The following is a 46,343-nucleotide window of genomic DNA, read 5'->3' as shown; positions in this document are numbered from 1 at the left end:
GAGTATGAAAGAATTTATCGATCCATTTAGCGGGGAGAAACATAAGAAGTAATAGAAGCCTCCTTTAAGGAGGCAGCAGAGAACGAGTGCAAGCGGCGAGCCTTTACTCATCGCCTCTTTAGAGGCAGCAGGGAAAGGAGCCTTATAGGTACAATAAAACCACCAGTTCAACTGGTGGTTTTATTGTACCTATGAGATAAAAAACTTCATCACATAATTATCATGAAAAATATGTGATAAACAACATAATCTAACATAATTACCACAAACTTATTCGAAATGTCTTTGTTATACTATAGTCAGCAAGTAAGATAAGGTACTTGCTAGTATGATAATTTCCCCTCAATAAATAAATTCATACTTTCTCCCTTTCAAATTAGATAATAATAAATTACAGAAGAAGTGCCACCCCCTCAGGCACTTCTTTTGTATATATAAGTAAAATCAGCCCAAAAGCCATCAAATTGCGAAAAAAATGAAAGTTTTAGTTGACTTATTGTGTATTTGATTATAAACTATTAAATAGGCACTTATGCCTTTGTAGCCCCGGAAACTACATAGGAAAGGAAGTTTAAAAACATGCGCCAAACAACATTTGCAAAACCTGCAGAAGTAGAACGTACTTGGTACGTTGTAGACGGAACAGGAAAGACTTTAGGTCGTTTAGCTACTGAAGTAGCATCAGTGTTAAGAGGAAAAAACAAACCTACTTATACACCAAACGTTGACTGTGGAGATTTCGTTATCGTAATTAACGCTGACAAAATTGAATTAACAGGAAACAAACTGGATACTAAAAAATACTACAACCACTCTGGTTATGCTGGAGGACTTCGTACTCGTACAGCACGTACGATGAAGGAAAACTATACTGTTGAATGGGTTGAAAAAGCTATTTACGGTATGTTACCTCACACAAAACTTGGTGACGTTATGCGTAAACACCTGTTTGTTTACACTGGTAGTGAACATCCACACACAGCTCAGAAACCAGTTGAGCTGACAATCAAAGGTTAGGAGGAATAAGAAATGGCAGCTAAGAAAAATACAGTAACTTACAATGGTACAGGACGCCGTAAAACATCTGTTGCTCGTGTCTTTATGACTCCGGGTAAAGGTAGTATCACTGTTAATGGTAAAACATTAGAAGAATATTTACCTTTAGAAACTTTACGTATGGTTGTTCGTTCACCATTAGAATTAACAGAAACTTTAGAACAGTTTGATATCAAAATCAACGTTCAAGGTGGAGGATACACTGGACAGGCAGGCGCTATGCGTCATGGTATCACACGTGCTTTGATGGAAGCAAGTGCTGATTATCGTCCTGCACTGAAAGCAGCTGGATTCGTTACACGTGACTCTCGTATGAAAGAACGTAAGAAATACGGATTAAAAGCAGCTCGTCGTGCTCCACAGTTCTCAAAGAGATAGAAAGTACATACTTTCTACAATCACGTACACTTATGTACACACACGAAAGCCCCATATTATGGGGTTTTTTTGTTGCTTGCATGAGTGTAAATGAGTGTACATAAGTGATGCGGTGGTCCTAATTAGGTAGCAAAGCTGCGTGGAGGTTGGCGTAACTTCGCCGTTAAATCAGATAAGGATCATGGTTTTAAATGGAAGTGAAATTTACATTATCTATGCTATGATAAATTAAGAAATTATGTTGGAGGTGGTTGTCATTAAGCATATAAATAAATATAAAATACCATTATTATCTTTTTTTCTATTTCTATAATCGCTATCATAATTTTTAATGTTTTGTAACATATTGAATACGAGACATTATCAAAAGAACTTTATCAAGGATATATTGTTATTTCAAAGGATAATCATATTATTACAAATCAGTTTTTTTGATAAAAGAATTTTATGGACCCTATTTAAAGCATTAAATAAAAAGGGATACAAAATACACATCTTTATGGTTTTCCACTAGATAAATCACTATAATAAAGTATTTCTTTATCTAATGATTTTGCAAATTCGATTTCATTTTGAGTGCTATTTCCGATATAGCCATTTACATCTACAACTAGAATAGCATTAGATAACTTTATTTTTTCTTTATGCATTTTATCAAACATCTTTAATTCTTCTTCAGTATAAGCATTTTTATCAGATTTGGTTGGATAAATAACGGGTAATATACAATGCCCTTTTAATTCCATTTCTTCTGCAATTTGTTTCATTTCATTTTGAAATTTTAAACTTCCGCAAATCGTGATTATTTTCATACTAACCTCTTTCTAACGCCATAATAATTAAATATTTATTTTATCATTAATTTTTATCTGTTTCTTGCTTTTTTATTTATCAACTATCTTAATATGCAAATCATACTTATAATATGAGGTCGCTCTTTCTTGCTTTAATAAGCAAAAAATCCGGTTTATGAATGCTTTTTTTATACTTAGGGTACTGCTCCATAATAGTGTCATTTGGAATAGGTTCAAGCATTCTTTCTACGACAAATCCTGCTGCTGAGAGTGCGTTAATTATAGATGAAATTGTTCGATGGTATTTAACAACTCCATCAACAAACCATGTCACTTTTCTTTCACCTTCAAGCGCATATGTGGACAAATTATAATGGATGCATTCATCATCTGAATTTACGGTCCAATAGTTTTGGGATAATAAAGCCGTTATTAATGGATGTTCCTGTGAAAATATTAAATAGCCATCCTTATTCAGAAGATGATTTATATCCACCACTAATTTATCAAAATCTTCAATATAATGAACAGCTAGTGAACTAAATACAACATCGAACTTCTCTGTTATCTCATTTAAATCGGTCATACTTTTATTGATATATTGAATATTGGGCGAGTTGTTTTCGTTTTGTGCAATTTCTAGCATTTTTTTAGATATATCAAGACCTATAACTTTTGCTGCACCTAGCTTAAGAAATTCAACACAATTTTCACCATAACCGCAACCAAGATCAAGCACCGTTTTGTTGTGCATATCCGGTACAAGACGAAACAATGCTGGCTTTTCAATAATATTATTTGCTGATAATGGATTTTCTCTTAATTTCCTATATCCATCGAAAAATTTTTGGTTATCATAAATATTTTGATTGCTCATAACATTACCTCACGTATTATTTTCTTCACGTTTCATTTATTTTTATTGTACTGATTATACCATAGATCTAGTTGGATTTCTATTTTATACAAGTTAACCGCTCAATGGAAAATAAAGAAAATAAAGCCTTGAAATATTGCATGTTGTAAATGTAAAATATTAGCATTATATCTTGTGTTTTGTTATTAAAGGAAACGCTTATATGAAGTATGTGAAAGATGATAAGTAGTGAAAGTGAAGATAGCATATGGTATAATATCGATAAAGAATTGATAAATTGAATCAAGCTATTTTAGATATAAAGCTTTTATATGAAATAACACTTTATACCTCTTCACTTGAGATTTGTGTTGCTCGACTATGCTTAACATTTATTTATAAGTTAGTTGAAAATAAGTGTGTGTCGTTGTTTATAGGCGTTGGAATCGACAAAATTTTATAATTGAGATATTAGGGAATGGAGAGATAAGATGTTTAGAATTGGTGAATTTTCAAAACTGACACAAGTATCTGTTCGTATGTTACGATACTATGATGAAGTTGGTTTATTAAGACCAGCAGAAATTGACTCATGGACTGGCTATCGTATATATTCAGTGGAACAGATACCTACCTTAAATAAAATTATATATCTGCGTGACAGTGGGTTCAATGTAGCTGAAATAGCAGTTGCCCTTAATGGGGAAAATGATACTTCACTTATAGAGCAGCTTAATAAAAAATATGAATATATTAAGCATAACATATGTACAGAGCAAGAACAGCTTAAAAAAATTGAACTTGCAAAAAATGAATTATTAAATGGAAAAAATGAAATACATTACAATATTTCTATAAAATCTATTCCAAGTTACCAAGTTCTATCATTGAGAAAAGTAATACCTGACTATTATTCTGAAGGTAAATTATGGAATGAATTATCAGAATTTGCCAAACAGCATAAAGTTGAAATCCAAAGTGATACATTCTCTATTTATCATGATGAAGATTATAGAGAAGAAAATGTTGATGTAGAACTATGTGCTATTGTAAGCAAAGTAGGGAAAGATATAGAACCCTTTAAATTCCGGAGTACTGAGCCTATTCCTATAATGGCTTGTACTATGGTTTATGGAAGTTTTTCAAATATTGCGACTGCATATCTCACATTTGCAAAATGGTTACAAAATAATAGTCAGTATAAAATGAAAGGTGAAAATAGGCAAATTGTACATCGTGGTCCGTGGAATGAAGAAAATCCACAGAAATATTTAACTGAAATTCAGATACCTTTAGAAAAAAACTATGAAAACGTCTTGTGATTTTGCAGGACGTTTTTTCTTGACTCTCACACGATGTTAGGGTTTACCATTTGATTACAGATAAATGAAAATGGAGGAAAAAATATGACAACTTATAACGTGAATTCGATAGGAATTATCTGTAACAATGAAACGGGAACATTTATTAAACTAAATGCTGAATTTATTCCAGCACTAAAAGCTATGGATGGTTTTAGCCATATCAATGTTCTTTGGTGGTTCAGTGATTTTGATAAGGAAGAATATAGGTCTATATTAGAGACAGAACAACCTTATAAAAATGCTCCAGAAAAGATGGGGATTTTTGCCACAAGATCACCAATACGTCCAAATCCGATTGCATTAACGACAGTGGAAATTATTCATGTAGATTATCAGAATGGTATCATCCAGATTACTTATATTGACGCTAATGACAATACACCTATTCTTGATATCAAACCTTATACACCAAGCCTTGACAGAGTAGAAACACCAGTTGTTCCTGGATGGTGCAGCCATTGGCCGAAAAGTTTAGAGGAATCTGGAACGTTTGCATGGGAACATGAATTTAACTTTTAGGAGTGGTGCAAGATGAGTCTACAAGATTATATATCCGAAAAGCCGGTTATCCATACGGAACACCTTATATTGAGGACTATGAATAAAAATGACATAGCTGATTTAAAAGAATGGATGAGTGATGTATCGCTGTATGAATATTGGGGAAAACGTCCATCAAAAAGTGAGAAAAATCCAGAATTACTTTTTGAAAAGCAGGACAGACCTACAAAGAGCTTTCATTGGGGTATCGTTCATAAGCAAGACAATAAAGTGATTGGTGAATTGTGGGTGTATCTTATTGAAAATAACAGGATGGCGAAAGTAGCGTTTCGCCTTTCCCATACATATCAAGGAAACAGACTTATGACAGAAGCATTAAAAAGTGTAGTCAATTTTTGCTTTGAAAACACAGAATTACAGCGACTATGGAGTGATGTACACGTTTTAAATCACGCTTCATATAAAACAATGGAAAAAGTTGGCTTTAAACGAGAAGGACATATCAGAGAGGGGAAAATGGTAAACACTTATTGTGATCATTATTTATATGGCATATTGAAATCTGATATTTCTAATTTCTCAAATTAAATCAGCCGACAGTTAGTTAACACGATTTCTAACTGTCGGCTGATTTTATATTAGCTGCTTTATACTTCGTATGGTTTGCAAACAAAAATGGAGAAACTAATCTATTTACAATCTGCATTATAAATTAGATTAATCTCAAATATCCACATTGGAATCCTTAGTTCATGGTTATTATTAATTAATTAGTATCACTTTTTAAATTTAAATGGAAAAAGAAAATGCAAACGTAGATAAAGGCTTGATGTAGTTTTCAATAAAAAATTAACATATTATTTCTCATTAATAACTTTGCAACATTAGGTGATTTGTTTACTCTTTATTAATTGTATTACTGTTTTCTTTTGTAAAACGCATAATTACAGAAGTATAAAAAATCCCATCGCTAGTCTCGAAGCGCACAGAACCATCATAACGCTTTGCTATGTCTTGCATAGAAGATGTCCCAATCCCCATGCCTTCACGTTTTGAAGATTTGGGTACACCATCTTGAAAGGTTACAGGAACATTGCAGGTATTGTCAGTGAGAATCAACAACTCAGAGGTTCCGTGCTGCTTTATCCATAATTTTATAAATGTGTCATTACTCTTACTTCTTTGACAGGCTTCTACAGCATTTTCAAGCATATTACCAAGTAACACGGTGATGTCTGTTTCTGAAATACTGCAGTTATCAGGATATGCAATATTTGCATCAAAGCGGATATGATAATCTCTTGCTCTACTTGCATAATAACAAATAATCGCATTTACGACATCATTACGGCTGTAAAGTTCTAAAACGTCGGGAGGTAACTCTCTTCTATATAAATCAATGTAATTCTTCAACCCCTCTTTATCATCTTTTTCTATATAGGAATTAACAAGCATTAGATGATGGTGTAAATCATGTTTGGCTTTGCGCATATCATCCATATGTTTGGCAAGAATATCATATTGTTTTTTCTGTGTCTGAATACTTTGATCAGCATATTTCAAAGACTCTTCCAGCTGTGTTTTCTTCATGGAAATTTCTAATACTTTCAATGCTACATAGGATACATAACAAGTACCTAACAGCATGAGGTAACGGGATACTATGAATTGCCATGTCGCATAAGCATAGACATCATCATTGAAGCAGTACAGCATCCCAAACAATGCGGAAAACAATGGTATCTTCCAGAGGTGTCGCCACAGTGTATCATCCTGTATCTTCATAGCATCCGCAACCGTATGTTTGAAGAAAAGGAGCATAAACGGGCAAGTTACCAGATAAACGATGATGCGAACGATATTGTATATTAGATAGGGATGTTGGTCTGAAAAATCCCAAAAGAATCTACTTTCAATAAAGTTTGCATTACCATAGACGAAGAATGACCACGAAAACAGAAGTAGATAGGTGAACATTAGTTTTGGAAAACTCTCTTTAATCAACGCAAAGGACAGCGTTAAATTTACAAGCATGAAACCATAGCGCATGATGGTGGTCCATTGCATAGCCATCTCATATCCACCTGTATTGATAAGGAAGAAGGTCAAACTGTTGAGTGTTGCTACAGCCGTGATTAGAATCATGACGTAACGAAACGGGATACGCAGTTTATCCTTGAACATCAGATAACGTGGTATCGCAAATGGGATGAAGTCAAGATATGGAAATAGGATCACCATCAATGCATCTATCATAGCATTTCCTCCTCTCTTGCTTTATGAAACAAATATCTATGATATTTTTTCTCTATGTTATTTCTGTCCCGCTTGGAAAAGAGAACTCTTTCTCCTGTTTCCAACAGGAATGCTAGATCTTCCATCTGTTCAACATGATCAAGGTTGACGATGCATCCTTTGTAGCAGGACAGAAACTGTGGATAACACAACAGCATATCTGTCACAGTGGTAAAGGGGGTACGGTAACGCAAGATGCCATATTGTAGAGTATGAATCTGCGTATAATGGCCACTTACATCACACCATAGAATCTCACGCAGAAGTATTTTTTCATCCTGTACACAGATATAGCGGGCATTACGCAATCGTGCCATGTTGAGCAGAAGCAGAGTCTGTTCAAAATCCTCATAGGAAAAAGGTTTCAAAAGGTAGCCATTTGCTCGCACCTGATAACTGTCAATTGCATGATCTCTACTGGTAGTGATGAAGATCAGAGAGACAAAGGTATCACTCATTCTTATCTTTTTTGCAGTATCTATACCAGAGAGACCATCCATGTACTGGTCGATAAAGATGATATCATAGCTGTCTTTACTGAAAATGGACAGAAAATCTTCACCGCTGATGAACTCCTCGATATCAATGGACTCCTCAACATAATGTTTGGAAAAGAAACGATGGAGACATGATTGGATGTCATTTCTGCATTCTACCAGGTCATCAATGATTGCTATTTTCATGTTCCATCCTCACTCCTCTAACGAATAAATTTATTTTGTCAATTTAATTTTACATGAAAAAGAAGGTCAAAACAATGCAAATTTCAGCCAGAAATTGCAGTTTATGGCCAACTTGTTGAATATAAGACTCCTTTTGCTATAGTGAAAGTAGGAAATACCATGCATGAAAGGAGTGTGGAATGTATGGAAATGATCATTTGTGGTGGTGATAGTAAGGAGTACAGTCTGATTGAGAAATCTGTTAATGACTACTACAGAGACAAGAATATCCCCTGCCAAATACGACACTGTGGGGACTGGCAGGGGCTGAGTAGGCTGATCAAGGAGAAAACAGCAGACGCTATCATCGTGGCGCAAGATGGGGTGAGTGGACTGGATATCATTACAGGATTGAGGATAGCATCAGGCAGGCTGATATGGTTTTCTGACTTGGATTTCAGCATACAGGCATATCGTCTGTGCGTGTCCTATTTCGACATGAAACCTATTTCGCATGAAAAAGTCATCCAGGCACTAAAGCGTATTGAAACGATATGATACCAAAATGTATCAGATATTGATAATTTTATATATAAAGATATATCAAAAATAGGTTGAAGTAGCTCTTAGTGATATAAAAAAGCATTCCAATAAAAGAGAATCAAATTTCTATATTGTACAAGTTTTGAAAGGAAAAGGAGGAAATGTTATGAATAACAAGAAGAAACAGACCGTTGTAGTAGCAATGGCAACAGCATTGGGAGTAAGCGTTATGATGTCCCCTGTGGCAGTATATGCTCAGGAAGAAGACTCAGCAATAATCATGCAGGAAAACAATCAGCAAGACATTCAACAGGAGACAAATCCACAGGACGAAACAACCATATCAAAGCAGGAAGTTCCAGTGAATGAGAACCTACAGAATACGAATACCAGAAATTCACAAGCAGTAACAGATATATCTGTCGCTGATTCAAGGTCAAATGAAGCTATTACTGATCCAGCTGAAGCAATAAGAGCGATACAGGCAGTAGTGGACAACTATCCTGTGAGCAATGAAACAACAATAGATGAAATAGACGACTTTCTAGAGAAAACATTTATAAATACAGGAAAATTAGCGGATTGCAGTTTAGGCTCCTTCGATAAAACAAAAGCTACAGTGGATACTGTAGGCAATATAAACTTAGAGATAGTTTTTGTGTTACGGTTCCAGCCTTCATCCATACACTATTATTACATGAATATTACGATACCACGCCTACCAAAGGCAGGAGAAGTTGCTATCAATGACAAAAATTTTCCAGATGCTGAATTTAGATCCTATATAAAAAAGACATTTGATAGTGATTCCGATGATGTGTTATCTATAGTTGAATTGGATAATGCGAAAAGAGTGTATTTATATGGAAATAAAAATATAAAAAGTATAGAAGGGATACAGTATCTTAGAAATTTAGTGTTTTTAAATTGCGGTAATACTGATATAGAAACTTTTGATGTCAGCAAAAACAAGAAATTGGAAACTTTATATTGCACTGATAATTTAAAGCTTACATCGATGAATATTGATGGTGCTGAATCTTTAGAGGAATTACAATGTCATGATACCGGAATCATTGAATTAAATGTAAAAAATAACACAAACCTTGATTGGCTTGCCTGTTATAAGACTAATATCAACAGCTTAGATGTTAGCAACAATTCAAAACTCAGAATACTGGATTGTTTTTCTAATCCGCAGTTGACTACCTTAAAGACGAATAAAAATGGCTTATTAGAAAAATTGAATATTACTGAAACTGGAATCAATGAATTAGATGTCAGTGATCATAGTGAACTAACCGATTTAAAAGCAATGAGATGCCCTAACTTAGTTTCCCTAAACATTAGCAACGCATCTTTGTTAAAAGAATTATGGACGAAGGATTCGCCTGTACTTGCAGTTATACAAACTGGAAATAATACTGCTTTAGAAATTATCGTTGTATCTGGTAATACTAGTTTAAGCGATATGGATGTTAGCAGCATGTCAAACCTAAAGAATTTTACAGGTGATGATACTGCGTTAAGAGGATTGGATTTGACAAATAATAAAAATTTGCATAGTTTAAGTATTAGTGGTTGTCCTTTAGCTTATTTAAATTTGCCACAAGAAGTAGATATAAACTACCTATATTCTGGTAATAACAAGCAGGTTGCTTTTGATATATCAGGTAGTTCTTTCAAAATCACGGATATATTTCTAAATATAAATGTCGCTAATTTGAATCTTTTGAGTGGTGCTACACAAAACGGCGAGGAATTTAGTGGATATAAAAATGGTGAGCCAATACGTTATACATACTACTGTGGGATGTATAACGGAAGGAAGATCCAACTTTCCGTTTCATTGATTCCCAATATTCATAAATTGGATAATAGTATCACAATAAAGAAAGATCTAAATAAGCTGTATGATGGAATACCTGTGGAATTGGATAAAAGTGATATTGTCGTAAAAGGCAGCAATCAAGCGTATAAGATTCGCTGGGAGATGCTTGACGGCTCATACTGGAAGGATGTAAACGGGCTACCTTGTGATGTTGGGAACTATAGAGTAAGTATAACTGTAGAAGAGGATGAATACTTCTATGGTGCTTCAAATACAGTAGAATTTGCTATCACAAAAGCAACAAATAGTTGGAAGAATGGGCTTGTGATTGCGGATTGGACATATAGCGAAAAATCTAATCTGCCAACAGCGACTGCACAATTTGGCAATCCAACATTTACTTACAGTGATTCCAAGACAGGAACATTTACATCCAATGTACCAACAGATGCAGGAACGTGGTATGTCAAGGCAACAGTGGCAGGTACAGATAATTATACAGGCTTGGAAGAAATTGTGATGTTCCAGATTCAAAAAGCAGATAATGAGTGGATAAGCCAACCAGAGATAATAGGCTGGACATATGGAGAGAAAGCAAATATGCCAACTGCTACATCGAAATATGGTAATGTGACTTACACATATAGTGATACAAAGGCGGGGATCTATACCGATAAAGTCCCTCATAATGCAGGCACATGGTATATAAAGGCAAGTGTAGAAGGAACAGGAAATTATACTGGACTAGAATATATTACAACGTTTATGATAGCACCAAAATATATGGATGATCACATCATTCCAGATATCCAATCAGATGAGGATGTTGCGCATCTGATAATCAAAGATGGAGATAAAGAATTGGTAAAAGGAAAAGATTATCGCATAGACAAGCAACAAAAAGATAATGAGGTCACAATAACGATTAGATTCCAAGGTAACTATATTGGCACTGCTACAAGAAGTTACATGATTGATACAGAGAAATCAGAAGAGATAATAAAAGATACAAACAGCGTATCAACTGGTGATCATAGCCAAACAGGATTCTTTGCAGCAATCAGTATATTCTTTGCAAGCTGTTTTGTGTACCTTACAGGAAAGAGAAGAAAAAAGAATGAGGAGATGAAGGGAAGATAGTACTTGTGGAATATATGGAAATGATATCTGCGGTAATTACAGCATAGAACGCAGTCTGGTGTAGTAATCATTTCATGAATACTATAATTTCATACCTAAGGAGAAATCGAAAAGTAAAAAGAGGTTGCTCTTAACGTTATAAAAAAGCATTCCAGCAAAGAGAATTGAATTTCTATATTGTACAAGTCTTGAAACGAAAAGGAGGAAGATGTTATGAATAACAAGAAGAAGCAGGGTGTCACAGCAGCAATGGCAACAGCATTGGGAGTAAGCGTCATGATGTCCCCTGTGGCAGTATATGCACAGGAAGAAGACTCAGCAATAATCATGCAGGAAAACAAGCAGCAGGACAATACACAGGGAACAAAACAGGATGATATATCGATATCAAAGCAGGAAGTTTCAGTGAATGAGAACCTACAGAATACGAATACCAGCAATTCACAAGCAGTAACAGATATACCTGTCGCTGATTTAAGGTCAAATGAAGCTATTACTGATCCAGCTGAAGCACAACAAGCGATACAGGCAGCACTGGACAACTATCCTGTGAGCAATGAAACAACAATAGATGAAATAGACGACTTTCTAGAGAAAACATTTATAAATACAGGAAAATTAGCTGATTGCCGTTTAAGCTCCTTTGATAAAACAAAAGCTACAGTGGATACTGTAGGCAATATAATCATAGAGATAGGTTATGTGTTCCTGTTTCGGCCTCCAGACATATACTTATATGGCATGAATATTACGATACCACGTCTACCAAAGGCAGGAGAAGTTGCTATCAATGACAAAAATTTTCCAGATGGTATTTTCAGAAAATATGTGAAGGAAACATTTGATACATCAAATGATAATGTTTTATCAATAGAGGAACTAGAAAATATCTATACTGTAAATGTATTGAGTAAAAGCGATATTGAAAGTCTAAAAGGAATTGAATATTTTCCTGATTTACGTTTTTTATACTGTAATAACACGAAAATAACGGAACTGGATGTAAGTAAAAATTTGGCTTTACAAAAATTGGATTGTAGTAATACCTTACTCACTTCTTTGGATGTAAGTAAGAATAAAAAATTAACACAATTATCATGTAATTGGAACACAGAAATGGAATCCCTTACGGTACAAGGTGCAGATGCTTTACAATCTTTGATTTGTACGAATTCAGGATTGAAAAGTTTGGATGTCACCCATAATGAATTACTAAAAGATTTAAATTGTTATAATAATAAGCAAATGTCAATCCTCCTTGTGAATGGTGCACAACGATTAGAAAAATTAAGTTGTTTTAACAGTGCTATTCAGACGTTGGATGTAAGCAAACTAAAAAAACTTGAAGAGTTAAATTGTTATGAAAATGCTGATTTGAACACACTAAATGTAGGTGGTGCAGATGCATTAGCAGTATTACGTTGTAATGATACAAATATCAATGAACTAAACATTTCGAATAATAAAAGCTTAACACATTTGTATACAAGTTCAACCAATCTTACAGATTTAGATGTTAGTAAGAACACTGCGTTAAAATTCTTATTTGCTTCAAATACGAAGATATCAAAACTAGATATTCATCTAAATAAAGTTTTAAAGCAACTTGTGTGTGGAGATAATAAAAATCTAACATCACTTATCATTACAGGTGCAGACGCTTTGGAAAAGTTATCATGTGATAATACAAGCATCCGCTCATTAGATGTTAGTCAAAATAAAAATCTGAGTTTATTGGAATGTCAAAATACGCAATTAGTTTGGTTGGATATCGGGGATAACATCAATTTAAAGACAATTTCAAAAAATACCACAATGATGAAAATATCTGTGACAGGGAATACTTTCAATATCAAAGATTTATTCCCTGATCTAAATTTGCAAAAAGTAACAATAACTTCAAATGGTCACCTAAACACAACTACAGGAGTCGTAACGATTATGAAACCTGATCAAGATGTAACTTATATGTATCAAATGGGTACCTCAGGAAATGGAACAGAGTTTTTGACTGTTGCGCTAACATTAGATATTCAAAAAGAGAAGAGTGTTATTTCTATCGAAAATGATATTAGTAAAACTTATGATGGTAAGCAAGTAGATGATCCTATGATAAGCAGGCATGGTAGTCAAAAGGAAGTTACTTTTACGTATGAGCAATGGAATGGTAGTAAATGGATAGACTTGAATGAAGTACCAATTCATGTTGGTGTATATAGAGTACAGGCACATGTTGCAAGTGATGATTTTTGGCTTATGGCAGATTCTGAAAAAGTGGAATTCACTATTACAAGGGCAGTAAATAATTGGATTGCAAAACCAACAATTGAAAAATGGACATATGGTCAATCCGCAAACGATCCAACCGCAAGCTCTCTTTTTGGTGATGTGAGCTATAGCTACAGCAACTCACGCACAGGTATATACACTAGTAATGTACCAACAGATGCAGGAACATGGTATGTCAAGGCAACAGTGGCAGGTACAGATAATTATACAGGCTTAGAAGAAATTGTGATGTTCCAGATTCAAAAAGCAGATAATGAGTGGATAAACCAACTAGAGATAATAGGCTGGACATATGAAGAGAAAGCAAATATGCCAACCGCTACATCGAAATATGGTAATGTAACTTACACATACAGTGATACAAAGGCGGGTCTCTATACCGATAAAGTCCCTCATAATGCAGGAACATGGTATGTCAAGGCAACAGTTGCAGGCACAGATAATTATACAGGCTTGGAAGAAATTGTGATGTTCCAGATTCAAAAAGCAGATAATGAGTGGACAAGTCAGCCAGGACTAATCGGCTGGACATATGGAGAGAAAGCAAGTATGCCAACTGCTACATCGAAATATGGTAATGTGACTTACACATACAGTGATTCAAAGATAGGAACATTTACATCTAATGTACCAGTAAATGCAGGCACATGGTATATAAAAGCAAGCGTAGAAGAAACAGGAAATTATACTGAATTAGAATATATAACGACTTTTATGGTAGCACCAAAACATATAAATGATGATATTATTCCTGATATCCAATCAGATGAGGATGTTGCGCATCTGATAATCAAAGATGGAGATAGAGAATTGATAAAAGGAAAAGATTATCGCATAGACAAGCAGCAAAAAGATAATGATGTTATAATAACGATTACATTCCATGGCAATTATACTGGTACCGCCACAAGAAGTTACATTATCGATATAGAGAAATCAGAAGAGATAATAAAAGATACAAACAGCGTATCAACTGGTGATCATAACCAAACAGGGTTCTTTGCAATGATCAGTATATTCTTTGCAGGATGCTTTGTGTACCTTACAGGAAAGAGAAGAAAAAAGAATGAGTAGATAACGGGAAGATAGTTCATTCATAAATCAAAAAAATACTCAATTTGAGTTTATACCAAGTTGAGTATTTTTTAATTTTGAAGGCTTCTCAGCAGATTCTTTGTAATTGCTAATTGAGTAGTAGCTATCACTTATTCATCACTAGCAACCTTATGGTCTGTTTTAATATTTTTCATGATCGTATTGTTGGACAGGGTTACATCCTAAAAAAGAAAACAACGATAATGGTATTTTTTGAAGATGCTTTGCTGAGGATATTCGCTAACATCACTTTATACACAACATGCCAATATATAACATTTTTAATTCATTATTCAAATTTATCTATCTTTCAAAATATAATTTATTTCAAAATCTTCGATAGGAATTGGACGTGCAAACAAATAACCTTGCGCATTTGGACAATCTAATGATTTTAAAATATCCTCCTGACAGCTTGTTTCTACACCCTCTGCTATCATCTCTATATCAAGATCTTTGCATAATTGAATAATATTACGTAAAATGATCTGACTTCTTTGTTCATTTACTAAAGTTTTAATCAAACTTTTATCTAGCTTTAGCGTATCAAAATGAATATTATTTAATACAGACAGATTGCTGTAGCGAACACCAAAATCATCAAGTGATATACGTAGCCCAAGATTTCTGATTTCCTGTACCGTCTTATAGATTGTAGCTGAGCAGTTTTCCACCGTACCCTCTGTCATTTCAATTTCAAGGCAATATCTAGGAAAATCATAATGATCAATAATTTTTTTCATACTGGTGATAATATCATCCTCCATTAGCGTTACTCTTGAAAAATTCAAAGATATAATCAAGTCATCTCGATTCCATTTCTGCAATAGTTTACATACTTCTTCTAGAACATAAAGATCTATATACCTTATAATCCCATTAGATTCCAATACCGGAATAAATTCAGACGGTGGTAAAATACCTAATTCCGGATGCTTTTGGCGAATCAAAGCTTCTGCACCTATACCTCTATGACTTTTTAATTGATACTTTGGCTGAAGATAAATGATATACTCGCCTCTTTGGATCTGCTTGGTAAGATTTCTTAGAAGAAGGCGATGATGTACATCATCACTGCTATGTAACTCATCATGATGGCGTTTCTTATTCAGCTTCATTATATTATCTGCAGTATGAATCAATAATGTCAAGTCATGCTCCACATTGTCCCAAGAAAAACCTAATGATACACTGAAATTCTCATTTTGTTTGATCTTCTTTCGTAGCATTTGTATCTTTTCTTCCAGCTCTTTTTTATCACGATTCATAGCAATAATTAGAAATTCATCACCATTGAAACGATAAATATCTGTATTATTAAAAATCATTTTCATTAGATTCGCTAAATGACGTATATATTGATCCCCGGTAACAGTACCATAATTTTCATTGATTTTTTTCAAATGATCGATATTGGCAACAATCACACCAAGCGAATGAACAGCCTCGGATTGATAATGCGATAGATTATTTTCGTAACTATTTCTGTTTAACACATTAGTTAATAAGTCATAGTGATTTGCATGAAGTGTTTCTTGAAATAATCGATATCGTTTGATTTCATTGACTATAAAACTAGTCAAGGATTCCATGAAAGAAACATTTTGGAAATTAGCATTGGTATTATTTATTATTAGGCAACCATATTCTTCACCATGCTCTTCTAGATGGATCCAATGCTGGTTTTCTATACGATGACCTTGAATCAGTCGATACATATCAAAGGATTCTCCTATCATTGCCTGTGGATTTTCCAGTTTTATCGGGTTATTCCATTTTTGAGCACTTAGCCATGCACTGAGTACGATTACTTCTTCATCATCCAATGTCCATGTTTCTTTGGTGTATTTACCAATCCATTCTGCTTTTAACTCATAAAGACCACTATCTTGATTCATCATCCATATAGCTGCATGATCTGCCTTGAAGAAATGACAAATAGTTTCTAAAACGCTTTGCATCGCTTCATCGAAGTCCAGACATTCTTGCATATGCTGAATACCACTAATCAAAATATGGCTTTCTGTGGCATGACTTTCTAAGGAGTCCACAATGCTTTTATCATTGGATACATCTACTGCAATAGCAAGTAAAACCTGTTGGTGTTTCCAAGCAATTAATTTGTTTTTGATGATAAACTCCTGTTCTAAAGCTGTATTCATATCCTTCCATAAGTAAAATTTATCCCTAGACCAGTTGGCTTTCGCACAGAAGGGGCAAGGTGTCTTTCTACGATGCATGATTTCATAACACTTTTTACCACGACACTGGCTTTTTGTAAATCCTACTCGATCATAAAATGCTTGATTACCTAAAATCAAATCATAGTTTTCCGGATCTACAAGATAAGCAATATCACCGAACTCTCCTATATAAGTATCAAAATCTTCTTTTTCTTGCTGGTCTATATTTTCATAATATACTTCTTCCTGTTCTGGAATATTTGAAGTCTGTGGCTTTTTGATTTCCTTTGTTGAAGTTATGTTTCGATTATAAAAATGGTAAAGACCTTTCTGTGATTTTTTTACCTGATACAGCGTTTCATCTGCCTGCGCAAATACTGTTTCATAATCATTGCGCTCTGTAATCAACGTAACACCTGCACTAAAACTAATACTGTGTAGTTTATTGTTTTGCAATCTATAATATAAATCCATCAATGCATCTTCTACATCATGATCTGAGGAAATTTGTTCCATGAATATAATGAATTCGTCACCACCAAATCGTCCTACGATACAGTGATTATGAAAAACTGCCTTTAGTTGTGAGGCAAATAAAATCAACACATCGTCTCCTGCCTTATGGCCATAACTGTCATTAATATCTTTAAAATCATCAAGATCAATCATTATGAAAGCTTGTAGACCTGTTGGCTTTCTCAAACATTGTTTTATGTAGGTCTCTGCACTTTTTTTATTATATACATCAGTTAATTGATCAAATTCTGATTCATAACGTAGTTGAAAACCACTCTTCTTTCTTTCATCGATATCTGTCAAATACATTAATGCCATCAACTCTTCCTGCAATGGCTCTTTAAATAATAATATTTCTATTTCCATCCACATCATTTTATTTTGTTCAATGATTCTTCTAAATTCAAGTTTCAATCTGGTGATTCCGTTTTGATAAGACTGAATAAGGTTGTTACAATCCATCAATTCTAAATATTTTTTACGATCATCCATATGAACGACTTTATTGATAAAGCGTGTATACAACTGCGTGTAAGTCATTTGTTCTGTTAATTCATTATAAAGATTCCAGATACCTCCCATACCATAAAATTGATCCTGTGTGATATTGAAATGTCCATATGCTTCTTTCTCGCAGAGGAGCATATGATAAAATTGGGTTTCTTTTAGATAGGTTAAATACTCCTGTCTCTCTTTGGATATATCTTCAATAAACCCCATAATAATAAATTCTTTACCGACCTTTTTCTCATAAGTACTGAATTGAATGCGAACCCATTCTCGACTTGTTAATCTTACTTCGTTGGTTGTGCGTACATGTTGTTGCATCGTTTTTTGAAAAGCATGGAGTAATTTGGCGTTATCTGCTTTATTAAGAGGTAGTGCTTTTTTAGCATATTTAGAAAAGAATTTAGAATAGGTAAACATCTTAGGAAATTCTGTAAAAAATTTTTTCTGATTGACCATATAAACGATTTGTTTGTTTATATCTATTACAAAGGCTTCTTGACGAAGTTGGGAAAATAAGATATGCAATAGTTGAAACATATCTTCCTTTCTTGTTTGTTCAAGTACAAATTCACTCACATCGAAGGAAACACAACAATATAGATCTTCCATTTCTTTCAGCTGTTTTAATTGCGTGTAAAAACAATATATTTTATTATCTATCTCCACATCATGAAGAAATTCTTTGATGTTAACATCTTTTTGATATCCCTCAAAATACTTTTCTGTAGAAAGTAAAGCGGATAGACTATTTTTATATTTATATTTAACATCATCTCGATTTTGCCGCAATAATGAAAAAAATGCATCATTAGCGTATAGTATCGTAAGTTCAGCATCTCTTTTGATAAAATAACATGCTAACGGAAAATATTCTATTATTTTTTTCAAATCCTCCATTGTATCATTTGATGATGTTGCTTCATATATATTCATAAAAACCTCTCCTTCCTTTATGATGAATCATTTATAACTAGTAATTCTCATGTAGTTATTGATAAGCAGTAAATAGAACATTTCATTTTTATACCAAATTCCGCTATTTGATTAAAGCGATTCCCCCATGAAAGAAATTAATTGTGAGTAAGCCAATATAGGATCATTAGGTTAGGTTTTGGTTTTTTATTAAATATGGAAATGGATAGAAAATCAACTTAATGAATCTTTTGTTTTATCAGATACTAAAAAATAGATTATTCTATGAACGTCATAGCGTTAACTTGTTCATGCTTCATTCGTAATGATGGTAAACGCTTCCATACTACTATTATTTTACAACAGAAATCCTTGTTTTGAAAAGCTGAAATATACTTAATACCAAAAAAAGCATCCATCTTTTTCATTTTCATCATATATTTCAATACTTATAAAAAGTGCCAACCATAAGGATAAATGAAAATCGTGTATAAAAACAGGGAGAAATTAAGAACGTTATTTAATTGATACAACCGTTTTATAGTCATTGGTTGTATAGTAATATAATAGAATAATTACATCAAATGATGTCGCAAATGAGTTTGTATTATTAGGAAAGAGATTATAATTTATACATAAAATGGAATTTTATAATAAGAAAATAGGAATGAGAAAAAATCAGTTAGGTTAAACTAACTTTTCTGTTGACATGCGCTTGTTGGGTATGCTATCATGTTTACGCAACTGGAAAAAGTAAGAACAAGGTTGCGATTTTTTTGGGTATTAAGTTAGTTTTAACTAACTTTGTTTCTGGAAGGAGCTTATAGGATGAAACAATATCGTATCACGATCTTGCTCGCTGTGACCTTATTTCTTGTATCAATCATATCTTTATTTATTGGTGTGATTGATTTAGATATCACACAATTATTATTTGGTAACTTTGAGCAATTAGAAATATTTTTGATATCCCGATTGCCACGCTTATTGGCAATCTTATGCACAGGCGCAGGCATGAGTGTAGCGGGTTTGATTATGCAACAGCTATGTATGAATAAATTTGTATCGCCAACGACAGGAGCGACGTTATCTTCCGCACAATTTGGAATCTTACTGGCTTTATTATTTTTACCAAACTCTACCTTTTGGGGTAGAGCCCTCTTTGCTTTTGCGGCGGCCATTGCCGGTACATGTATCTTTGTTTGGTTTATCCAACGTATCCAGTTTCGTGATGTGGTCATGGTTCCTTTGGTTGGGATTATGTTTGGTAATGTTATTGGAGGTATCACCAATTATTTGGCTTATAAATATGAAATGACACAAGCGCTATCTTCCTGGATGGTTGGTCATTTTTCTCTGGTGTTACGTGGTCGTTATGAACTAGTCTATTTCATCATTCCTCTAATCGTGATTGCCTTTCTTTTTGCCAATCATTTCAACATTGTGGGAATGGGTAGAGATTTTTCTAAAAATCTTGGTGTCCCTTATCATTTGGTCCTCTTCACCGGATTAACGATTGCGGCTATGATGAGTGCGAGCATCGTCGTTGTTGTTGGTTCAATATCCTATATAGGATTAATCGTACCAAACCTTGTTTCTATGTTTAAAGGAGATAAAATACGAGGAACATTGATAGATACAGCACTATTTGGCGCCTTGTTCGTATTAGTCTGTGATATCTTAGGACGGATCATCATTTTCCCATATGAACTTCCTATTGAATTGATAGTGGGGATTATCGGTAGTATCTTATTTGTGGCATTGTTATTTTACCGTCTACGCAATGGACGTAAGGCGATTCGATGGAAGGGAGAGGTTCCTACATGCAAATCGTAAAGAAGTGGAATACATCTAAACATCTGATTACTTTGGGAATTCTGGTTATTCTAGCTATCTTACTTTATCTCTTTTGGGAAGTAAGCTTTCATAATATGAGGTTATTTACTTATGCAATGGAGATTCGTTTTCCTAAACTGATCGTTATTCTGATAGCGGCGTTTTCGATTGGCGGTGCATCCATCATCTTCCAAACGATTATTAACAACCGCATCGTTACTCCTTGTCTTTTGGGGATGAATTCATTATATACGTTAACACATACGGCAGTTGTTTTTATCGCCGGTTCTAGTAGTATGTTTGCTCGCAATGCGAATGTGGCATTCTTTATGGATATCGTACTTATGGGAAGTATTGCAACGCTTACTTATAGTTATTTGTTTAAAAAGACGAAGTACAATGTTCTCTATGTTTTATTAATTGGAACGGTATTATCTTCTTTCTTTACAAGTATGCAAACAACGATGACTCGTATCATGGATCCTAATGAGTACGATGCACTTCTTGCAACTTTAGTAGCCAGTTTTGAAAATATCAATACAGAAATCATTGTATTTTCAATCCTATTACTTGGGGGCTTGATCATTGCCCTACGTAAAGAATTGGCTCTTTTGGATGTCATTGCACTAGGAAAAAATCAAGCCATTAATCTAGGGGTCGATTATGATCGCTGTATTCGTAAATTATTACTTGGAGTTACCTTGTGTATTGCAGTTGCGACAGCTATGGTAGGACCTATTTCTTTTCTTGGACTGATCATTGCCAACCTTGCACGACAGTTATTGAAAACCTATCGTCACAAAGATTTGATACTTGGTACGACATTGTTTGGAATGATTGTACTTTTAGGCGGTCAGGCGGTAGTGGAACATGTATTCTCTTATGCGATACCTATTAGTGTATTCATTACCATTGCAGGAGGTATTTACTTCCTTTACTTATTATTAACCAACAGGAGGGTTTAAAATGCAAATTAAAAAATTGACGAAAACATATGATGGAAAATCTATTGTCAAAGGTATCGATTTAGAGATTCCCAAACATGCGGTTACTTCTATGATTGGTCCCAATGGTGCCGGTAAATCAACTATTTTGAACATGATTTCCCGTCTGATTGCTCGTGATGATGGAATCGTAGACTTCAATGGCAAAGATATAACAAAATGGAAAAGCAAAGAATTATCAAAACGACTTGCGATCTTGACACAAAGCAATCAAATGCAAATGAAACTTACCATACGTGAACTCGTAGCCTTTGGACGCTTCCCATATTCCGGAAGTCATCTTAATGAAGAAGACGAACGTATGATTACCAAAGCCCTTCAATATATGGAGTTAGAGGACATACAAGATCAATTCATTGACGAACTTTCAGGTGGACAACGGCAACGTGCGTATATCGCTATGGTCATTGCACAAGATACGGATTATATCTTATTGGATGAACCTACAAACAATCTTGATATCTATCATGCAACCAATCTTATGAAAATTGTTCGTCGCTTGTGTGATGAACTTGGTAAAACGATCATTCTTGTATTGCATGAAATTAATTATGCTGCTTTTTACTCAGATTATATCTGTGCATTGGTAGATGGAAAGGTCGCAAGTTTTGGGCCGGTGAAAGAGGTGATGACAAAAGAAAATTTATCTAGTATTTATTGTGTAGATTTCGAAATTATGGAAATCCAAGGCAAACCATTATCTATTTATTACTAATTCATTGAGAGGAGAACACATATGAAAAAATTAGTATCATTTACACTAGCATTACTTATGGCAGTTACATTATCTGCATGTACGACTTCATCAGAAAGTACAGAAAAAGAGACGATCACGATTACATCTTTGAACGCAGATAAACAGGAAATCGAATTAGAAGTACCTTATGATCCACAAAGAGTTGCTGTTTTGGATATGGCCGTATTAGATAATCTTGATAATCTAGGCTTGAAAGATCGTGTTGTTGGTACTGCTTCTACTTCATTGGAGTATTTACAATCCTATGTTACAGATAAAAATATTGAAAATCTAGGAACGATCAAAACAGCAGATCTAGAAGCTGTAATGAAATGTGAGCCAGATATCATTTTTATTGGCGGACGTTTAAGTTCTTCTTATGAGGCATTATCCAAAATTGCTCCCGTTGTCTATTTAGAGACAGATACAAAAGCCGGCGTTGTAAAAAGTGTTGAAAAAAATGCAACGACGATTGCCTCTATTTTTGGTAAAGAAAATGAAGTTACATCAAAATTAGAAGGGTATTCTGCACGTATTACAAAGCTTCAGGAGCTTGCGAAAGGAAATACTGCGGTAGTTGGTATGGCTACAAGCGGCAGTTTCAATTTATTAGGAAACGATGGACGATGCTCAATAATCGGAAGGGAAATTGGTTTTGATAATATCGGTGCCAGTGCATCTGATAGTACAACTGCAACACATGGAAATGAAACATCCTTTGAATTGCTTGTGAAATTAAATCCTAATTATATCTTTGTAATGGATCGTGATGCGGCAATAGGAACAGATGGTGCACAATTGGCAAAGGAAATTGTTGAAAATGAATTAACGATGAAAACAAATGCATATAAAGAGAACCATATTGTATATTTAGCACACCCTGCTGTATGGTATACAGGAGAAGGTGGTATCACAGCTTTAGATATCATGTTACAAGATTTAGAATCTGTACTTTTAAAATAAGGATTGCATGAATTATTTTAAACTTTAGATTGTATTTGTATAGATAATCACAGACCTTAAATTGTACGAGGATGATTTATGTACGCAAAAGGAACGATGCTCTGTAAAACAATATTAGAATAAAGTATATCTTTAGTTTTGATACCTTGTTTTACAGGGTTTTTTGATACCTTTTTTGATAGCATAAACATATTCTTGTATAGATTTTCCCACATATCTTTTGCATAAGACCATCCCTTATTCTTTTTCAAAAAAAATAGTAAGGTACCTTGACATATTGATAGAAATGGTGTAATCTATATTTGTAAGGTACCTTGATAATAAGGAAGGAGATTTTATGGAAGAAAATCAAAAAATATGTCAGTGTTATGAAAATCACTGTCCTAGTGATGCGTTGCAATGTGGAAAAGGAAGACGCTATTTTAGTGGAAACGAAGAACAAAAGGATGAAAGATTAGATAAACGAAAACAGAAGCATCATGGTAGACATCATCATGAAGATATGGATCAAGATGAGCAATTACGCATGTTGATGCGCCGTTGTGGTCATATATTGTGGCATCAATCTGGAGGAAAGGGAAGTCAGAAACGTATCTTATCTATTTTATCCCATCATGATGTAATGACACAGAAAGAACTACAAGAAGAATTAGATATAAAATCCGGTTCTTTGAGCGAGATTTTAGGTAAGATCGAACAAGATGCGTTAATAGAGCGTAAACCAAATGAACATGATAAGCGTAACATGGATGTTAGGATCAGCGAAGCAGGAAAGAAAGCGGTACAATTTTATCAGGAAGAACGACATAAAGAAACAAAAGAGATGTTTACATGTTTAAGCGAAGCAGAAAAGGAACAACTATTAGATATCTTACATAAATTAATTTATGCTTGGAAATCAGATGAAGCCCACCATTCTCATCATAAGCATAATAAAGGTAACGAATAAGAATTGTCTTTCTTGCCTAAAAGATAGAATCATTAAGGAAACCATATATATAGGAAAATTCCAGCACTTGATGTTGGATTTTTTTAAGGAAAACAGCTGATGTATCATATTTGATCTATCCAATCATCTATCATCTAGTACTAATTATGAATCTAATAAAAATGAATAGTGCATATTCAAAAATAACTTTAAAATCTAAGACTTATATGGTATATTTATGACATACCCAAAGGGTATCCTATAGGATCAGAAAGGCAGGTGGTCTGTATGAAAACAATTCAAATTCAGTTACTGAGGAAAGATACAGACTGCCGTGTTTATTAATTGTGCATTCTGGGCATCCCCTTGGATGCTTTTTTCTTTCCCAATAAGACAGGTTTACAAAATAAGGGAAGGACATAACAACATGAAAACAGAAATTTGTAAAGAGAAGTATGCAGGCTCTATGTGCTCTATGGTTGCCAGTAGTGAGGAACAAAATCGTTCGCTACAAAGAGAACTGCAAAATCAGACACTGTCGTTGAAACAGTGCTATGTAATGATTTGTGATGAAAAGGTGGTAGCAAGAGCTGTAATTGACACAAAAAGAGCTTATATCGCTTATCTCACACTAGAAGAAATATCGCAAAAGGAAGCAGATGATTTTGTAAAGGATATCGTAGATCATCTGGATCGTAGCAAAGAATGGAGAATCGATCTGTATTCTGATAAGCATCATCATGCCCTTGTTTATCACGCATTGAAGCAATGGTTTCCATTAGAATTCAAACGAGAGAGCTATACGGTGAAAACAAGAGAAATAGCGCAAACATCCTATTGTTTTATACCGGCTAAGCAGCTTTCTCATAAGGCTTTATTGGAACTGATGGTGGCTGCAAATGCAACAACACTGGATGTCAGCATACAAAGAGAGCAACAATTGCTGGGGTTGTACCCTACAGTACAACAACTGGCAAATGAATTGTTAGAGGATGAAGAAAGTGAAGCATTATTTCAGGTGTTGTTGATTGAAAAAGAAGCAATAGGTTTCATTAGTGTGACCAGATTGTTAGATGATATTGGTGGGATTGGATTCATCGGTGTCCATCCTAATGTTCAAGGAAGACAATACAGCACAGTTCTGCTAAATAAAGCAATAGATATGGCATGGCGCCATAATATTCATAAGTTGATCGGAGATATCGATATTCATAATTTTGCGATTCGACAAAACCTATTGCGTACCGGGTTTTCTTTGGATTGTGAACAGAGCATCTTCTTATTAGAAAAGCAGTTCAAAAATTGCGTATAACATTAAGATAAGAAATTGTTGTATAATGAACCTACAGGAAAGGGATGCTTTGAATGGAACATAGATATGAAAAAGTAAACATCGATGCGCAAGTACCGGCTTTGATTTATTATTTCTCAAAAGAAACGATGAAATCTACTGATTATCTTTTACGATCTCCATATATTCCTGGGCATTGGCATCGTAGCATTGAATTATCATTAGTGGAAAATGGAAGTATTTCCTTATTGATCAATGAAGAAGAACAAAGGATACAGACGGGTGAATTCATGCTGATCAATAGTGGCTTTGTCCACGAAATGCATGCGGAAAATATAGAAGATAGTAGGGTGATGATGGTCATCCTTTCCTATGATTTTCTTAAGAAGATATATCCCGATATAGAAAATGTTTGTTTTGATATACATAAAAGTGAAAAATCCAAACAACGTCTATTGGAAATTTATGAAGAATTAAAACAGCGTACTTTACATCCTCAACCGAATGATTATTTAAAAATCAATGCTTTATTGTATGAAATTGTATATATCCTAGTGACATATGATGTTGTGGATGATATAGAAATGCGTAATAGATATAAGCATATTCATACTCGTCAGCGCCATGTTTTGGATTATATTGAAGAACACTATCATGAAGATCTATCCTTGGAAACGATGTCAAAACAATTTCATATGAGCATGGAACATTTCAGTAGAACATTCTATAAAGATTTTCATGTTCACTTCAAAACTTATCTAAACAATTATCGTATTTATAAAGCCTATCCTGATGTAGTGAAGAGTGATCATACGATTCAACAAATTGCATTGACCCATGGATTTTCGAATGTAAAATCATTTATTACGCAGTTTAAAGAAGCCTATGAGATGACACCGCTTCAATATCGGAAACATATTTCTTCTGTGAAGGAAGAATGAGAACGATATCAAAAAATGACATTTTATCGATTAAGGAATGACAACATTGTCAAATATGATCATGCTAAAATGATACATGTAAGAAATAGCTTACATGTATTTTTTTTAATAAGTGTTGTAAGCGCTTAATTTAACACGGAGGAAATAATATGACAAGAAAGTATGATGTATCTTTATTACAGGCGTTAAAAGAAAAAGAAACAAAAATAAAGTATATGGGATGTGATGTGCTAGTGAAAAATCTTCCCGATTGTGATGAACCTGGGGCTATGGATCCTCGTCTTTATCAAGATATGAAAAAACAGTTAAAGATGATGGCACTTGTTCCATCTGGGATGATGAAAATGGATGTATCAGAAAAAGGAATCGGAAAATTAAGAGAAATGTTTAATGGTATCAAAAGTATTCCAACAGTAGAAGAAACGATCATCATTGAACATAAAACAGTAAGTGCACAGGATGGTTACGATATTCCAATACGTATTTATCATAAAGAAGACAATCAAGAAAATGCACCAATTCTATATTATATTCATGGCGGTGGTTTCTTTGGAGGCTCCCCGGATGTTGTAGAAGAATCAGTGAAATTATTAGTTGCGAATACAAATATATGTGCGGTATCAGTTGATTATCGGTTGGCACCGGAACATCCTTATCCTATTGGACATCAAGATTGTTATACAGTATTAAAATGGGTATATGAACATGCCCAAGAACTTCATGGAGATGCAACAAATATCTTTGTTGGTGGAGATAGTGCCGGTGGAAATTTAACCCAATATTGCACGACTCGTGATATCGAAGATGGATCGCATATGGTAAAAGGGCAATTGCTGTTATATCCGACTTTGAATATGGCAAGAGTGGAAGATGCCTACTATCATCCAAGTATGGATCAATTCGAAACAACAAGCAAACAACGTAAGGGATTGAAAAAGATGATTGGGATGTTCGCTGATATGAGTAATGGTTTAGAAGATATCTTGAAAACAAAGGATGTACAAAATGTATATCTAAATCCATATTCGTTTGATCCATCAAAGAATCCCTCTACCTTTCTCACTGTAGGAGAACATGATTTCTTAAAAATCGAAACTTTAGGATATGCAGCAAAAATGCATAAAGCAGGCGTAGAAACAAAAGTTGTATTATATAAAGGTTTTGGACATGCCTTCTTTGACAATACCGGAGTGTATCCACAATGTGAAGATTGTATTCAAGAAATGGGAAACTTCATTTTAGAACACAGTAAATAGGAGATGAATATGAAACATAAATTAGTCATTGATGTAGGTGGAACCATGATTAAGTATGCGTTAATGGATGGTATGCCGGGAAATATTGACAGTGAAACAGGGCAGATATTTGATATTCCTTTTTCAATACCACATGCACAAGTAGATGTCTGTGCTCATTTTAATGATTCTAATTTGATTGGTGCTTTCTATCATTATACCTTGCAAAAAGAGCTTAAAAAAAGGTGAGTTATGATAAAGAAAACAGGTTTTACGAAGCGCAATGTATTCATTGTATTGGGGATCTTATGTATTTGTTTATTGTTTGGTTCTTGTTTCGATTTTCAATTATCCAGTACTGTATATCATGGTGAATTTTTATTGGGTCAATTATGTGCAGCCTATGGACAATATCCAGCAACCATTGTGATGTCCATTGGCGGAACATTAATGGCAATGGGAATAACATCAGAAGAATTCAAATCTTTTCCTTGAGATCATACTGGATGTGCTACTTGTATGCTATTGATCAGTGTATTACCGATGTTAAATGAAAAAGGAAGAGGAAAAGAAACTATGCTGTTTTGGATAGGTGTCATATTCGCTTTTGGTATTGGTATCTCTCGTATCTTTATGGGGGCTCATTTTTTAAGCGATATCACCATTGGCTTTACAGTGACATTTCTCATCGAGCTTGTTGCTTGTCGTTTATTCCTTTATAAAGTTTAGTAATAAAGAAGCAAATGAACGGACCTCATCTGCTTTTTTTCTTATGAAATAGATCCTACAAATTGATGTGAATAGAAAAGGATGTTAAAATGATTAAATAGATGGTTAAAGTCATTGGATACCAGTAGTCATTAGAAAATCTCAAGTTTATGGAGGATCATAAAATGCAAAAAACCATGGAAGAACTCATAAGTGAAGAATTGGATGGTAAGGATCAACTGATCGCAATTGAGTTTGTGAAATTTCTACGAGAAAATAACTTAGAATTTATAAGAGATGAAGGATATTGGAAAGATAAAATATACTTTATAATGAAATATAATCAGGAGTGTGTTTGTTTTATTGCTATTCAAGATCCACAAGAACCTCATAATCGTTGGACGGTATGGTCAGAGCATATCCGTTCAATGTATCTAAAGGATCAATCAGTCAACAATTCACTGAAACAAGTGGGGTGGAAAAAGGTAGATGAATGCTGTTATTGTGGTGCTTGTGAAGGTGGTAAGTCTAAACTGATCTTTGGTAGATTATTTCATGCAGTATGCAATTGTACCTTTAGATTTGATAATCCACAGATGGAAGATCTACCTTTTATGGAATACATGGTCAAAGTAAGGATCAAGCAAATTGAGGAAACTAAATGTCTGAAAAATGCTTTATAAGATACGAACAACCAACGTCTTATTCTATAGAAAAGCAGAAAATATCATGAAGATCTTTCTAAGGAATGTTAAGATATCCTTGATAAGGATATAAGATTAGGAGGGTTTATCATGTTAACACAGCAGATTCGGGTATTAAATTTAAGTGGAAGCAACTATGAAATCGGATATCTGTTAGGAAAGATGGTTGCGAATGATGAGCGCTTAAAAGCCAAATATATCGTTAAAACAACTGTTGATAAAGAACAAATTAAAGAAATCAATGTATTACTTGATCGTTGGTGTCCTGGGCTTACACAAGAAATACAAGGATTTGCTGAAGCATTACAAATGAATTTAGAATCTTTATTTTTCTATCAAATGATCAGTTATAAACCATGTTGTAGCCATATCGCTCTTCTTTCTGGTAAGACAGATGAAAATAAGCCGATATTAGCTCGTAATTATGAATTCTCAAATGAACTTGAAGATTTTTCTCTAATGAGAACGGAAGTAAAAGGGAAATATACACATATAGGTACTTCTATGTTACAATTTGGACGTGATGATGGTTTTAATGAACACGGACTTGCTGTGACGATAAGTTCCTGTGGATTACCGGTCGTTAATTTACCTCATATGCAAAAGCCACAATTCTTAGGATTGCAATATTGGGTTGTTGTTCGTGCACTTTTAGAAAATTGTAAAACTGTAAAAGAAGCGTTATCTTATTTAAAAGAAATGCCGATCGTATTTAATATGAATATGATTTTATTAGATAAAACAGATCATGCAGCACTTGTACAAACCATGAATGGTCGTATTGCTTATCGTCAAATTGATTCACATAATAAAGAAAAAATGTTACATGCTACCAATCATACCGTATTACTGGAATTTCTTCATTTGGAAAAACAAGCATTTTCTCACAGTATAGGGCGATATCAGTATATCGAGCATGAATTAAAAGATAAGCAAACAATAACAAGATCCGAAATAAAAACGATGTTATTATCAAAATATCCACAAGGTCTTTGCTTTCATAATTATGCACAAAGCTTTGGTACAACAAAAAGTATGATCCTATCTCCTGCTGATGGAACTATAGAAATCTGTTGGGGAGGAAGAATAGAAAATACATGGAAACTATATGATATTTCTCAACCAATCCTATCCGATGTTTACGATATTCAAATAATGTTTGATGATGTAGAGAAGGGTTTATTAGATTGGCAGATACGATAGAGAGGAAACCAAGAAGAATGAATTATCAAAAAGCATTAGAACAGGCTATTCTTTATATAGAAAGCCATTTACAAGAAGATATAAAGGTAGAGGATGTAGCACATTATGCAGGTTATTCCTACTTTCATTTGAATAGACAATTCAATGCCATTTTAGGTGAAAGTGTTGGAAATTATATTAAAAAGCGTCGATTAGCAAATGCTGCTTTTCAACTTCTTTATTCAGATGATAAAATCATTGATATCGCAATGAAACATAATTTTGAATCTGCTGAAGCATTTAGTCGTGCTTTTAAAATGGCATATAAGATAAGTCCTATAAACTATCGTAAAAATCGTGTTCATACATTTGTTTCTAGTAAAGAATGTTTAAATCATAATGTTATGAATCATTTATTCAATCATGTAACTGTACACCCCAGCATAATAGAAATACCGGAAATCAAAGTGATGGGCTTACGAAAAGAAACAGAATTAAAACCAGAAAGTATCAGAGAATTATGGGAAGAGTTTTCAATGGTTCTGAATCAATATCCTGATTTATCTTCTCATCAACGTAAGATTGGCGTATATGAGCCTTATCAGGAAGATATTCATTTTTTAGCAAATGAAGATATGAAATGTTATGAAGTGATTGGTATTGAAGTCCATTCTTTTCAAGATGTCGTTGCTCCTTTTGTACAAAAAGTGATACAAGGAGGAAAATATGCAGTATTTACTCACCATGGAAGTTTAGAAACGCTCAATCAAACTATTGACTACATATGGGGTACGTGGCTTCTTACAACAAAAGAAGAAATAGATACAAGAGAAACATTTGAACTTCAAGATGAACGATTTTTAGGATATCATCATCCTGAATCTGAAATGGATATTTATATCCCAATACGTTAGTTGAACATTCGAATACAGTAAGATAGACTCAGAAAAAAAAAGAAGAAACGCATTCTTCTTAATTTTCCATTCTTCGTTTTTTCATTATAATCAATATGATTGCTCCACTGACGATCATAAGAAGTGTAAATTCAAAGATCATGGTTCGATCACCGGTTTCTAAAGTTTTGTTTATTGTATCTGTATTAACAGGTTCTTTTTGCGGTTTATTTTCTGAATCTGCTTGATTTGTTTCTTTATCTTCTTCAGTATCAACATGAATGATGTCTTTTGTTTGAACCTCAATATCTAATTCAATTGAATATCCCGCATATTTGATCATGATTTTATTATCTGTCGGTTTTAAAGGCATCTGTTGAGAGAAAGAAAAGTCTGTTTTTGTATCTTGATCATAAGCAATGATCTGATAACTTCCATCATTGTAATGAATCTTTACTATTAACCCATCAGGATTAAAGTGTTCACCTTCTATATAAGATGTTTTTTTCGGCTTTTCGATAAGCTCAATACCGGTTATTTTAATAGTAGGAACATTCACTGTTAAAATGTCACTATGACTATTTAAATTTGCTTGAATTTGAATGAAAGTTGCTTCATCATCGCCTATGTTTATTTGATTTCCGGATATCTGTGTTTTATCTGAATGAGGCCCTATCAATTGATATTCAACATTTTGATATTCTAAAGGGATGCTCATTGTTGATGATAATTGAAGATTTTCATCATACACTTCTAATGTTTTATCAAAGTAAGAATCTAGGTCTAATGTTTGATTACGTTTTGCATCAATTGTAGTTTGTTTTGCTTCAATACTTGTTACACCACGATAGATTTGAGGCTTTTTTGTTTTGTTGTCTAGTGCTGCTATAAGTTGAGGATTCACTACTTCATCTTTTGTATCAGTTATCACCATGATCTTTGAAAGACTTGAAGTATATTTAACTACATTATTTTCAATCTTTGTAATCTTATTTGGCAGTGTTATCGATTCCAAATTATCACAGTACCAGAATGCTGAAGCACCTAAATACTCAACATTTTTTGGAATCACAATAGATTTAAGACCTGTACAGTCAATAAAAACGTTATTTGCGATTTGTTTAACGCTTTCCGGAATATCTAAGGAATCCAAACTAACACAATGTTGAAAAGCGTTTTCCTTGATACTTGTTAATTGATTGGGAAGTTGTACATCATTTAAACGGATACAGTCTTGAAATGTTTTGCTTTCAATTACTTTTACTTTATTTGGAATTCTAATGGAAGTTAACTTTTGGCAGTTTTGAAATGCTCCTGAATCAATCGTTGTAATCGTCTCAGGAAGGGTAATCGAAGTTAAAGCAGCAGGCGTTTTTTCATCTTCATAAAACAAGCGATTTCCTAAACTTACAACGGTATACGATACATCATGATATACAATTGTTTGAGGTATATCGTAGGAAGTTTTTGTTTTATCAGCGTCTACGACACTCACATTCATTTCATCAATGATCTTGTAAGTAAGACCATCCATTTCAAAAGTAACATCAGATGCATATGTTTTCTGTATAGACATCGTAACAAACATCATCATAGCGATAAACATGATTGATATTTTCTTCATCTTTTTCATTCTTTTTCTCCTTCTTTTTTTATCGTGGGATAAATCAACAAATAGTTATGATCCCTTTTTGTATTATAGCATCCGCAAATTAAACTTATTGTAAGATATGATACAGTTTTAAATATGGATGATTTTCTTTATTTCATTGTGAAAGACATGTTATAATGTGTTTAAGAAAGTAACACAAGAAGAAACAGAATATGGTCAGAATTTAAAATGAATAGAGGAGATATTTATGGAAAGCTATCAAAGTATGACAAAACAGCAAAAAAAAAGATTTTAAAAAAGTTATTGTCGTAGTTCTAGTGGGAATCATTATGGTCTTTTTAGTACCAATTGTTTATCATCTTGTTTTCTGATGATGAAATATGTTTTGGTATTTTTCATCTCAAATGCTAAAAGGAAGGTTGATTTATGACAGAGAAAGAGAAAATGATAAAAGGTCTTGAATATAATCCTGTGTCTCCTCAACTGGTTTTAGATCGAGATAAAGCAAGCAGAATCCTTGCTAAATATAATAGTAAGACATTTCATGAGATAAATATGCGAAACGGACTAATAAAAAAGCTTATGAATACATCAGGGAATTTTTGGATCAAACCACCATTTTATTGTGATTATGGATACAATATTCATCTTGGAAAAGATGTAATGATAAATTTTAACTGCGTCTTTCTTGATGTATGTCCTATTATCATAGGAGACCATACCTTAATTGGTCCTAATACACAAATATATACAGCTTGTCATTCATTAAACTATGTAGAAAGAAGAGAGAATAAAGAGTATGGAAAGCCAGTACAAATAGGAAATGATGTCTGGATCGGTGGTAGTGTTGTTATATTGGCGGGAATCACGATAGGAGACCATGCCGTTATTGGTGCAGGAAGTGTAGTAACAAAAGATATTCCAGCTAATACTATATCAGTAGGTAACCCATGCAACGTCATTCATAATATGTTTGAGTAGAAGTATATCTTTCATACAAATAAATTAGAATATAATTTTAATGCTAGATGATTCACATATGATATTTGGATCAGTAATGTGTTAAGAAAGATACGAAAACTTATAATAATGTCGATATGCTGTCTGAAAAGGCAGTTTCTTTTATGTGATTCAAATACAAAAAAAGAATTTGAATATACAATAACATAAAATGGATACTAGAGTATAAGATATTAAAGTCATGTATTACTTTTATTTAGGTTATACATCAATCAATAGTAAAATAAAGAAAATATGAGGTTTCAAGTTTTCTATGATTATAAATAACACTTTTTTTGTTTATTTAATCAATGAAATTCTCAAATAGTCAATCATCTCGTTAATAACCAGAATAAAGATTATGATAATTTCTGTGAAGATTGAAAGGAAAATACGAAATAAATAAGATAGGTTATGAGTAAAACTTAAGATGTTTTTCTCTATTTGATGGAATCATTCTATAAAATCAAGTATTAAAATCAAAAACAATTACAATAAATGCATAATATGATAAAATGATAAATATAAGATCAAACAGTCAGGGGGATCATGATGAAAAAAATAATTTCAATGAATAAAATGGTCTGTTTCATAGCGATACTCTTAAGTTCAGCGATGATTTTTATAGGTGTTTTATTTATGAACTCTAATGCTGACCTCCAGGGTAATGCTCGAGTCATCAATTATACCGGGATCATACGAGGAGGAACTCAGCGATTGATAAAGCAGGAGTTGATGTATGATTCTGATGATACATTAATAACGGATTTAGATGATATTTTATCGGGGTTGATTCATGGAGATAAAGATAAAAATATCATTCCTATCAAGCAAGATGAATATCAATCGATTTTAAAAGAAATGGAGATTGATTGGCAAGGATTAAAAGATGAAATCACAAAGTTTCGCAATGGTGGAAATAGTGATCGTTTATATGAATTAAGTGAACAATATTTCGTACTCGCAAACGAAGCAGTACACATTGCAGAGATATATACAGAGAATGCTGTTAAACATTCAAGAGAACTTATGATCGTTGTTGTTTTGGCATTTATATTTGTAGTGGTGTTATCATCGATATTTATTTATAGTCAGCAAAAACGGAAGAAAAAGATAGTTGAAATTGAAGAAAGTAATAGAAAAAGAAGCGAAGAATTAGCAAAACAAACTCAACAATTACTTGTGCCTATCAATGAAATGACCGAATTGATGTATATCGCTGATGTGAATACTTATGAGCTACTGTTTATCAATGATGCTGGTAAGAAGTTGTTTCATATTGATCATTATAAAGGGCAGAAATGTTATAAAATGATTCATGGTCTTGATAAACCATGTGAGTTTTGTTCTAACGCAAAATTATCATTTGATGAAACTTATACATGGGAACATACAAATACAGTTGTAAATAGGCACTACTTATTAAAAGATCGTTTGGTTGATTGGGAAAAACGTATCGTACGAATGGAAATTGCTTTTGATATCACAGAAAATTTAGTAAAGAAAAATGAATTAGAAAACCGTATCAAAAGAGATAATATTCTAGTGCAATGTATTCGTGAATTATATCAGAATCATCAAACGGTTGACGCAATGAATCATATATTGAAATTAATAGGCGAATTATTTGAAGCCGAACGTGCTTATGTTTTCTATATGGAAAATGATGAGATGTCAAATATAGCTGAATGGTGTAATAAAGGTGTTGTTCCTCAAATTGAGAATCTACAACATCTACCAAGAAAAGATTATAAATGGTGGTTTCAATTATATGATGAACAATTAAATATTGTCATAAAAGATGTAGAAGAGTTAAAAGGTGATAGGCAAGCAGAATATGAATTACTTACAAGTCAAAAAATTAATCGATTGATATTAACACCGTTTGAACAGTATGAAAATTTTGGTGGTATGATAGGATTAGATGATTTAAAACTTGAAGAATTTGCGAATGCCAAGAAATTTTTACGTACGCTCAGTTACTTTATTATGTTAGCAATTCGTAGAAATGAGGATGAAAAAGCGCTTTATGAGTTAAGCTATATAGATACTCTTACAGGTTTTTATAATCGGAATCGTTATATTCAAGATATCGATGAATTTGCTCATAAGGATGATCCAGTTGGAGTCATATTCATAGATTTGAATGGTTTGAAAGAAGTTAATGATCATTATGGGCATGATGCAGGAGATGCCTTATTGATAAAGTGTGCTCAAATCATTCGAAATAGCATAAAAGATGGAAATTTCTATCGTGTAGGCGGAGATGAGTTTGTTGTTATTTGTTTAAGTATAGATAACGTAGGATTACAAAACACGATAAAGAAATTAAAAGAAGATCTAAATGAAAATGACTGTGAAGCTGCAATCGGTGAGCAGTGGAGCGAAACTTGCTGGTCTATAAAGGATACTATCTTATTCGCTGATGAAAAAATGTATGAAGATAAGGAAAGATTTTATCAGACACATAAGGCATCAAGTAGATATCGACATTAAATTCTTATAGTAGGATGAGGAGGGATTACTTGTGCTATTACAACAGATGATCTATTTTGTAGCTGTAGTAGACTGCAATAGCTTTACGGAAGCAGCTGAGCAGTGCTATATATCTCAATCAGCTATTTCTCAACAAATACAAGCATTGGAAAAAGAGCTTGGTGTTATGTTGCTTCATAGAGAACATAGGCATTTTTCGCTTACACCTGCAGGGGAATACTTTTACCGACAAAGTAAAGTTCTTCTTGATGAAGTAGAAGAAATCAAACATGAAACAATACGGATCCAACAGAATGATGAAAGTCGTTTACGTATTGGTTATTTGAAAAATTATAGTGGACAGGTATTACATGTAGCACTTGCTCAATTTTCAAAGTTGTATCCTGAAATTTCAATTGATATCGTTGCAGGAACACATGAGGAGCTTTATCATTTGCTTCGTTTTAAAGATGTTGATATGATTCTCAGTGATCAACGTAGGGCATTTTCTGATGATTATGAAAATAAGATTTTATTAGAATGTGATAGCTTTGTGGAAATCTCAACTCAAAATCATTTAAGTGGAAAAGAGCATTTGACACTGAATGAGCTTAAACGAACCCCTTGTATCTTGATCACAACGCCGAAACAGCAAAAGGAAGAGTCTGCATATTATCAAAACACACTTGGATTTGGTGGCAATTTTCTGTTTGCGGAAAATCTAGAAGAAGGTCGATTGATGGTGCTAGGGAATCGAGGATTCCTCCCTCTTGAAAATGTTGGTATGTTACCTCCTGTCATTCCTAATATCAAACGTATTCCTCTTTATCGTGGAGATCAACCACTTAGACGAACAATATGTGCATTCTGGTTAAAAAAATATACAAACTATTATATCGAAGAATTTGCGAATACCTTGCAAAAATTATTGAGATAACGAAAAAATAACAATGAGTTGAACATGATTAATTATAGATGTTCGACTTTTTTTCATATAAGTATAACTTATCAAAGCCATTCAAAATGGAAATTGCTCCTTAGCTTGATGATTTCTATAATGATAATGAACATATGGAAAGGATGCGAATTACAAATGAAAACGTTAGTTGCGTATTTTTCACGTAAGGGAAATAACTATGTGAATGGAAAAATTATGAATCTTTCAACAGGGAATACCGAGCTTGTTGCAAAAAAAATTGCAGTAATCACCAATGGAGATCTTTTTGAAATTAAGCCGATTCACCCTTATTCTAAGGATTATCAAGAATGCACAAAGGAAGCAAAGCAAGAACTACAAGCGATTGCACGTCCTGCATTGATTGGTGAACTTCCCGATATTTCTAAATACGATATTATTTATCTTGGTTATCCCAATTGGTGGGGGACCATGCCAATGGCTGTATGTACGTTTCTTGAAAGTATTGATATTGCAGGAAAAACAATCAGGCCATTTTGTACACATGAAGGAAGTGGCATGGGACATAGTGAAGAGGATATCAAAAATAGTTGTCCATCTGCAATTTTAAAGAAAGGACTACCAATTCGTGGAGGTAGTGTGAAAGACTGTGATAAAACAATAGAGAACTGGATAATGGATAATTTTGGTTTTTAATGAAGATAGATGTAAGTAATCTAAACAGAAAAGATGAAGTAGTTAAAGGATAAGTGAGGAAAATAAAAAATGAGAAAAGTAATGATATTAACCGGAGCAGGTCAGATAGGTATGGCAATTGCTCGTAGAATGGGATATGGGATGAAAATCGTCATAGGCGATAAAAGCTTGAAGAATGCGGCAATGGTCGCAAAGATAATGAAGGATGCCGGTTTTGATGTAACAGCCGTAGAAATGGATTTATCAAATCGTGATTCTATTCTTGCGATGATCACAGAGGCGAAAACATATGGTGATATTCACATGCTTATCAATGTTGCCGGTGTTTCTCCAAGTCAAGCTTCCATTGAAACTATTCTAAAGGTTGACCTTTATGGGACTGCTGTATTATTGGAAGAAGTAGGGAAAGTAATTGCCTCAGATGGTGTAGGTGTTACGATTTCCAGTCAGTCGGGACATCGTATGGAACAATTGACAGCGCAACAAGATGCATTACTTGCGGAAACACCCACAGAGGAATTATTGAAACTTGATATGCTTCAACCTAAGAATATCAAAGATACTCTTCATGCCTATCAAATGGCAAAGCGTTGTAATGAAAAACGAGTTATGGCTGAAGCTGTGAAATGGGGAAACCATGGTGCTCGTATCAATTCTATTTCGCCAGGTATTGTGGTAACACCTCTTGCGATAGATGAATTTCATGGTCCACGTGGAGATTTCTATCAAAATATGTTTGCCAAATGTCCGGCAGGGCGCCCGGGTACAGCGGATGAGATTGCAAATGTAGCAGAATTGCTTATGAGTGATAAAGGAGCGTTTATCACTGGTACAGATGTTCTGATTGATGGTGGGGCAACAGCAAGCTATTTCTATGGACCATTGAAATCGAGAGAATAGAATAAGCTTTATATATGACGAAAGACACGTATCGAATGGAAGGCACATATTGGAATGAGCAAAATAGTTTATCAGATATAATAAAGAAAACCAGAGTGATCTTTCAAGACCTTTTTTTATATAAAATAAGAAAACAAAGAAAAATTGTACATTAATACCAATAAAACCCAAATGGATAATTAAAACGTATGATGATTTTATGACGATTTTCATTTATGACCTTATTGTCTTATCCTTGATTTTAAGATATACTATAGGTAATGCGATAACGTAAAAAAGGAAAATAGGTAAAAGATATGCTGACAGGAGTAAAGGGTATGAAACGCAAAGTACTGGTGGTAGATGACAATGAGATCAATCGAAGCATACTTGCAAGTATTTTGGAGGATGATTATCAAATTATAGAAGCAGAAAATGGGAAAGAAGCTTTGGATTATCTAAATCAGGAATATGTAGCGATTTCGGCAGTATTATTGGATATCGTGATGCCGGTTATGGATGGTTATGAGTTTTTGGAAATCGTACGAAAAGATTCTCGTTTCTATTTGCTTCCGATTATTGTAACAACAACACAGGATAGTGATGATTCTGAAATTACTGCGTTATTAAAAGGGGCATCTGATTTTCTTACAAAGCCCTATAAACCGGCAATCATACAACACCGTCTTATTAATTTGATCAATTATCGTGAAAATGCAGCTTTCGTCAATTCGATTGAAAAAGATAAATTAACACAAATTTATAATAAAGAGTTTTTTTATCATAAATGTGAACGTGTCTTATCTTTAACTGAAAATAAGTCATATGATATGATTTATGCCAATATCGAAAAGTTTAAAATTATCAATGATTTATATGGACCAAGAATGGGAGATCAGTTGTTAAAGATCATGGCCAGAGCAATTAGTAAAAATTTAAAGGATGGAGCATTTTGTGGCCGTTTGAATGCAGATCACTTTGGGATTTTTATGGAAAGAAATACCGATTTGGATGAGTTTTTTGGTAATATTGCTTATGAATTAAAACAATTTCACCAAGAGGTGATCGTACGTTATGGTATCTATCAAGTAGAAGATACGAATGTATCCATTGATGTTATGTTTGATCGAGCAAAGCTAGCCATCAATTCCATCAAAGGAAAATATGGGAAATACTATGCGTACTATGATGATTCTATTCGAAAAGAAATGTTAAGAGAACAGTTTTTAACAGGTACGATGAAAGAATCATTGAAAAATGGGGAATTTCAAGTGTATCTTCAACCTAAATATGTTCTAAGAGATCAAAACATTATTGGGGCTGAAGCGTTGGTGAGGTGGAAACATCCACAAGAAGGTTTATTATCACCGGCGATGTTTATTCCTTTATTTGAAAAGAATGGATTTATTACAGAATTGGATATGTATGTATGGGAAGTCGCATGTCAATATATTCGCCATTGGATGAATGAGGGCATAGAGCCGGTTGCTATATCTGTGAATGTATCACGTATGGATGTATATCATCCGGATTTATTGTCTATTTTGAAAAACTTGGTGAAACAATATGATATACCTGTAACCTATCTTCATTTGGAAATTACTGAATCTGCCTATACAAAAGATAATCTACAAGTGATTCGAGTAGTTGATGATCTAAGAGATTTTGGATTCATCGTTGAAATGGATGATTTCGGGGCAGGATATTCTTCATTGAATATGTTAACGGAGTTACCTATTGATGTGTTAAAACTGGATATGCGGTTTTTAAATAACAAAGAAAAAAGTCGAGAACAGATCCTTTTGAAATTCGTGATCAATTTAGCAAAACAATTACATTTAAAAATCGTTGCTGAGGGTGTGGAAACAAAACGCCAAGAATTGTTATTACTGGAATTAGGATGTGATTATGGTCAGGGATATATCTTTTCCAAACCGGTTCCTTTTACAGAGTTTAATGAGTTGATGGTAAAGGAACGTGATTGTGCGAAACATAAGATCGATGATATCCCTATGTTAGCCACCAATACAAAAGTTGATCCAGAAGAGATATTAAATGATGTGGATGCACCGATTTTAATTTGTAAGGATAAAAGAATCGTTTATAGAAATCATGCTGCAGCTAGACTTTTGCATCTTACTAGAAATGAGCGAGTTAGAGGGCATGAAACACCTTTGGAATTGGCTAGTATCACTACTTCTCATCATCAATTTGTACAAATAGAGATCGATGGTGTTCCTGCAACAGTTTATCAAATGGAAGCTTTACATAAGAATCAAGATATATATAAAATTTATATTCTTCAGTTTGATTAGTCAGAGCAATCTGACTTTTTCTTTTGAATTCAATGAGCATGCTCATAAGGAATTGGACAAAGTTTTATCAAGAGATTGCATTATATCTAGCACGTAAGCCGAGCATGTGGTAAACTTAAGGTGAGGTGATCCTTATGAACGAACAAAATGTAGTACTGATAACTGGAATGTCTGGTGCTGGAAAAACAACGGCAATGGGAATTTTAGAAGATATGGGATATCATTGTATCGATAACTTTCCGGTTCAGTTGATTGATTCGCTTGGAGAAATTATCAATTCTAAGCCGGATCCAAGATATACCAATATTGCACTTGCGACCACTGCATTAGATTATCCACGCTTTTTACAGTATTTTGAAAATATCGATGTCAATGTGCGTGTTGTATTTCTTGATGCAAGCAATGATAAGTTGTTGTTACGCTATAAGTTTACAAGAAGACACCATCCGATGATGTTGTTTAAGAAAGCCAATACCTTGGAAGAAGCAATTGAAGTAGAGCGTGATATGTTTGATGCTTTGAATGAACGTGCTGTTTTGCATATTGATACCACAAAGCTTTCACAACAGGAGCTGAAAACCGTTTTAATGGAAAAATTGTCTTTGAATAGTCATGAGGTATTTTCTATCTCATTTGTATCATTTGGTTATAAACACGGTGTTCCTTTGGATGCTGACCTTATTTTTGATGTCAGGTTTCTTCCAAACCCATATTATATAGAGGAGCTGAAAAATCAGACCGGTGATGATGCGCCTGTATATGAATATGTCATGAGTTTTGATCAGACAAAGGAATTTATTCGCCAATTAAAGATCTTTTTGGATTATATGTTTGTTCAATATAAGAATGAAAAAAAGAATCATCTAACGATTGGAATAGGATGTACTGGTGGCCATCATCGAAGTGTGTCAGTAACAAACTGGCTTTATGATCATTATAAAGATCAATATCATTGTTATAAATCACACAGAGATAAGAAAGTGGGCTAATAAAATGAAGAATGTTGTAGTAATCGGAGGAGGGACCGGTCTTTCTGTGATGATGCGAGGATTGAAACAGATACAAGATATCAATCTGAGTGCAATCGTTACAGTAGCTGATGATGGAGGGAGTACAGGAAGGATCCGTCGCCAGTTTCATATACCCGCTATGGGAGATGTCAGAAATGTAATGTGTGCTATGGCTGAAGAAGAAACGATTTTTACAAGTTTGATGAATTTTCGTTTTGACGGAGAGGATAGCGATGTAGGTGGTCATAATCTTGGTAATTTGATATTGACTGCATTGACACAGACAACCGGAAGCTTTATGGAGGCGATTCGTACCTTTTCTAAGTTTTTAAATGTAAAGGGGGAAATCATACCTTCTTCTTTGGATATCATCACGCTATATGCGATGATGGAAGAGGGCACCATCGTTCGTGGTGAAAGCAATATACCGGCATTTAATAATCGAATAGACCATGTATTTTACGAAAAGAAAGTAGAACCGACACGAGAGGCTTTACAGGCGATTCATGAAGCGGATCTGATCGTTTATGGAATCGGTAGTTTATATACCTCGATCATGCCGAATTTGATCGTGAATGGTATCGCACAAGAAGTAAAAAACAATAAAGCGAAGAAAGTTTATTTTTGTAATGCCATGACGCAACCCGGAGAAACAGATCATTTTTCTTTGGAAGATCATGTACAGGCGATTTTAAAGCATAGCTATCCGGAAGCAATCGATGTCGTAATTACCCATAATAACAAAGCAAGTGAAAAATTGCTTGAAAAATATGATGCTATGGGAAGTAAACCGGTGAAAGTAATCATGGAAGAACATCCGTATCAAATTGTATATCGGGACGTTTTGTCCTTTGAAGACGATTTGATTCGTCATGATTCAAATAAGATACGAGATGTCATACAGGAATTTATAGATAAGGATTGAGAACATGTCATTTACAACAGAAGTAAAAGCAGAAATAGCGGCCAATGAGCTACGCCCATGCTGTTTGAAAGCAGAATTAACGGCATTGATTCAAATGTGTGCTACCATAAATTTCACAAGTGAAGGCATGCAAATTACCGTGCAAAGTGAAAATGCGAATACAGCAAAGCGTGTTTGGAAGATGCTAAAAGAAGCCTATCAAGTAGAAACACAATTATCTGTATTGAAAAAAATGAAGCTAAAGAAAAACAATGTTTATGTTATTCGTGTCAAAAACAAAGCTATGGAAATACTAAGAGATTTAGAGTTATTGACCGATCAAGGACTACAAGAACATCCAAGTGCTAAAATGGTTCGTAAGGAATGTTGTGCAAGAGCTTATTTAGCAGGTGCATTCTTAGCAGGTGGAAGTGTAAATTCACCAAATAAAAGTAATTATCATTTAGAGATCAGTACCAATGAACTTTCTTTGGCAAAGTTTATTCAAAAGCTTATGTTACGCTTTGATATGCCTGCCAAATATATCAAACGAAGAAATCAAGAAGTTGTTTATTTGAAGGCGAGCGATAAGATCGGTGATTTTTTACGTTGTATCGGGGCAAGCGACGCCTTGTTCACTTTTGAAGATAGCAGAATACAACGAGATTTTATGAATTCTTTAACACGTTTGGATAATTGTGAACTAGCCAATGAGATGAAAAGTATGGCAGCAGGAAAAAAACAATTAGAGGATATCCAATGGATCGAAAATTATCAAGGGATCGAATCATTGCCAGAGAAATTACAACATGTTGTGAATGCCAGAAAAGAGTTACCTGAAGCAAGTCTATTAGAACTATGTGACTTTTGTGAAGAAGAGTATGGTGAAACGATATCTAAATCCGGAATGAAACATCGTTTAGCAAAAATCAAAGAACTTGCTCAGCAATATCGAGGCAAAGTATAAAATGAAAAGAAAAGCGCAGAATAAGAAGGGTGAATCTTATGAAAAAACTCCTTGTATTATTAGCGCTTTTTCCTTTTTTGCATGCTACTACCTATCATGGTGAACTTGTTTCATGCAAACAAAATGAAATTGTATTAAAGCTTCAAAATGAAAATGTTGAGATATCCTTGTTTAATATCAAGCTGAAAGATGATGAAGCTTGGAATAAAACATGTGATTTATTAACAAAAGCAGACAAGATTCGTGTTGAAATTGATCCATCCAGTGCAGTCAGTGAACCGCTACCGGTATATTTGTTTGTAGATGATGAATTACTACAGAGTCTGTTATTAAAAGATCAACAAGCTTATATTCAGATACGAAATCCTGAGTATACTTATGAAAAAGAGCTGGAACAAGCGCAACAAAGTACTGCTGTAATGGCACAACCTCAAAAAAAGGAAGTGAAAAAACAGCATGCGAAAAACGCACCAGTTTTCTTTCTTTTTCTGTTTGTTATATGGGTTAGTTTTTTGCTTGTTTTTTGGTATCGAAAAAAGAAGAAAAAAGTATAAAAAAAGACTGTTTATTTTTCTGTTTTATGTTACAATACACCTATAGAAAGGTAAGGGAGCTCTATGGAAAAAAATCACATAGGGACTTCCTCTGCTATGCAAAAGGAGTTGAGGAAACAAGAGCAGAAAAAAGGAACCATTATAGTAAACGAAATGCGTATTGAAGCCCGCTTTGGAAGAAATTTAAGATTCCTTAGAAAAGAACGTTGTGTTACGCAGATAGAATTGGCTGAACGAACAGGCCTTCATCAAAATTATATTTCGGAAATCGAACATGGAAAACGAAATATCACGTTACGGGTCATGGAAAACATTGCAATGGCATTGGGAGTCCAGGAAAAAGAATTTTTTAATGAAAGAGAGTGAAAATCACTCTCTTTGTTCACATTTTATAAGGTTTCCTGTATAATGAGGAATAGAAAGCAGGTGGATCATGGAAACAATCATTACCTTACTTATTATCATTGGAATTATTGCGATACTGATTGCAATTGCCCCGGTCATTTTAACCTTTGTGGGAATTTTCTTATTGGCTGCAGTCATTTATATTTTATATACACGTCATAAATTCAATAAATATAGAGAACATGAGGAACAAGGCTATTATGAAGATTCTCGTAGCTATACCAATACAAGCAATCGCTCCTCTATGGATGATGATATCATTGACGTAGAATATACAGAAACTACCGAAAGTGATGATGCTCATGATTAGAGAAGCGCAAAAAGAGGATAAGACGCAGGTTTATGAGCTTTGGAAAGCCAGTTATCCTAATCAAAATCAAGGTTATTTAACATTTTATTTTAAATCACTATTTGATCAAGGAACCTGTCTCATTCAAGAACAAGATGAACGAATCATCAGTTCTATGCAAATCAATGAGCATGTGATTGCATTTGCAGGTAAAAAAGTCAAGATTGCATATTTACTTGGTGTCAGTACTTTACCTGATTATCGTAGAAGAGGTCATATGCGTGTTCTAATGGAAAGTGCATTGGATGAAACAGGACACAATTATCTTTTTACCTTTATCAAAGCCTTTAATCCAAAGCTTTATGCTCCATATGGCTTTGAAACCATTTATGCAAGAAGACATTATGCAATCAAAGCAGAAGAATTGAATAAAGTTAGTAGTCTACATACACAAAAGGAAGCAACAGCTGAACAGTTATATCATGCCTATCGTCGCTTTATCGTTAAATTTGATGGCTATTATCTTCGTGATGTAACGTATTATGAACGTCTGTTAGAAGAATTAGAGCTTAGAGAAAAACGTATGGTCGTGTATCGAGATCCGATTCAAGGTGTTTGTGGATATTTGATCTATAAAATCGTAAAAGATGAGATTCAGGTAAAGGAAGCAATTTATCTGGAAAGTGTACCGCTTATGAGGATGCTTCGAGCAATCAGTGAACCAGATAAGGAAATCGTCATAGAGGTAAGTGAAAAAGAGCATTTAGAAAAGATATTCCCTTTGGCGATTCCCAAGAAACAAGGCTTTATGATGGTTCGTATCAATAACTATGAACTATTTCATAAATACTTTCATAGCCAAGCGAAAACAGCGAAAGAAGCATTTGCCATCGTAAAAAAACCATTGTGGTTACATGAATATTATTAAAACAGTGATGAGTTGTACACTAGGTGTAACACCATCACTGTTTTTTTA

40 protein-coding genes and 1 pseudogene are annotated in these 46,343 nt (G+C 33.9%); 35 read left to right on the top strand and 6 right to left on the bottom strand.

The window, feature by feature from the left end:
• Positions 1-579 precede the first annotated feature (579 nt).
• Together rplM and rpsI are read left to right on the top strand one after the other, a co-directional pair.
• Positions 580-1,017 carry a 50S ribosomal protein L13 gene (gene rplM, locus UGRO018_RS12345; RefSeq protein WP_416326797.1) on the top strand — a complete coding sequence of 146 codons (438 nt, stop codon included), beginning with the start codon at positions 580-582 and terminating at the stop codon, positions 1,015-1,017.
• Between the two features lie 12 nt (positions 1,018-1,029).
• A complete protein-coding gene (rpsI, locus tag UGRO018_RS12340; protein WP_416326796.1) occupies positions 1,030-1,434 on the top strand; it encodes a 30S ribosomal protein S9 in 405 nt (134 codons plus the stop codon).
• A 497-nt stretch (positions 1,435-1,931) separates the two neighbouring features.
• Here rpsI and UGRO018_RS12335 read toward each other — a convergent pair whose 3' ends face one another.
• Entirely contained in the window at positions 1,932-2,246 is a 315-nt protein-coding gene (locus UGRO018_RS12335) for a hypothetical protein (RefSeq protein ID WP_416326795.1), read from the bottom strand.
• 106 nt (positions 2,247-2,352) lie between these two features.
• Positions 2,353-3,105: a class I SAM-dependent methyltransferase gene (locus UGRO018_RS12330; RefSeq protein WP_416326794.1), complete on the bottom strand. Its 753-nt coding sequence runs from the start codon at positions 3,103-3,105 to the stop codon at positions 2,353-2,355.
• Between the two features lie 470 nt (positions 3,106-3,575).
• Here UGRO018_RS12330 and UGRO018_RS12325 point away from each other — a divergent pair, with 470 nt between their 5' ends.
• From UGRO018_RS12325 to UGRO018_RS12315, 3 genes are all read left to right on the top strand, one after another.
• Positions 3,576-4,406: a MerR family transcriptional regulator gene (locus tag UGRO018_RS12325; protein ID WP_416326793.1), complete on the top strand. Its 831-nt coding sequence runs from the start codon at positions 3,576-3,578 to the stop codon at positions 4,404-4,406.
• An 84-nt stretch (positions 4,407-4,490) separates the two neighbouring features.
• Positions 4,491-4,967 (top strand): tRNA (N6-threonylcarbamoyladenosine(37)-N6)-methyltransferase TrmO, encoded by a 477-nt coding sequence (gene tsaA, locus UGRO018_RS12320; RefSeq protein ID WP_416326792.1) that lies wholly within the window; start codon positions 4,491-4,493, stop codon positions 4,965-4,967.
• A gap of 12 nt (positions 4,968-4,979) precedes the next feature.
• Positions 4,980-5,537 carry a GNAT family N-acetyltransferase gene (locus UGRO018_RS12315; protein ID WP_416326791.1) on the top strand — a complete coding sequence of 186 codons (558 nt, stop codon included), beginning with the start codon at positions 4,980-4,982 and terminating at the stop codon, positions 5,535-5,537.
• 309 nt (positions 5,538-5,846) lie between these two features.
• On the opposite strand, the gene UGRO018_RS12310 is transcribed toward UGRO018_RS12315, so the two are convergent.
• Both UGRO018_RS12310 and UGRO018_RS12305 read right to left on the bottom strand, forming a co-directional pair.
• Positions 5,847-7,205, bottom strand: coding sequence for a sensor histidine kinase (locus tag UGRO018_RS12310; RefSeq protein WP_416326790.1), 1,359 nt, complete (start codon positions 7,203-7,205; stop codon positions 5,847-5,849).
• Positions 7,202-7,927: a LytR/AlgR family response regulator transcription factor gene (locus tag UGRO018_RS12305; RefSeq protein ID WP_416326789.1), complete on the bottom strand. Its 726-nt coding sequence runs from the start codon at positions 7,925-7,927 to the stop codon at positions 7,202-7,204. Before UGRO018_RS12305 ends, UGRO018_RS12310 begins: the two co-directional genes overlap by 4 nt.
• A 183-nt stretch (positions 7,928-8,110) precedes the next feature.
• Here UGRO018_RS12305 and UGRO018_RS12300 point away from each other — a divergent pair, with 183 nt between their 5' ends.
• The 3 genes from UGRO018_RS12300 (at position 8,111) to UGRO018_RS12290 (ending at position 14,783) form a co-directional block, all read left to right on the top strand.
• Entirely contained in the window at positions 8,111-8,464 is a 354-nt protein-coding gene (locus UGRO018_RS12300) for a hypothetical protein (RefSeq protein ID WP_416326788.1), read from the top strand.
• A 151-nt stretch (positions 8,465-8,615) separates the two neighbouring features.
• The gene (locus UGRO018_RS12295; protein ID WP_416326787.1) at positions 8,616-11,420 is read left to right on the top strand and encodes a leucine-rich repeat domain-containing protein; all 2,805 of its coding nucleotides are present in this window, start codon (positions 8,616-8,618) and stop codon (positions 11,418-11,420) included.
• Positions 11,421-11,633: 213 nt separating this feature from the next.
• A complete protein-coding gene (locus UGRO018_RS12290; RefSeq protein ID WP_416326786.1) occupies positions 11,634-14,783 on the top strand; it encodes a leucine-rich repeat domain-containing protein in 3,150 nt (1,049 codons plus the stop codon).
• A 320-nt stretch (positions 14,784-15,103) separates the two neighbouring features.
• Here UGRO018_RS12290 and UGRO018_RS12285 read toward each other — a convergent pair whose 3' ends face one another.
• Complete coding sequence (locus tag UGRO018_RS12285; protein WP_416326785.1) at positions 15,104-18,946, bottom strand: bifunctional diguanylate cyclase/phosphodiesterase; 3,843 nt, start codon at positions 18,944-18,946, stop codon at positions 15,104-15,106.
• A gap of 807 nt (positions 18,947-19,753) precedes the next feature.
• Between UGRO018_RS12285 and UGRO018_RS12280 the strand changes: the two genes are divergently transcribed.
• The 14 genes and pseudogenes from UGRO018_RS12280 (at position 19,754) to UGRO018_RS12215 (ending at position 31,367) form a co-directional block, all read left to right on the top strand.
• A complete protein-coding gene (locus tag UGRO018_RS12280) occupies positions 19,754-20,761 on the top strand; it encodes an ABC transporter permease (RefSeq protein WP_416326784.1) in 1,008 nt (335 codons plus the stop codon).
• Positions 20,749-21,726, top strand: a complete 978-nt coding sequence (locus UGRO018_RS12275; RefSeq protein WP_416326783.1) for an iron chelate uptake ABC transporter family permease subunit — start codon at positions 20,749-20,751, stop codon at positions 21,724-21,726. Before UGRO018_RS12280 ends, UGRO018_RS12275 begins: the two co-directional genes overlap by 13 nt.
• Before the next feature lies 1 nt (position 21,727).
• Positions 21,728-22,480, top strand: a complete 753-nt coding sequence (locus tag UGRO018_RS12270; protein ID WP_416326782.1) for an iron ABC transporter ATP-binding protein — start codon at positions 21,728-21,730, stop codon at positions 22,478-22,480.
• Between the two features lie 21 nt (positions 22,481-22,501).
• Positions 22,502-23,464, top strand: a complete 963-nt coding sequence (locus tag UGRO018_RS12265) for a siderophore ABC transporter substrate-binding protein (RefSeq protein ID WP_416326781.1) — start codon at positions 22,502-22,504, stop codon at positions 23,462-23,464.
• Positions 23,465-23,801: 337 nt separating this feature from the next.
• Positions 23,802-24,413 carry a MarR family winged helix-turn-helix transcriptional regulator gene (locus tag UGRO018_RS12260; RefSeq protein ID WP_416326780.1) on the top strand — a complete coding sequence of 204 codons (612 nt, stop codon included), beginning with the start codon at positions 23,802-23,804 and terminating at the stop codon, positions 24,411-24,413.
• Positions 24,414-24,819: 406 nt separating this feature from the next.
• Entirely contained in the window at positions 24,820-25,704 is an 885-nt protein-coding gene (locus tag UGRO018_RS12255) for a GNAT family N-acetyltransferase (RefSeq protein WP_416326779.1), read from the top strand.
• 53 nt (positions 25,705-25,757) lie between these two features.
• Positions 25,758-26,624, top strand: a complete 867-nt coding sequence (locus UGRO018_RS12250; RefSeq protein WP_416326778.1) for an AraC family transcriptional regulator — start codon at positions 25,758-25,760, stop codon at positions 26,622-26,624.
• A gap of 149 nt (positions 26,625-26,773) precedes the next feature.
• Entirely contained in the window at positions 26,774-27,880 is a 1,107-nt protein-coding gene (locus tag UGRO018_RS12245) for an alpha/beta hydrolase (protein WP_416326777.1), read from the top strand.
• Positions 27,881-27,889: 9 nt separating this feature from the next.
• Positions 27,890-28,108: a hypothetical protein gene (locus tag UGRO018_RS12240; RefSeq protein ID WP_416326776.1), complete on the top strand. Its 219-nt coding sequence runs from the start codon at positions 27,890-27,892 to the stop codon at positions 28,106-28,108.
• Between the two features lie 3 nt (positions 28,109-28,111).
• Positions 28,112-28,354, top strand: coding sequence for a hypothetical protein (locus tag UGRO018_RS12235; protein ID WP_416326775.1), 243 nt, complete (start codon positions 28,112-28,114; stop codon positions 28,352-28,354).
• A gap of 15 nt (positions 28,355-28,369) precedes the next feature.
• Positions 28,370-28,588: pseudogene (locus UGRO018_RS12230) on the top strand (phosphatase PAP2 family protein); the annotation flags it as partial.
• Between the two features lie 164 nt (positions 28,589-28,752).
• Positions 28,753-29,250 (top strand): hypothetical protein, encoded by a 498-nt coding sequence (locus UGRO018_RS12225; protein WP_416326774.1) that lies wholly within the window; start codon positions 28,753-28,755, stop codon positions 29,248-29,250.
• Between the two features lie 111 nt (positions 29,251-29,361).
• A complete protein-coding gene (locus UGRO018_RS12220) occupies positions 29,362-30,474 on the top strand; it encodes a C45 family autoproteolytic acyltransferase/hydolase (protein ID WP_416326773.1) in 1,113 nt (370 codons plus the stop codon).
• Between the two features lie 17 nt (positions 30,475-30,491).
• Positions 30,492-31,367, top strand: a complete 876-nt coding sequence (locus tag UGRO018_RS12215; protein WP_416326772.1) for an AraC family transcriptional regulator — start codon at positions 30,492-30,494, stop codon at positions 31,365-31,367.
• A gap of 58 nt (positions 31,368-31,425) precedes the next feature.
• On the opposite strand, the gene UGRO018_RS12210 is transcribed toward UGRO018_RS12215, so the two are convergent.
• Positions 31,426-32,979 (bottom strand): leucine-rich repeat domain-containing protein, encoded by a 1,554-nt coding sequence (locus UGRO018_RS12210; protein ID WP_416326771.1) that lies wholly within the window; start codon positions 32,977-32,979, stop codon positions 31,426-31,428.
• Between the two features lie 405 nt (positions 32,980-33,384).
• Here UGRO018_RS12210 and UGRO018_RS12205 point away from each other — a divergent pair, with 405 nt between their 5' ends.
• The 13 genes from UGRO018_RS12205 (at position 33,385) to UGRO018_RS12145 (ending at position 46,295) form a co-directional block, all read left to right on the top strand.
• The gene (locus UGRO018_RS12205; protein ID WP_416326770.1) at positions 33,385-33,939 is read left to right on the top strand and encodes a sugar O-acetyltransferase; all 555 of its coding nucleotides are present in this window, start codon (positions 33,385-33,387) and stop codon (positions 33,937-33,939) included.
• A 570-nt stretch (positions 33,940-34,509) separates the two neighbouring features.
• Positions 34,510-36,453: a sensor domain-containing diguanylate cyclase gene (locus tag UGRO018_RS12200; RefSeq protein WP_416326769.1), complete on the top strand. Its 1,944-nt coding sequence runs from the start codon at positions 34,510-34,512 to the stop codon at positions 36,451-36,453.
• 31 nt (positions 36,454-36,484) lie between these two features.
• Positions 36,485-37,369 carry a LysR family transcriptional regulator gene (locus UGRO018_RS12195; RefSeq protein WP_416326768.1) on the top strand — a complete coding sequence of 295 codons (885 nt, stop codon included), beginning with the start codon at positions 36,485-36,487 and terminating at the stop codon, positions 37,367-37,369.
• Positions 37,370-37,525: 156 nt separating this feature from the next.
• Positions 37,526-38,044 (top strand): flavodoxin, encoded by a 519-nt coding sequence (locus tag UGRO018_RS12190; RefSeq protein ID WP_416326767.1) that lies wholly within the window; start codon positions 37,526-37,528, stop codon positions 38,042-38,044.
• A 69-nt stretch (positions 38,045-38,113) separates the two neighbouring features.
• Positions 38,114-38,944: an SDR family oxidoreductase gene (locus UGRO018_RS12185; protein ID WP_416326766.1), complete on the top strand. Its 831-nt coding sequence runs from the start codon at positions 38,114-38,116 to the stop codon at positions 38,942-38,944.
• A gap of 317 nt (positions 38,945-39,261) precedes the next feature.
• Positions 39,262-41,238, top strand: a complete 1,977-nt coding sequence (locus tag UGRO018_RS12180; protein ID WP_416326765.1) for a two-component system response regulator — start codon at positions 39,262-39,264, stop codon at positions 41,236-41,238.
• Positions 41,239-41,372: 134 nt separating this feature from the next.
• Positions 41,373-42,227 (top strand): RNase adapter RapZ, encoded by an 855-nt coding sequence (gene rapZ / locus UGRO018_RS12175; protein ID WP_416326764.1) that lies wholly within the window; start codon positions 41,373-41,375, stop codon positions 42,225-42,227.
• Between the two features lie 4 nt (positions 42,228-42,231).
• Positions 42,232-43,173, top strand: coding sequence for a gluconeogenesis factor YvcK family protein (locus tag UGRO018_RS12170; RefSeq protein WP_416326763.1), 942 nt, complete (start codon positions 42,232-42,234; stop codon positions 43,171-43,173).
• A 4-nt stretch (positions 43,174-43,177) separates the two neighbouring features.
• Complete coding sequence (gene whiA, locus UGRO018_RS12165) at positions 43,178-44,119, top strand: DNA-binding protein WhiA (RefSeq protein WP_416326762.1); 942 nt, start codon at positions 43,178-43,180, stop codon at positions 44,117-44,119.
• A gap of 38 nt (positions 44,120-44,157) precedes the next feature.
• Positions 44,158-44,673 (top strand): nuclease, encoded by a 516-nt coding sequence (locus UGRO018_RS12160; protein ID WP_416326761.1) that lies wholly within the window; start codon positions 44,158-44,160, stop codon positions 44,671-44,673.
• 63 nt (positions 44,674-44,736) lie between these two features.
• Positions 44,737-45,039, top strand: a complete 303-nt coding sequence (locus UGRO018_RS12155; RefSeq protein WP_416326760.1) for a helix-turn-helix domain-containing protein — start codon at positions 44,737-44,739, stop codon at positions 45,037-45,039.
• 67 nt (positions 45,040-45,106) lie between these two features.
• A complete protein-coding gene (locus UGRO018_RS12150) occupies positions 45,107-45,388 on the top strand; it encodes a hypothetical protein (protein WP_416326759.1) in 282 nt (93 codons plus the stop codon).
• Positions 45,381-46,295 (top strand): GNAT family N-acetyltransferase, encoded by a 915-nt coding sequence (locus UGRO018_RS12145; protein WP_416326758.1) that lies wholly within the window; start codon positions 45,381-45,383, stop codon positions 46,293-46,295. The genes UGRO018_RS12150 and UGRO018_RS12145 overlap by 8 nt, the downstream gene beginning before the upstream one ends.
• The last annotated feature ends 48 nt before the right edge of the window (positions 46,296-46,343 follow it).

This window comes from Hoskinsella mucinilytica, from assembly GCF_045223415.1.
Taxonomy (GTDB): Bacteria; Bacillota_I; Bacilli_A; order Erysipelotrichales; family Erysipelotrichaceae; genus Hoskinsella; species Hoskinsella mucinilytica.
The sequence above is the reverse complement of the archived record's forward strand: the minus strand, read 5'-3'. Positions and strand labels throughout refer to the sequence as shown.

Bases quoted from the DNA above. Each gene is read 5' to 3' on its own strand.
- UGRO018_RS12295 (WP_416326787.1), top strand. From the start codon at position 8,616: ATGAATAACAAGAAGAAACAGACCGTTGTAGTAGCAATGGCAACAGCA.
- UGRO018_RS12305 (WP_416326789.1), bottom strand. From the start codon at position 7,927: ATGAAAATAGCAATCATTGATGACCTGGTAGAATGCAGAAATGACATC.
- UGRO018_RS12160 (WP_416326761.1), top strand. From the start codon at position 44,158: ATGAAAAAACTCCTTGTATTATTAGCGCTTTTTCCTTTTTTGCATGCT.
- UGRO018_RS12185 (WP_416326766.1), top strand. From the start codon at position 38,114: ATGAGAAAAGTAATGATATTAACCGGAGCAGGTCAGATAGGTATGGCA.
- UGRO018_RS12335 (WP_416326795.1), bottom strand. From the start codon at position 2,246: ATGAAAATAATCACGATTTGCGGAAGTTTAAAATTTCAAAATGAAATG.
- UGRO018_RS12255 (WP_416326779.1), top strand. From the start codon at position 24,820: ATGAAAACAGAAATTTGTAAAGAGAAGTATGCAGGCTCTATGTGCTCT.
- rpsI (WP_416326796.1), top strand. From the start codon at position 1,030: ATGGCAGCTAAGAAAAATACAGTAACTTACAATGGTACAGGACGCCGT.
- UGRO018_RS12325 (WP_416326793.1), top strand. From the start codon at position 3,576: ATGTTTAGAATTGGTGAATTTTCAAAACTGACACAAGTATCTGTTCGT.
- UGRO018_RS12225 (WP_416326774.1), top strand. From the start codon at position 28,753: ATGCAAAAAACCATGGAAGAACTCATAAGTGAAGAATTGGATGGTAAG.
- UGRO018_RS12180 (WP_416326765.1), top strand. From the start codon at position 39,262: ATGAAACGCAAAGTACTGGTGGTAGATGACAATGAGATCAATCGAAGC.
- UGRO018_RS12285 (WP_416326785.1), bottom strand. From the start codon at position 18,946: ATGAATATATATGAAGCAACATCATCAAATGATACAATGGAGGATTTG.
- UGRO018_RS12275 (WP_416326783.1), top strand. From the start codon at position 20,749: ATGCAAATCGTAAAGAAGTGGAATACATCTAAACATCTGATTACTTTG.
- UGRO018_RS12240 (WP_416326776.1), top strand. From the start codon at position 27,890: ATGAAACATAAATTAGTCATTGATGTAGGTGGAACCATGATTAAGTAT.
- UGRO018_RS12280 (WP_416326784.1), top strand. From the start codon at position 19,754: ATGAAACAATATCGTATCACGATCTTGCTCGCTGTGACCTTATTTCTT.
- UGRO018_RS12235 (WP_416326775.1), top strand. From the start codon at position 28,112: ATGATAAAGAAAACAGGTTTTACGAAGCGCAATGTATTCATTGTATTG.
- UGRO018_RS12265 (WP_416326781.1), top strand. From the start codon at position 22,502: ATGAAAAAATTAGTATCATTTACACTAGCATTACTTATGGCAGTTACA.
- UGRO018_RS12150 (WP_416326759.1), top strand. From the start codon at position 45,107: ATGGAAACAATCATTACCTTACTTATTATCATTGGAATTATTGCGATA.
- UGRO018_RS12245 (WP_416326777.1), top strand. From the start codon at position 26,774: ATGACAAGAAAGTATGATGTATCTTTATTACAGGCGTTAAAAGAAAAA.
- UGRO018_RS12300 (WP_416326788.1), top strand. From the start codon at position 8,111: ATGGAAATGATCATTTGTGGTGGTGATAGTAAGGAGTACAGTCTGATT.
- UGRO018_RS12170 (WP_416326763.1), top strand. From the start codon at position 42,232: ATGAAGAATGTTGTAGTAATCGGAGGAGGGACCGGTCTTTCTGTGATG.
- whiA (WP_416326762.1), top strand. From the start codon at position 43,178: ATGTCATTTACAACAGAAGTAAAAGCAGAAATAGCGGCCAATGAGCTA.
- rplM (WP_416326797.1), top strand. From the start codon at position 580: ATGCGCCAAACAACATTTGCAAAACCTGCAGAAGTAGAACGTACTTGG.
- UGRO018_RS12155 (WP_416326760.1), top strand. From the start codon at position 44,737: ATGGAAAAAAATCACATAGGGACTTCCTCTGCTATGCAAAAGGAGTTG.
- UGRO018_RS12250 (WP_416326778.1), top strand. From the start codon at position 25,758: ATGGAACATAGATATGAAAAAGTAAACATCGATGCGCAAGTACCGGCT.
- UGRO018_RS12200 (WP_416326769.1), top strand. From the start codon at position 34,510: ATGAAAAAAATAATTTCAATGAATAAAATGGTCTGTTTCATAGCGATA.
- UGRO018_RS12190 (WP_416326767.1), top strand. From the start codon at position 37,526: ATGAAAACGTTAGTTGCGTATTTTTCACGTAAGGGAAATAACTATGTG.
- UGRO018_RS12330 (WP_416326794.1), bottom strand. From the start codon at position 3,105: ATGAGCAATCAAAATATTTATGATAACCAAAAATTTTTCGATGGATAT.
- UGRO018_RS12270 (WP_416326782.1), top strand. From the start codon at position 21,728: ATGCAAATTAAAAAATTGACGAAAACATATGATGGAAAATCTATTGTC.
- rapZ (WP_416326764.1), top strand. From the start codon at position 41,373: ATGAACGAACAAAATGTAGTACTGATAACTGGAATGTCTGGTGCTGGA.
- UGRO018_RS12290 (WP_416326786.1), top strand. From the start codon at position 11,634: ATGAATAACAAGAAGAAGCAGGGTGTCACAGCAGCAATGGCAACAGCA.
- UGRO018_RS12205 (WP_416326770.1), top strand. From the start codon at position 33,385: ATGACAGAGAAAGAGAAAATGATAAAAGGTCTTGAATATAATCCTGTG.
- UGRO018_RS12220 (WP_416326773.1), top strand. From the start codon at position 29,362: ATGTTAACACAGCAGATTCGGGTATTAAATTTAAGTGGAAGCAACTAT.
- tsaA (WP_416326792.1), top strand. From the start codon at position 4,491: ATGACAACTTATAACGTGAATTCGATAGGAATTATCTGTAACAATGAA.
- UGRO018_RS12310 (WP_416326790.1), bottom strand. From the start codon at position 7,205: ATGATAGATGCATTGATGGTGATCCTATTTCCATATCTTGACTTCATC.
- UGRO018_RS12215 (WP_416326772.1), top strand. From the start codon at position 30,492: ATGAATTATCAAAAAGCATTAGAACAGGCTATTCTTTATATAGAAAGC.
- UGRO018_RS12260 (WP_416326780.1), top strand. From the start codon at position 23,802: ATGGAAGAAAATCAAAAAATATGTCAGTGTTATGAAAATCACTGTCCT.
- UGRO018_RS12145 (WP_416326758.1), top strand. From the start codon at position 45,381: ATGATTAGAGAAGCGCAAAAAGAGGATAAGACGCAGGTTTATGAGCTT.
- UGRO018_RS12315 (WP_416326791.1), top strand. From the start codon at position 4,980: ATGAGTCTACAAGATTATATATCCGAAAAGCCGGTTATCCATACGGAA.
- UGRO018_RS12210 (WP_416326771.1), bottom strand. From the start codon at position 32,979: ATGAAAAAGATGAAGAAAATATCAATCATGTTTATCGCTATGATGATG.